The organism is Pseudomonas sp. BNK-45 (genome assembly GCF_047456255.1).
Taxonomy (GTDB): Bacteria; Pseudomonadota; Gammaproteobacteria; order Pseudomonadales; family Pseudomonadaceae; genus Aquipseudomonas.
In genome coordinates this window covers 5,165,191-5,219,945 of the sequence record NZ_CP179909.1, presented here as the reverse complement: position 1 = coordinate 5,219,945, position 54,755 = coordinate 5,165,191, and the positions used below count along the sequence as shown (strand labels likewise).

Annotated in this window: 53 protein-coding genes, 1 pseudogene and 1 riboswitch (2 of these 55 only partly in view); of the genes and pseudogenes, 25 read left to right on the top strand and 29 right to left on the bottom strand. The window is 65.7% G+C overall.

Features of this window, described 5'->3' with window-relative positions:
- Positions 1-811 carry the 5' portion of a VOC family protein gene (locus ACMGG8_RS23490; RefSeq protein WP_414158535.1) on the bottom strand. It extends 584 nt beyond the left edge of the window, so only the first 811 of its 1,395 coding nucleotides appear in the window; the start codon lies at positions 809-811; its stop codon lies beyond the left edge, outside the window.
- 303 nt (positions 812-1,114) lie between these two features.
- On the opposite strand from ACMGG8_RS23490, the gene ACMGG8_RS23485 reads away from it, so the two are divergent.
- On the top strand, positions 1,115-2,197 hold the full coding sequence (locus ACMGG8_RS23485) for a diguanylate cyclase (RefSeq protein ID WP_414158534.1): 1,083 nt from the start codon (positions 1,115-1,117) through the stop codon (positions 2,195-2,197).
- A 167-nt stretch (positions 2,198-2,364) separates the two neighbouring features.
- Here ACMGG8_RS23485 and ACMGG8_RS23480 read toward each other — a convergent pair whose 3' ends face one another.
- The 11 genes from ACMGG8_RS23480 to ACMGG8_RS23430 all read right to left on the bottom strand — a co-directional run bounded on the left by ACMGG8_RS23480 (position 2,365) and on the right by ACMGG8_RS23430 (position 16,963).
- A complete protein-coding gene (locus ACMGG8_RS23480) occupies positions 2,365-3,288 on the bottom strand; it encodes an ABC transporter substrate-binding protein (RefSeq protein ID WP_414158533.1) in 924 nt (307 codons plus the stop codon).
- Positions 3,281-4,033: a (2Fe-2S) ferredoxin domain-containing protein gene (locus ACMGG8_RS23475; RefSeq protein WP_060838557.1), complete on the bottom strand. Its 753-nt coding sequence runs from the start codon at positions 4,031-4,033 to the stop codon at positions 3,281-3,283. Before ACMGG8_RS23475 ends, ACMGG8_RS23480 begins: the two co-directional genes overlap by 8 nt.
- An 11-nt stretch (positions 4,034-4,044) precedes the next feature.
- Positions 4,045-6,021 (bottom strand): TonB-dependent receptor plug domain-containing protein, encoded by a 1,977-nt coding sequence (locus ACMGG8_RS23470; RefSeq protein ID WP_414158532.1) that lies wholly within the window; start codon positions 6,019-6,021, stop codon positions 4,045-4,047.
- Between the two features lie 97 nt (positions 6,022-6,118).
- Positions 6,119-6,322, bottom strand: a riboswitch (cobalamin riboswitch).
- Positions 6,323-6,383: 61 nt separating this feature from the next.
- On the bottom strand, positions 6,384-7,424 hold the full coding sequence (locus ACMGG8_RS23465) for an arginine N-succinyltransferase (protein ID WP_414158531.1): 1,041 nt from the start codon (positions 7,422-7,424) through the stop codon (positions 6,384-6,386).
- Positions 7,425-7,473: 49 nt separating this feature from the next.
- Complete coding sequence (locus tag ACMGG8_RS23460) at positions 7,474-8,490, bottom strand: arginine N-succinyltransferase (protein WP_414158530.1); 1,017 nt, start codon at positions 8,488-8,490, stop codon at positions 7,474-7,476.
- A 168-nt stretch (positions 8,491-8,658) separates the two neighbouring features.
- Positions 8,659-10,008 (bottom strand): APC family permease, encoded by a 1,350-nt coding sequence (locus ACMGG8_RS23455; protein WP_129406777.1) that lies wholly within the window; start codon positions 10,006-10,008, stop codon positions 8,659-8,661.
- Positions 10,009-10,192: 184 nt separating this feature from the next.
- On the bottom strand, positions 10,193-10,945 hold the full coding sequence (locus tag ACMGG8_RS23450; RefSeq protein WP_060838562.1) for an N-formylglutamate amidohydrolase: 753 nt from the start codon (positions 10,943-10,945) through the stop codon (positions 10,193-10,195).
- The gene (locus ACMGG8_RS23445; protein ID WP_414158529.1) at positions 10,929-12,284 is read right to left on the bottom strand and encodes a glutamine synthetase family protein; all 1,356 of its coding nucleotides are present in this window, start codon (positions 12,282-12,284) and stop codon (positions 10,929-10,931) included. Before ACMGG8_RS23445 ends, ACMGG8_RS23450 begins: the two co-directional genes overlap by 17 nt.
- Positions 12,281-12,925, bottom strand: a complete 645-nt coding sequence (locus ACMGG8_RS23440) for an isochorismatase family cysteine hydrolase (protein ID WP_060838564.1) — start codon at positions 12,923-12,925, stop codon at positions 12,281-12,283. Before ACMGG8_RS23440 ends, ACMGG8_RS23445 begins: the two co-directional genes overlap by 4 nt.
- 2 nt (positions 12,926-12,927) lie before the next feature.
- Positions 12,928-13,782 (bottom strand): MurR/RpiR family transcriptional regulator, encoded by an 855-nt coding sequence (locus ACMGG8_RS23435; protein ID WP_060838565.1) that lies wholly within the window; start codon positions 13,780-13,782, stop codon positions 12,928-12,930.
- A 1,201-nt stretch (positions 13,783-14,983) separates the two neighbouring features.
- A complete protein-coding gene (locus ACMGG8_RS23430; RefSeq protein WP_414158528.1) occupies positions 14,984-16,963 on the bottom strand; it encodes an EAL domain-containing protein in 1,980 nt (659 codons plus the stop codon).
- Between the two features lie 212 nt (positions 16,964-17,175).
- Between ACMGG8_RS23430 and ACMGG8_RS23425 the strand changes: the two genes are divergently transcribed.
- The 6 genes from ACMGG8_RS23425 to ACMGG8_RS23400 all read left to right on the top strand — a co-directional run bounded on the left by ACMGG8_RS23425 (position 17,176) and on the right by ACMGG8_RS23400 (position 22,247).
- Positions 17,176-17,739 (top strand): histidine phosphatase family protein, encoded by a 564-nt coding sequence (locus ACMGG8_RS23425; RefSeq protein ID WP_108542746.1) that lies wholly within the window; start codon positions 17,176-17,178, stop codon positions 17,737-17,739.
- An 81-nt stretch (positions 17,740-17,820) separates the two neighbouring features.
- Positions 17,821-18,582: a precorrin-6A synthase (deacetylating) gene (gene cobF / locus ACMGG8_RS23420; protein ID WP_108542748.1), complete on the top strand. Its 762-nt coding sequence runs from the start codon at positions 17,821-17,823 to the stop codon at positions 18,580-18,582.
- Positions 18,583-18,943: 361 nt separating this feature from the next.
- Positions 18,944-19,723: an ABC transporter substrate-binding protein gene (locus ACMGG8_RS23415; protein ID WP_235758556.1), complete on the top strand. Its 780-nt coding sequence runs from the start codon at positions 18,944-18,946 to the stop codon at positions 19,721-19,723.
- A gap of 116 nt (positions 19,724-19,839) precedes the next feature.
- On the top strand, positions 19,840-20,952 hold the full coding sequence (locus ACMGG8_RS23410) for a succinylglutamate desuccinylase/aspartoacylase family protein (protein ID WP_060843116.1): 1,113 nt from the start codon (positions 19,840-19,842) through the stop codon (positions 20,950-20,952).
- A gap of 117 nt (positions 20,953-21,069) precedes the next feature.
- Complete coding sequence (locus ACMGG8_RS23405) at positions 21,070-21,459, top strand: hypothetical protein (RefSeq protein ID WP_414158527.1); 390 nt, start codon at positions 21,070-21,072, stop codon at positions 21,457-21,459.
- A gap of 71 nt (positions 21,460-21,530) precedes the next feature.
- Complete coding sequence (locus ACMGG8_RS23400; RefSeq protein WP_060843118.1) at positions 21,531-22,247, top strand: alpha/beta hydrolase; 717 nt, start codon at positions 21,531-21,533, stop codon at positions 22,245-22,247.
- 13 nt (positions 22,248-22,260) lie between these two features.
- Here ACMGG8_RS23400 and ACMGG8_RS23395 read toward each other — a convergent pair whose 3' ends face one another.
- The 5 genes from ACMGG8_RS23395 to ACMGG8_RS23375 form a co-directional block, all read right to left on the bottom strand.
- Positions 22,261-22,839 carry a hypothetical protein gene (locus ACMGG8_RS23395; RefSeq protein ID WP_060838573.1) on the bottom strand — a complete coding sequence of 193 codons (579 nt, stop codon included), beginning with the start codon at positions 22,837-22,839 and terminating at the stop codon, positions 22,261-22,263.
- Positions 22,840-23,007: 168 nt separating this feature from the next.
- A complete protein-coding gene (locus tag ACMGG8_RS23390; RefSeq protein WP_414158526.1) occupies positions 23,008-24,651 on the bottom strand; it encodes a B12-binding domain-containing radical SAM protein in 1,644 nt (547 codons plus the stop codon).
- A 187-nt stretch (positions 24,652-24,838) separates the two neighbouring features.
- On the bottom strand, positions 24,839-25,753 hold the full coding sequence (locus tag ACMGG8_RS23385; RefSeq protein ID WP_060838575.1) for a DMT family transporter: 915 nt from the start codon (positions 25,751-25,753) through the stop codon (positions 24,839-24,841).
- A gap of 100 nt (positions 25,754-25,853) precedes the next feature.
- Positions 25,854-26,630, bottom strand: a complete 777-nt coding sequence (locus ACMGG8_RS23380; protein ID WP_108542760.1) for a helix-turn-helix domain-containing protein — start codon at positions 26,628-26,630, stop codon at positions 25,854-25,856.
- A 97-nt stretch (positions 26,631-26,727) separates the two neighbouring features.
- The gene (locus tag ACMGG8_RS23375; protein ID WP_414158525.1) at positions 26,728-27,510 is read right to left on the bottom strand and encodes a hypothetical protein; all 783 of its coding nucleotides are present in this window, start codon (positions 27,508-27,510) and stop codon (positions 26,728-26,730) included.
- Between the two features lie 423 nt (positions 27,511-27,933).
- Between ACMGG8_RS23375 and folE the strand changes: the two genes are divergently transcribed.
- Genes folE through ACMGG8_RS23360 form a run of 3 tightly spaced genes read left to right on the top strand, consistent with a single transcriptional unit; the run spans position 27,934 to position 29,574 of the window.
- On the top strand, positions 27,934-28,494 hold the full coding sequence (gene folE, locus ACMGG8_RS23370) for a GTP cyclohydrolase I FolE (protein WP_414158524.1): 561 nt from the start codon (positions 27,934-27,936) through the stop codon (positions 28,492-28,494).
- Positions 28,495-29,022, top strand: coding sequence for a chalcone isomerase family protein (locus ACMGG8_RS23365; RefSeq protein WP_060838579.1), 528 nt, complete (start codon positions 28,495-28,497; stop codon positions 29,020-29,022).
- 24 nt (positions 29,023-29,046) lie between these two features.
- Positions 29,047-29,574, top strand: coding sequence for a DUF3833 domain-containing protein (locus ACMGG8_RS23360; protein ID WP_060838580.1), 528 nt, complete (start codon positions 29,047-29,049; stop codon positions 29,572-29,574).
- 18 nt (positions 29,575-29,592) lie between these two features.
- Here the strand turns inward: ACMGG8_RS23360 and ACMGG8_RS23355 are convergent, their stop codons facing one another.
- Positions 29,593-30,054 carry a thiol-disulfide oxidoreductase DCC family protein gene (locus ACMGG8_RS23355; RefSeq protein ID WP_414158523.1) on the bottom strand — a complete coding sequence of 154 codons (462 nt, stop codon included), beginning with the start codon at positions 30,052-30,054 and terminating at the stop codon, positions 29,593-29,595.
- 158 nt (positions 30,055-30,212) lie between these two features.
- Between ACMGG8_RS23355 and ACMGG8_RS23350 the strand changes: the two genes are divergently transcribed.
- Complete coding sequence (locus ACMGG8_RS23350; protein WP_414158522.1) at positions 30,213-31,532, top strand: Nramp family divalent metal transporter; 1,320 nt, start codon at positions 30,213-30,215, stop codon at positions 31,530-31,532.
- Positions 31,533-32,148: 616 nt separating this feature from the next.
- On the opposite strand, the gene ACMGG8_RS23345 is transcribed toward ACMGG8_RS23350, so the two are convergent.
- A complete protein-coding gene (locus tag ACMGG8_RS23345) occupies positions 32,149-33,081 on the bottom strand; it encodes a LysR family transcriptional regulator (protein WP_060838582.1) in 933 nt (310 codons plus the stop codon).
- A gap of 152 nt (positions 33,082-33,233) precedes the next feature.
- Here ACMGG8_RS23345 and ACMGG8_RS23340 point away from each other — a divergent pair, with 152 nt between their 5' ends.
- Positions 33,234-33,698 (top strand): DMT family transporter, encoded by a 465-nt coding sequence (locus tag ACMGG8_RS23340; protein ID WP_060838583.1) that lies wholly within the window; start codon positions 33,234-33,236, stop codon positions 33,696-33,698.
- Between the two features lie 2 nt (positions 33,699-33,700).
- Positions 33,701-34,150: a DMT family transporter gene (locus ACMGG8_RS23335; RefSeq protein WP_414158521.1), complete on the top strand. Its 450-nt coding sequence runs from the start codon at positions 33,701-33,703 to the stop codon at positions 34,148-34,150.
- Positions 34,151-34,229: 79 nt separating this feature from the next.
- On the opposite strand, the gene glcF is transcribed toward ACMGG8_RS23335, so the two are convergent.
- The 3 genes from glcF to glcD are packed head-to-tail and all read right to left on the bottom strand — an operon-like array spanning position 34,230 to position 38,017.
- Positions 34,230-35,450, bottom strand: coding sequence for a glycolate oxidase subunit GlcF (gene glcF, locus ACMGG8_RS23330; protein WP_129406794.1), 1,221 nt, complete (start codon positions 35,448-35,450; stop codon positions 34,230-34,232).
- A gap of 3 nt (positions 35,451-35,453) precedes the next feature.
- A complete protein-coding gene (glcE, locus tag ACMGG8_RS23325; RefSeq protein WP_414158520.1) occupies positions 35,454-36,518 on the bottom strand; it encodes a glycolate oxidase subunit GlcE in 1,065 nt (354 codons plus the stop codon).
- Positions 36,518-38,017 (bottom strand): glycolate oxidase subunit GlcD, encoded by a 1,500-nt coding sequence (glcD, locus tag ACMGG8_RS23320; protein ID WP_414158519.1) that lies wholly within the window; start codon positions 38,015-38,017, stop codon positions 36,518-36,520. The genes glcE and glcD overlap by 1 nt, the downstream gene beginning before the upstream one ends.
- Positions 38,018-38,240: 223 nt before the next feature.
- Between glcD and ACMGG8_RS23315 the strand changes: the two genes are divergently transcribed.
- Entirely contained in the window at positions 38,241-38,411 is a 171-nt protein-coding gene (locus ACMGG8_RS23315; RefSeq protein WP_082729216.1) for a metallothionein, read from the top strand.
- Positions 38,412-38,460: 49 nt separating this feature from the next.
- Here the strand turns inward: ACMGG8_RS23315 and ACMGG8_RS23310 are convergent, their stop codons facing one another.
- On the bottom strand, positions 38,461-38,688 hold the full coding sequence (locus ACMGG8_RS23310) for a DUF6555 family protein (protein ID WP_060838588.1): 228 nt from the start codon (positions 38,686-38,688) through the stop codon (positions 38,461-38,463).
- A 232-nt stretch (positions 38,689-38,920) separates the two neighbouring features.
- On the opposite strand from ACMGG8_RS23310, the gene ACMGG8_RS23305 reads away from it, so the two are divergent.
- The 3 genes from ACMGG8_RS23305 (at position 38,921) to ACMGG8_RS23295 (ending at position 41,038) form a co-directional block, all read left to right on the top strand.
- Positions 38,921-39,694 (top strand): AraC family transcriptional regulator, encoded by a 774-nt coding sequence (locus ACMGG8_RS23305; RefSeq protein WP_060838589.1) that lies wholly within the window; start codon positions 38,921-38,923, stop codon positions 39,692-39,694.
- A gap of 176 nt (positions 39,695-39,870) precedes the next feature.
- Complete coding sequence (locus tag ACMGG8_RS23300; protein WP_016965498.1) at positions 39,871-40,044, top strand: DUF1427 family protein; 174 nt, start codon at positions 39,871-39,873, stop codon at positions 40,042-40,044.
- 37 nt (positions 40,045-40,081) lie between these two features.
- Positions 40,082-41,038 carry a quinone oxidoreductase family protein gene (locus tag ACMGG8_RS23295; RefSeq protein ID WP_414158518.1) on the top strand — a complete coding sequence of 319 codons (957 nt, stop codon included), beginning with the start codon at positions 40,082-40,084 and terminating at the stop codon, positions 41,036-41,038.
- 153 nt (positions 41,039-41,191) lie between these two features.
- On the opposite strand, the gene ACMGG8_RS23290 is transcribed toward ACMGG8_RS23295, so the two are convergent.
- Entirely contained in the window at positions 41,192-42,220 is a 1,029-nt protein-coding gene (locus ACMGG8_RS23290) for a purine-nucleoside phosphorylase (RefSeq protein ID WP_414158517.1), read from the bottom strand.
- Between the two features lie 101 nt (positions 42,221-42,321).
- Positions 42,322-43,269, bottom strand: coding sequence for a nucleoside-specific channel-forming protein Tsx (locus ACMGG8_RS23285; protein ID WP_414158516.1), 948 nt, complete (start codon positions 43,267-43,269; stop codon positions 42,322-42,324).
- A 250-nt stretch (positions 43,270-43,519) separates the two neighbouring features.
- On the opposite strand from ACMGG8_RS23285, the gene ACMGG8_RS23280 reads away from it, so the two are divergent.
- The 3 genes and pseudogenes from ACMGG8_RS23280 (at position 43,520) to mnmH (ending at position 46,064) form a co-directional block, all read left to right on the top strand.
- Positions 43,520-43,885 carry a DUF4440 domain-containing protein gene (locus tag ACMGG8_RS23280; protein WP_414158515.1) on the top strand — a complete coding sequence of 122 codons (366 nt, stop codon included), beginning with the start codon at positions 43,520-43,522 and terminating at the stop codon, positions 43,883-43,885.
- 45 nt (positions 43,886-43,930) lie between these two features.
- Positions 43,931-44,964 (top strand): annotated as a pseudogene (gene selD / locus ACMGG8_RS23275) (selenide, water dikinase SelD).
- Positions 44,964-46,064: a tRNA 2-selenouridine(34) synthase MnmH gene (gene mnmH, locus ACMGG8_RS23270; protein WP_414158514.1), complete on the top strand. Its 1,101-nt coding sequence runs from the start codon at positions 44,964-44,966 to the stop codon at positions 46,062-46,064. The pseudogene selD and the gene mnmH overlap by 1 nt, the downstream one beginning before the upstream one ends.
- A gap of 52 nt (positions 46,065-46,116) precedes the next feature.
- Here the strand turns inward: mnmH and ACMGG8_RS23265 are convergent, their stop codons facing one another.
- From ACMGG8_RS23265 to ACMGG8_RS23255, 3 genes are all read right to left on the bottom strand, one after another.
- A complete protein-coding gene (locus ACMGG8_RS23265) occupies positions 46,117-46,458 on the bottom strand; it encodes a DUF3077 domain-containing protein (protein ID WP_232642570.1) in 342 nt (113 codons plus the stop codon).
- A gap of 398 nt (positions 46,459-46,856) precedes the next feature.
- The gene (locus tag ACMGG8_RS23260; protein ID WP_102864153.1) at positions 46,857-47,912 is read right to left on the bottom strand and encodes a permease; all 1,056 of its coding nucleotides are present in this window, start codon (positions 47,910-47,912) and stop codon (positions 46,857-46,859) included.
- A gap of 1,185 nt (positions 47,913-49,097) precedes the next feature.
- On the bottom strand, positions 49,098-49,874 hold the full coding sequence (locus ACMGG8_RS23255) for an IclR family transcriptional regulator (protein ID WP_060838611.1): 777 nt from the start codon (positions 49,872-49,874) through the stop codon (positions 49,098-49,100).
- Positions 49,875-50,044: 170 nt separating this feature from the next.
- Here ACMGG8_RS23255 and ACMGG8_RS23250 point away from each other — a divergent pair, with 170 nt between their 5' ends.
- From ACMGG8_RS23250 to ACMGG8_RS23235, 4 genes are read left to right on the top strand one after another with little or no spacing between them, the layout of a single operon-like run.
- The gene (locus ACMGG8_RS23250) at positions 50,045-50,809 is read left to right on the top strand and encodes an ABC transporter substrate-binding protein (protein ID WP_060843143.1); all 765 of its coding nucleotides are present in this window, start codon (positions 50,045-50,047) and stop codon (positions 50,807-50,809) included.
- Between the two features lie 60 nt (positions 50,810-50,869).
- A complete protein-coding gene (locus ACMGG8_RS23245; protein ID WP_011060581.1) occupies positions 50,870-51,526 on the top strand; it encodes an amino acid ABC transporter permease in 657 nt (218 codons plus the stop codon).
- Positions 51,523-52,269 carry an amino acid ABC transporter ATP-binding protein gene (locus tag ACMGG8_RS23240; RefSeq protein WP_060838613.1) on the top strand — a complete coding sequence of 249 codons (747 nt, stop codon included), beginning with the start codon at positions 51,523-51,525 and terminating at the stop codon, positions 52,267-52,269. The genes ACMGG8_RS23245 and ACMGG8_RS23240 overlap by 4 nt, the downstream gene beginning before the upstream one ends.
- Positions 52,266-53,555 (top strand): NAD(P)/FAD-dependent oxidoreductase, encoded by a 1,290-nt coding sequence (locus tag ACMGG8_RS23235; RefSeq protein ID WP_060838614.1) that lies wholly within the window; start codon positions 52,266-52,268, stop codon positions 53,553-53,555. Before ACMGG8_RS23240 ends, ACMGG8_RS23235 begins: the two co-directional genes overlap by 4 nt.
- Here the strand turns inward: ACMGG8_RS23235 and ACMGG8_RS23230 are convergent, their stop codons facing one another.
- Positions 53,556-54,230 carry a hypothetical protein gene (locus tag ACMGG8_RS23230; RefSeq protein ID WP_060843145.1) on the bottom strand — a complete coding sequence of 225 codons (675 nt, stop codon included), beginning with the start codon at positions 54,228-54,230 and terminating at the stop codon, positions 53,556-53,558.
- 226 nt (positions 54,231-54,456) lie between these two features.
- Here ACMGG8_RS23230 and ACMGG8_RS23225 point away from each other — a divergent pair, with 226 nt between their 5' ends.
- A protein-coding gene (locus ACMGG8_RS23225; protein ID WP_060843146.1) for a glutathione binding-like protein crosses the window boundary here: on the top strand, positions 54,457-54,755 show its start. It continues 406 nt past the right edge of the window; 299 of the gene's 705 nt are visible here — the first part of the coding sequence; its start codon is at positions 54,457-54,459; the stop codon falls past the right edge of the window.

The following is a 54,755-nucleotide window of genomic DNA, read 5'->3' as shown; positions in this document are numbered from 1 at the left end:
CCTTGAAACTGGTCTGGCGCAGCAGGATCGGGCAGTCCCGGCGCGGCGGGCCCTCGATCACCGCCTTGGGGGTGATGCCGTGCGCGGGCATCAGCCGTTGCACTTCATCGATGTCCAGGGTGCGCGGGGTCAGGTGATTGATGTGCGGGCCCTTGAACGCCACCACGTCGGCGATCAGCCGGTGCTGGGCGCTGAGGCTGGCGTACTGGGCGGCGGTCACCGTGGCGTGGTGGTGCCAGCGGAAGGTTTCCAGGGCCTGGCGGATAAACGCCTCGGCATCCTCGGCGTCCAGGCCGCCGTCGGCCTCGGCCTGCTGGATCAGTTCCAGCGCCTGGGGAGTGAAGATCTGGCGTCGGGACAGCACCTGTTCTGCAAAGCGCCGCAGATCCGGGTTGTCGATCAGTTCCAGGCGCAGCAGCGAGGTGAAGACCCGGAACGGGCTGACCTGCAGGGCTTCTTCGTGGACCGCGCGAAAGGCCGTGGAATGCACCGGCACCCCGGCCGGGGTCAGGTCGTAGTAGCCCACCGGCTGCATGCCCATCACCGCAAACAACCGGGCCAGGGTCGCCAGCTCCGCGGCGGTGCCGACGCGGATGGCGCCGTGGCGCTCCAGGTCCAGGCGCTGCAGTTCGCCGCTGCGCTGCAGGTGTTGGGCGATCGCCGGCTGCTGCTCCAGGACCTGGGCATTGACCTGGGCCACCAGGGTCATCAGGGCGCCGTAGAGCGGCACCTCCTCGCGGTACATATCCGACATCGCCCGGGAAAATCCCTGGCGGATCAGGTCAGGACTGACGAAGCGCTGGTTGCTCATGGACAGGGTTCCCGTGGCAGTGGATATCGAAGCGAGAGAGGTACGGATCGGCCTCGATTCTGCTGGCCGGTGCCGGGGCTGACAAACGAAGTTTCCTCTGAACTTCATTCTGCAAACGAATGCATGGGGCCGCTGGCTCGCAGCGCCTGTCGGGGCGGGCTGGCAGATTCCCGCTCAGCGGGCCCGACCGGAGCGGGCAGGCTGTGTACACTGATGGCGTTTTGGAACCGTGTGTCTAGACTTGCACCGGTCGATCCCGCCGCTATCGCTCGCGCATCTTTCCCATCGCTGGACGGAGGCAACTTGGCCCCTGCGCAGTACACCAGAGGAAAGGGACTGTCATTGGCCAGGAGGCTGTATAAATCGCGGATTCTGGGCCTGAGCCTGGGCTTGCTGTGCGTGGCCGCCGGGATGTGGCCGCTGCAACCGGCGCCCTGGGTCTGGGGGCTGATGCTGTGCAACGCCTTGGTCTGGCCGCACCTGGCCTATCAGTGGGCGCGCTGGTCGCGGGTGCCGTTTCGCGCCGAGTACCGCAACCTGCTGGTGGACTCCTTGCTCGGCGGGTTCTGGGTCGCGGCCATGCACTTCAATCCGCTGCCGCTGGCCACCACCCTGGGGATGATGGCGATGAACAACATCGCCCTGGGCGGGGTGCGCTTCTTTCTCGCCGGCAGCCTGGCCCAGGTCCTGGGCGTTGGCCTGGGCCTGTGGCTGTTCGGCCTGTCCTTCGTCGCCCAGACCACGCCGCTGCAGCTGTACGCCTGTCTGCCGATGCTGACCCTGTACCCCATGACCCTGGGTTACATCTGCTACCGCCAGGCGGCCACCCTGGGGCGGCACAAGCGCGAGCTGCTGGCCCTGAGTCGCACCGACAGCCTGACCGGGCTGCTCAATCACGGGGCCTGGAAGGACCAGCTGGAAATCGAGTTCCAGCGCTGCACGCGCCAGGGGCGCGGCGGCGCCATCGCCCTGATCGACATCGATCACTTCAAGGCCATCAACGACACCTACGGCCATGTGGCCGGGGATGGGGTGCTGCGCCAGTTGAGCAAGATCCTCAGGCAGAACCTGCGGGCCAGCGATCAGGCCGGGCGTTATGGCGGCGATGAGTTCTGCGTGATCCTCCCGGATGTGCCCCTGGAGCAGGCCGCCGAACGGATGGAGGCCTTGCGCGGACGTTTTGCGAGCCTGGGGGATGAACAGAGCCCGGCCTTGCAGGTCAGCCTGAGCATTGGCCTGGCGGCCTTCAGTCCCGGGCATGGCGAAGCCATGGACTGGCTCAACGATGCCGATCAGGCCTTGTACGTGGCCAAGAGCGGCGGTCGCAACAACGTCAACTGCCATCGGCCGGAACAGCCATCGCGCAGGGTGTTGAATCCTCTGTAATACCTGCCTCTTGTCGGGCTTGCCGGCGAAAGCGTCGGCAGGTAGGCCGTGTGATTGGCGGTGTTCCGTTCGCCGGCAAGCCGGCTTGTAGGAGCGGGCTTGCCCGCGAAGGCGTCGGGTGGCGCGTCGCGGGGTTGGCGGTGCTCGCTTCGCCGGCAAGCCGGCGCCTACGGGGTGGGGTGCAGGCGCCGGGCCAGCTCCAGGGCGCTGCGGCCGCTGGCGATGCCCGGCACCAGTTGGCTGAAGGGGATGTCGATCAGCCGGTCCTCGCGCACCGCCCGCAGCCGCGACAGCACCGGGTCACGCTGCAGCAGCTGGCGTTTGCGCGTGGCCGGTGACCACAGGGCGTCCGCCAGGAGCAGCACGTCCGGGTCGTTGCTCAGCAGGGTTTCGCTGTCGACCGTCAGGCGCGGGCGGTCGATGGCAGCGAAGCTGTTGCGCGCGCCGGCGGCCTGCAGCAATACCCCGACAAAACCGCGCCGCCCCTGGCTGGCCAGGCCGTTGACCTCGCTGTCGAGGTAGAACACCGCAGGCCTGTCGCGCCCCTGATACAGGGCCGCCGCCGCATCGAGGTCGGCCTGCTGCTCGGCGATCAGTTGCGCGGCCCGGGCGTCCTGGCGCAACAGCCGGCCCAGGGTCAGCAGGTCGTGACGGATATGCCCGAAGTAGTCCTCGTTGTGCCCGGCGCAGGCCGACTCCAGCAGGTAGCTGGCCACGCCGATAGCACCCAGGCGCTGCCGGGAACTGAAGGACTCAGGGAACGCCGAGGCAAAGCCGCCCACCACCAGGTCGGGCTTGAGGCTGTAGAGCACCTCCGCCGACGGGTACTGCCGGGCGATCACCGGTACGCCGTGGTAGTGCCCGTCGGCGCCGGCATCGTCGTCCAGGTAGGCCACGCCGATCAGCGACGGCCCGGCGCCCAGGGCCAGCAGCAGGTCGGCGCTGTGCTGGTTGAGGGCGACGATGCGTTGGGGCGGCGCGGCGATTTCCCAGCGCTGGCCGCAGTTTTCATAGGGGGTCGCCAGGGCTGGCGTGCCGGCCAGACCGAGCAGGAGGCCGAGCAGCGGGGCGATGGTGGTCGTTCTAGGCATCTGTCGCGCCTGCGTAAGGCGAGGGAATCAGCAGGTCCGCCACCGGCGCGCCTGCCAGTAGGTGTTCCTGCACCAGGCGCAGCACCTGGGCGTCGTCGGCGACCCGGTACCAGCAGCCATCCGGGTGCACCGTCAACACTGGCCCCAGGTTGCAGGGGAACTGGCAGGCGGTACGGGTCAGCAGCACGCCACCGGGTGTCTCCATGTGCTCCAGGCGCAGCAGTTCTCGGCGCAGGGTTTTCCATAACGCCAGGGCGCCGCGCCGCACGCAGCGCGGGCCGGTGCAGAGGAACACCTGGCGGGCATGGGGCGGCACCCGCGACCAGTCCGGGTCGCTGGGCACCGCGTTGACCTTGTCGCAGGGCAGATGGCGCTCGCGCTGGTCGATGCTGGCGCAGGCCAGGGCCGCGTCCAGGCCGCGGCGGCCCAGGGCCTGGGCGGTGACCCACAGTTGCGGCGCTTGCGGGTGGGCGCGGGCCAGGCGCCCCAGTTCGTCGCGCAGCCAATCCAGGTAGGCGCTGTCGGAGCTGGGCTCCAGGTCCACCACCAGCAGCGCCGCGCCGTTCTCGTGCAAGGGCTCGTCAATGGCGGCCCAGAGGCTGTCGAAGCCGTCCAGGGTGTCGATCACCCGGGTGCCGGCGTCAATGCCCCGCAGCAGCGCAAGCTCGCGGCGAAACGCCTCGCCCAGGGCCCCGCTGTTCAGGCCGGGGCCGACGAACAGCACGCGTTGATAATCCTTGTGCATGGTCGTCGTCCTCAGAAGCGGTAGGTGTAGCGCAGCTCGGTGGTCAAGGGTCGCCCCAGGTTATCCACCCGCGGGTTGTTGCTGGCGATGCTGGTGCTGTAGTCGCGGTCGAAGAGGTTTTCCACCAGCAGGCTCAGGCGATGCTGCTGGGCCGGGTCGAGGTAGCGATAGGCATCGGCGTCGACCACCGAGTAGTGGCCGTAGTCGATCTGCTTCGGGCTGTCGATCTGGCCGATGTAGCGGATTGCCCCGCCCACGCCCCACATACGGTCCAGGGACTCGAAGCCCAGCCGCGAGCGGGCAAAGAAGCCGGGGATGTTGCTCAGGGTCACGCCGTTGCGCGACTGCACCAGGTTGCGGGTCATGTCCGCCGAGAGGGTCCATTGCGGGCTGAACTGCCAGCGCCCATCGACCTCGATGCCGCGGACCTTGATCCGTCCGTCGCCATTGACCCAGTCGATGCCGTCGAGGGCGATCAGGTCGTCGATCTTGCGCTGGAACAGCGTGCCGCTGGCGTTGAAGTCGCCGGCCAGCAGGCTGCCCTTGTAGTCCAGGCCCAGCTCGGCATTCACGCTCTTTTCCGGCTTGAGCTGGCGGTTGCCCTTTTCATCCTCCTCGTTGGCGAACAGTTGCTCGGCGTTGGGCAGCTTGAAGGCACTGCCGAACTGGCCGCGCAGTTGCCAGTGGGGCGAGAGGTCATACAGCGAGGTGAGCATGCCCACCGTGGCGCTTTCGCCGCCGCTGATCTTCTCGTGCCGCACGCCGATGCTCGGGTGCCAGTCGGGCAGGGCTGCCACGACCGGGCGCAACTGGGCGTAGAGGGCGTTGGCCTGGGCGCTGTTGTCGTCGATCTTGAGCACGTCGTCCTGGCCCTTGAACCACTGGTTGTCGCTGCCGAACACCAGCACATGGCCGCCGTCCAGTTCGGCCTTGCCCTCGGCCTGCAGACCCCAGTCGGTGAAGCCCCAGTAGTCGTTGTGGTTGATCACCTGGGTGGCGCCGCTGGTGGTGCTGTTGATGCGGGTGTAGCGGGTGTCCCAGTCGTTGACATGGCCTTTGACGAAGTAGCTGAAGCGCTGGTCCAGGCGCTGCTCGAAGGTCGCGGTGGCGATGTGCTGGATGCGGTCGTTGGTGGTCTTCTTGTTGTTCAGCGGGCGGGCGAAATCCAGGTTGGCGTCGCTGTACTGGTAGAACAGCTCCAGCCGCGAGTCGTCGGCAAAGCCCTGGATCGCCTTGGCGCCGAAGGTGGTCACTTCATAGCCGCGTTTCTTGTCCCGGGTGCTGGGGCTGTAGGCGCTGTTGCGAAATGGCTGGTAGCCGTCGGAGACGTTGTGGCTGACATAGGCCAAGAGGCCCAGGTCGCCCAGGCCGTTGCTGACGATGCGTTCGGCGCGGGCATCGCCGCTTCTGCCCATGAAGCTGTCCAGGCCCAGGTTGACCTCGCCGGAGACGTCACGGGTCTGCGGGCTGCGGGTGACGATGTTGATCACCCCGGACACCGCCTGGGTGCCGAACAGCAGGCTCTGGCCGCCCTTGAGCACCTCGATGCGCTCGATGGCGTTGGCCGGCAGGGTGTCCAGGTACAGGCCGCCGTACAGGCGGTTGTTCAGGCGCACGCCGTCCAGCAGGATCAGGGTGTCGTCGTTGCGCCCCCCCAGCAGGGAATAGGTGCCGTAGTCGAACGGGCCATTCTTGGGCGCCACGTATAGCCCGGGCACGTACATCTGCAGGACCCGGGTGATGTCGCTGCTGGGGCCGGCGCGTTCGATCTGCTGGCGATCGATGATCTCCAGCTTGCTGCCGTAGCGGGCCATTTCAGCCACGGCGGTGGACTCCACCGAAGGGGCAGAAATCGACTGCGGCTCCAGTGTCAGCGGCGTGTCGTCCGCCAGCAGCAGGGGGCTGAACAGGCAGCCGAGCAAGGCGCCGCATGGCGTGCGGCGACGCGTGGCCAAGGGGCGCACGCGGAAGGTGTCAGGTGTTGTCATTCTTGGTCTTCTCGAAAGTGTCTTCGGGAAGCACGCAGGAGAAGGTATCGGCCACGGGCACGCGACCTTACCGGCCCATGCCCGCCCACCGCAGGATTGCCAAACACAGGTTTCAGGCCGGTCTCCGGGCTGACGAGTGTGGCGGCATTCGCCTTCCCATACCTTGGGTACAGTGGCGTATTGAATGCAGCACTCGCTTACCGTTGCGGGGGCAGCACCGGACTAGCCCTTAAGGGGCGCACCGGTTTCCCGTTTCACCTCATGCACGGCGGCATGAGGCACCTGAAACTGGACGGCATGTTACGCAGCAAAGCGGCGAGCTCCAAGCGGCAAGCGGCAAGCTGCAAGATAAAAGCTGCGATCTAGAAGCTGTTGCTTGGAGCTTGCCGCTTGGAGCTTGCCGCTTGCACCGCCCTGACGGTGTCGCCGGGCTGCAATTGCAGGCGCTTGGCGGTCAGGCGGTCCACCAGCAGGCAACCGGACACCAGGCGCCCGGGAGCGGCGGTGATGCGGCAGTTCTCCAGGCGCCGGTTGTGGATCAGCCACATCGGCGCCTGCGCGTCCGGGGTGCCTACCAGCAGGGGCAGGATCTGGCTTTCACGCACGCTGCGGATCTTCGTCACCTCGGCCTCGATCAGCGGCCCGCCGTCGAAGATGTCGATGCAGCCCTGATGGTTGAAGCCTTCGTCCCGCAGGATGCTGACCGCCTGTTCGGTGCTGTGGTGGGCCTGGCCGATGGCGGCCTGGGCGTCGGGGCTGAGCAGGCAGGTGTACAGCGGCTGGCGCGGCATGAGTTCGGAGATGAAGGACTTGCCGCCCTGGCTGGACAGGCGATTGGCCTGCTGGAAGTCCATCTTGAAGAAGTGCCGCCCCAGGCTGTCCCAGAACGGCGAACGGCCCTGGCTGTCGAGCTGGCCCCGTAGCTCGGCCACCAGTTTGTCGCCGAACAGCTGCGGGTATTCGGCGACGAACAGCAGGCGCGCGGTGGACAGCAGGCGCCCGGTGTAGCCCTGGCGCTGGTCGTGGCGCAGGTACAGCGAGCAGAGCAGGGATTGCCCGGTCATCTCGTTGCACAGGAACAGGGTCGGAATCTCTTTGTCGATGCCCAGCTCCGGGACGCGGCCGCGGGTGATGCCCAGCCGGTAGTTGTAGCTGGGCTCGCGCAGGCCGATGGCGCCGCTCAGGGCGCAGACGCCGATCACTTGCTGGTCGTCGTCCTCGAGCACGAACAGGTAGTCGGCATCGGCCCGTTCCACCTGGTTGGCGAAGGTGCGCTGGGCCCAGCGCAGCCGATGAGCCAGGCGCTCGGGGTCGGTGGAGAGGTTGTTCAACTCGCGACAGCTGCCTTGCAGCAGCTTCAGCAGCGCCTGCAGATCGCTGACGCGCACCGGACGGACGATCATGGCACCGCTCCTTGGCGCTGCCGGGGGCAGCGGTAAAACCGGGGCCGGCTCATAACGCCACCCCGCGCACCGGCTCGCCCGGTGTCAATTGCAGGGCCTGGAACATCGAGTGATCCAGGCCGACCACGTCGCCCGGGGCTTCGTCGAGGGGCACGACAATCGCGCGAAAGCCCTGCAGCCGGTCGTTGCTCAGCAGCCAGTGGCGGCCCTGGCCGCTCTGCGGGCTCAGGTAACTGATCGCGACCCGGCTCTGAATGATCGAGCGTAGCTGGTTGTTGCGGGCCTGCAGGGTCGGGCCGGCATCGAACAGGTCGACGTACTGGGTGGGCGCGAAGCCTTCGTCGACGAGGATGTCGCAGGCCTCCCGGGCTGCTGGGTGAATGCGTCCGATGCAGTCCTGGGCCGGCTGCGGCAGCATCGGGATGTACAGCGGGTACTGGGGCATGAGTTCGGCGAGAAAGCCGCGGCCCTGCAAGGCGCACAGGCGTTCGGCCTCGACATAGGGCAGGTCGAAGAAGTGCTGGCCCACCGCTGCCCAGAAGGGCGATTGGCCGGCGGCGTCGCTGTAGCCGACGATCTCGCTGATGCAACTGTCGGCAAAGCGCCAGGGATGCGCGGCGATGAACAGCAGGCGCGCGCGGGAGGTCAGTTGCGCCTGGGGCGTGCCCGCCAGCGCCGGATCGACATGGAAGCTGCGTAGCAGGGTCTGTTCGCTGAGGTCCTGGCACAGCGACAGGGTCGGCACGGCGTGTTCGATGTTCAGCTCTCGCGAGCTGCTGATGAAGGGGCGGTTGCGCAGGCTGTAGAAGGGCGTGGCAAAGCCGGCGGTGGCGAGGATGTCCGAGCAGCCGTGCAGTTGGCCGCTGTCCTGGTCCTCGAGCACCAGAAAGTAGTTTTCCGGACCCTGGCGGGCCTCGACCTTGGCGAAGGACGCCAGGGAGTCGAGGATCTTCTCCCGCAGGCAGGTTTCGTCATCCACCAGCGAAGTCACGCCCAGCAGGCGTGCGCCGGCCAGACGCAGCAATTGAGGCAGATCGGATAACGCCACCGGACGCAAGGCCAGCATGGGTGTACTCCTGTATCAAGGGCCGTTCGCCCGGGGCGAACATCGGCCAGACATCACTGTCGGTGACCACGCAGTTGCACGGCCGCGGCATCCGGCGGCCGGTCCCCGGGCCGCTCTTGACGGCGGCTCTCGGGGGCGCGCGACGCCATCCGGCGCCGCGCTGGGGGCTTATGGCTTGAGCGGATCGGGCAGGGCCGCGGCGCTGCCCAGCTTGTTCAACAGGAACAGGTAGACCAGCCCGGCGAGGATCCAGATGGCGCCGAGTTTCTGCGCGTCCACGCCCATGTTGTACATGATGGCGCAGACGATCACGAAGCCGATCACCGGGCAGACCAGGTGACGCAGCACCTGGCCGGATTTCTGCCGGCGCCAGTAGAAGTTGATCACCGTGATGTGCAGCAGCATGAAGCCACTCAGGGCGCCGAAGTTGACCAGCGACGTCAGGGTGTCCACCGAGTTGATGAACAGGTAGCAGATCAGCAGCGACAGCACCGCCACCAGGTAGATGCTGATGTGCGGGGTGTTGTGTTTCGGGTGCACCTTGGCCAGCACCTTGGGCAGCTTGCCGTCCCGCGCCATGCCGAACAGCAGGCGCGACACCGCGGCTTGCGAGGTGATGGCCACCGCCACGCCCCAGGCCAGCGCCGTGGCCACCCCGGTGAGGGTCGCCAGCCAGCTGCCGGCGGCCAGTTCGGCGATCTCGTAGAAGGCGGTGTCGGCGGACTTGAAGCCCATGCCGGCGGCCAGGTCCGTGGCGATCCAGGTCTGCACCACGAAGATCGCGCCCATCACCACCAGGGTGATCAGCGCGGCGCGACCGACGCTGCGGCCGGGATCGCCCTTGACCTCTTCGGCGAGCGTCGAGATGGCGTCGAAGCCGAGGAACGACAGCACCGCGATCGACACGCCCTGCATCAGCATGCCGAAGTGGAAGTGGTCCGGGCTGTACAGCGGCGCCAGGGTCAGCTGGCCGTTGCCGGCACCCCCGTGCAGGGCGTTCCAGGCGTAGAAAAGGAAGATCCCCAGGACCACCAGCTGCGCCAGCAGGAACAGGATGTTCATCCGCGCGGTAAAGGTGATGCCCCGCAGGTTGACGAAGGTGGCGCTGACCAGGAACGCCAGGATGAAGCCGACCTTGGGCACTTCCGGGTACAGGTGGTTGAGCGCCATGGCGGCATAGACGTAGAGCAGCGGCGGGATCAGCAGGTAGTCCAGCAGCATCAGCCAGCCGGCGAGAAAGCCGACATGCGGGTTGAGGCCGCGCTGGGCGTAGGAATACACCGAGCCGGCAATGGGAAAGGCGCGGGCCATGGCGCCGTAGCTCAGGGCGGTGAAGACCATCGCCACCATGCCGATGATGTACGCCAGGGGCACCATGCCCGGGGCTTCCTGGTTGACGTAGCCGTAGACCCCGAACGGGGCGATCGGGATCATGAAAATCATCCCGTAGACCACCAGGTCACGCAGGCTCAGCCCGCGCTTGAGTTCCTGTTTGTAGCCGAATTCTTCAATCTCCATGAAGCGGTTCTCCTTGTAGCCAATGTAAGTGGACGAAGTCGGCGCCGAGGGTCGTCATGGACACCTCGTGCGCCGGACTGTGTTTGAACCTGGCAGGGTTAAAGACACACCACAGCTTGTTTTCTTGTTGTCGTTGCCGTCCGGCAAACGGTCTTGGTTGCGTTCAATCCTCTTGCTATCCGGGTTACAGCAGCGGTGCCAGGCGGTCGCTCCAGCACTGCACGGCCTCGGGGCTGCGCAGCAGATCGTTGCGCACCTCGATCAGCACCGATTCCAGGCCCCGGGCATCACCGTGCACCGGCACGGTCATGTCGCTCAAGGGGTCGATTTCATAAGGCTGGTTGCCCGCCACCTTTATCGGCAGGGTCCACAAACCTTCCAGTATTCGCGCGGCGTAGGCGGTGGCGTTGCCATACAGCACGCCGACTTCCAGTGAGCGCGGCTGGCTGTAGTAGATCGGCGTGAAGCTGTGGATCCCCACCACCCGCACTTCGCGGCCGGCGGCCAGGCGCCGGTCGATGATGCGCTGCAGACGCTGGTGAAACGGCGTGAACAGCTGCTGGCGGCGGTATTCGCGGGTCGCCTCGTCCAGGTGCTGGTTGCCCGGCACCTGATAGATCTCGCTCTGCAGCGGGATGCTGTCGGGGGCGTGGCGCGGCCGGTTGAGGTCGATCAGCAGGCGCGAATAGTTGGCCGCGATCAGGGTCGCGCCCAGGGCCTGGGACAGGCTCTGGGCCAGTTCCAGGGCGCCCGGGTCCCAGGCGATATGCTCGCGGGCCGCCACCTTGTCCAGGCCCAGGTCGTGCAGGGGCGGTGGAATGTAGTGGCTGGCGTGCTCGCACACCAGGATCAGCGGATGCTCGGAGTCTTCCCGCAGCAGGCGGTAGGCCGGCTCGGTGTAGAAACCGTGCTCGGCGGATTTAGTACAGGTGTCCATAGTGCTCACAGAGTTCGGCAGCGGTCAGGTGCTCGGTCAGGGACACTTCCTTTTGTTTGACGGCGAAGTAGGTGCTCAGCAGCGGTTCCGGCAGAGCCTGCAGCAACTCCGTGTTGCTGCGCAGGTAATCCAGGGCCTGGGGCAGGCTGCCCGGCAGGGGCACGATGCCGCTGGCCAGGCGCTGTTCGGCGCTCAGCTCATCGGGGACCTTGTCGGTCACCGCATTGAGGGGCAGCTTCTGTTCAATGCCCAGGCGTCCGGCGATCAGGATCACCGCCATGGCCAGGTGTGGCGAGGCGGTGGCGTCCAGGGCACGGAATTCCAGGTTGTACTGCGGCGCCAGGGGCTTGCCGCCGATGTCCACGGTGGGGCAGATGCGCAGCGAGGCTTCGCGGTTGCGCAGGCCCAGGCAAGCGTAGGAGGCGCTCCAGTGATGGGGTTGCAGGCGCTCGTAGGACAGCGGCGTCGGCGCGGTGAAGGCGCACAGCGCCGGCAGGTGCTTGAGCACCCCGGCGGCCCAGTGCTGGCCCAGCCGCGACAGGTCGTCGCCGCTGACCGCCTGGGGATCGTAGAGCAGCGGGGTGCCGTCCAGGTCCTGCAGGCTCAGGTGCAGGTGCACGCCGTTGCACACCGCGTCGGCGGCGGTCTTGGGGGCGAAGCTGACCCGCTGCCCCAACTGCCGGGCGATTTCCCGGGTGATCTCGCGCACGTTCACCGCGCGGTCGGCGGCGGCCAGGCCCTGGGTCGGGCGGCAGGTGATCTCGTATTGCTGCTTGCCGTATTCGGGGAGGAACATTTCCGGCTCGACTCCGGCCGCCCGCAATGCCGACAGCAGCCAGCCACCGAAGGCCGCGCCCTGGCGCTGGGCCTCCAGGGAGAAGGCCAGGTGCTCGCGCTGAGCGCTGCCGCTGTCGAGGTTGAACTCGTGCTCGAAGGCGGCGGTGATCTGGATGCCCAGTTCACGGTAACGTGCCACCTCGTTGCGCAGCAGGGTGCGCGGGCAGGCGGCCCAGGGCCGGCCATCGGTCTCGCAGATGTCGGCGTGAATGAAGTCCAGGGGTGCGGCCGTGGCATCCGGTCCGGCACCGACAGTGACCCGGCTGTCCAGGTCGGGAATCAGCCGCAGGTCGCCGTAGGCGCCCCAGGGGTTGTCCTCGGCGATCAGGTCCTGGGGCGTCAGCGCGCTGTTGGCCGGCACCCAGCCGCAGCCGCCGAGGCGGTAGCGCTCCAGTTCGTCGCTGGGAAAGGAACGGCCCCGGGTGACGCCGATCAGGTCGGTGGTGACGATGCTGGTCATGGCCACGGGCGTCAGGGCCTCGATGCCCTGGCCGCGGCTCATCCGCGGATCTCCCGCAGGCGGCCGAGCACGGTGTCGGTGTCGGTGATCCAGCAGTAGCCCTTGATCGCGTTGAGGCAGGCTTGGTGCCGGGCGTCGCTGTAGGTGGCGCAGGCGTCTTCCACCAGGGTCACCAGGTAGCCGCGGTCGGCGGCGTCGCGCACCGCCATGTCTACGCACTGGTCGGTGACGATCCCGGCGACGATCAGGTGGCGGGTTTCCAGGTTGCGCAGCACGTAGTCGATGTTGGTGGAGTTGAACACCCCGGAGGAGGTCTTGGGCAGCACGATCTCATTTTCCACCGGCGTCAGCTCGTCGATGATTGCCGCCTGGGGGCTGCCCTTGGGCAGGTGCATGTTCGACAGCTTGTGATCCAGGGAGCGGTCACGGCCGTCGGCGGTCAGGCTTTCGATAAGGGTGTGCAGCACGTTCTGCCGCGCTTCGCGTACCGCGGCCAGGAGGCGTTGCTGGTTGGGAATCACCTGTTGCCGGGCGCGCTGCAAAAAGGCTTGGCCCTCGGGCTCCTGCAAGTGCGGGTCGAACTGCGGCTCCAGCCACGCCCGCTGCATGTCCACCAGCAGCAGGGCGGTGTGATCGACAACGAAGGGCAGGTCCCGGGGCGAACGGTGGGGCAGGCTGAACATCCTTATTTTTCCTCCAGCACATGGGTATCGAATTGCGCCCGCAGGGCATCGATACCCTCCAGGCGTTGATCAAGATGGGCGCTGCGCGGGGTCAGGCAGGCGATCAGCGCCTCGACCTGGGCCAGCGCCGGCACCAGGGTGTCGAATGGCGACAGGGACTCCACCGGGGCGCTGATGATCAGGTCGGCCAGCTCGCGCAGCGGCGAGGCGTAGATGTCGGTGAACAGCACCACCCGGGCATGGCGCGCCTTGGCCGCGCTGGCCACCCGCAGGGCCTGGGACTGATAGCGGCGGTAGTCGAACAGCAGCACCAGGTCCTGGCGCTGGATATCGAACAGACGGTCCGGCAGTTGTGCATTGTCCTCCAGCAACAGGCAGCCGGGGCGCATCAGGCGCAGGTGGTTGAGCAGGTAGTGGGCGAGGAAGCTGCTGAAGCGTCCACCGAAGCAGTACACCGCGTGGCGGCTGTCCTGCAGCCAGTCCACGAGGACGCGCACGTCTTCGGGCTGGGTCAGGGCCTGGGTGTCCTGCAGGGCGCGCTGGCTGTCCGCCAGGTAGCGGCCCCAGGTGTCGCCCTGGGCCACTTGCGCCCGGGGGCGGAGCAGGGTGCTGGGGGACCGCAGGCGGTCGTCCATGTCACTGAGCAGGGCTTCCTGGAACTCGCCGTAGCCGCTGAAACCGAGCTTCTTCACCAGCCGCACTATGGTCGGGTCACTGACCCCGGCGTGTTCCGCCAGGCGCGACATCGGTCCCAGGCCGTTGCGCGGGTAGTGGTCGAGCAGCGCACGCACCACCTTGCGCTCCGCGGGCGTCAGGTCGAGGGCCGAGTCGGTGATCAGGTCTTTGAGAGAGGGCATCGGGTGCCTTGGAACGTGATGTCGGTTTTATTTCATGAAAAGGTGAAATTGATATTTATGTAATAGACGCTACATGTCTAGTGAAAAGTTGCTTGATAGCAAAATGCCCTGAAATGGGGCGGGGTTGGGGGCCGGGGGGCAGGGGTAGGGGGGCTCTTGCAGTGGGTGGGATGGGGGGATATCCGTTGCTGAGGGTGTGGCTGCTGGTGGTTTCGTCTTTAGGGGGCTGTGCCACGGGGTACATATCCGTTGCTGCGGTCACGGCCACTTAGGGTTTCGCCCTTACGGCGACTCACTTTTGTCAAACGACACAAAAGTAAGCAAAAAGTCTTGCCCCTCCATACGGCCCCTCGCTGGGGCTCGGGGTGCCCGAGCTCCGGCATTGCTCCGGGGGCCCGCCGCCAACCGGCCATCCATGGCCGGGTGGCGGCTAGCTCGGCATCCCTGCCGAGCTGCCCCCTACGCAACGCCTGCGCTCGGCCTGCTGGGAAGGGGCCTGAAGATCAAGATCAAGATCAAAAGCCAACGCCAAAACCCAGGTGCGCAGGCTGGTTCCTTGTAGCCGCTGCCGCAGGCTGCGAACGAGCGCTCGCGCTCGCAAAACCAGGCGGCGCGGTGGTTCAGGAACAGTGGGTATGCAGGTTTAGCGTCTCCTACGGAGCCGTTCGCAGCCTGCGGCAGCGGCTACATGTAATGCGAATGGCGATGAAACAGGTTGGCCGGCAGGCCGCATTCAGATTTTGTTTTTGTTTTTGATCTGGCTTTTGATCTTCCTGCCCCTTTAGACACGATGGCCGAACGCAGGCATTGAGCCGTGGCTAACCCGGCAGGACGCCGGGTTAGCCGCACTGGGCCATGGATGGCCCATTGCGGCGGCCCACGGATCAATGCCTTCGTTCGGGCATGCCGAGCCCCAGCGAGGCACCGAGTGGAGGGGCAGGAGCCTTTGGTTACTTTGGGCTGGCCGGCATTCCGGGTTTCAAAGTGACTCGCTGTAAGAGCGAAACCCTAAGTGGCCGTGACCGCAGCAACGGATATGCACCCCGTCCCACTCGCTGTAAGAGCGAAACCCTAAGCGGCCGTGACCGCAGCAACGGATATGTACACCGTCCCACTAGCTAAAAGAGCGCCCCCCAGGTGGCCGCACCCGCAGCAACGGATATGCCCCCCGATCCCACCAGCGCAAAAGGCACCCCCCCCATCACTGCCCCCACCTTTCACCCTGCCCGCGCTCACACTCGATCCCCAGTTCAATCAATTGCTCCAGAGGCACCGCCGGCGAGAAGAAATACCCCTGGGCACAGCCAATGCCAATGCTCCGCAGAATATCGATCTGCTCTTGGGTCTCGACCCCTTCGGCGGTCAGCGTCGCCTGGTACAGGCGGGCGCTTTCCTGGGCGATGGTGACCGCGGTGCGCATCCGTTCGTAATGCAGCAGCGAGATCATCGAGTGGTCGATCTTCACTTCCGCAAAGGGGTATTTGGCCAGAATGCTCAGCGCCGAATAGCCGGTGCCAAAGTCGTCCAGGGACAGGGTCACGCCGTGGTCCTTGAGCAGGAGCATGTTGTGGGCCACTTGGCGGGTGTCCTGCAGCAGGGTGTTTTCGGTCAGTTCCAGGGCCAGGCGGTGGCCGGGCAGGCCGCTCTCCTTGAGGCGCCGTATCAGCAGCACGGCAAAGTTGGCATCGCTCAGGGTCGAGGCCGAGACGTTCACCGCCAGGGGCCCCGGCAAGCCGGCGTCGATGTAGCGCCGGGCATCGCGGATCACCGTTTCGATGGTCGCCCATTCGAAGGCATGCAGCAGGTCGTGATGGCGGATCACCTCCAGAATCAGCAGCGGGGAAATGTTTTCACCCTTTTCATCCCGGGCCCGCAGCAGCGCTTCGGCGCCGATCACCGTGCGCCGGCTCAGGCAGAACTTCGGCTGGTAGTGCAGAGGCGGGTGGTTGGAGCGGACCCATTCCAGCAGTTGCTGGCGGATGCGTTCGTTGTTCTGGGCCTGTTCGATCAGCGACTGGTGCAGGTAGCGCACCGGCTGGCGGCTGTCCTCCAGCGCCAGGCTGATGTTGCGCAAGGTGATGTTGGGGCTGCCGCCGGCGCAGGCATCGATCACGCAGAACTGCAGTGTGGGCGACAGCCCGCCGTCGCCGGGCAGGCTGGCCTGCAGGGTCATCTGCAGGGTGGCCAGCAGCGCCGACTCCTCGACCTGGTGGATGGAGCAGTCCGGCAGGGCCAGGGCCAGGCTCAGGTCGGAAAACATGAAGGGGCTGGGCTCGGTGGCGGCCTGCAGGACATGCCGGGCCGCTCCGTCCCTGAACTGCTGCGCCAGAGCGACCAGCAACTGATCGGTCCAGTCGTGACCGTGGATGGCCACCAGATCCTTGAGGTTGCCGATCTTGATCACCAGCAGGGTGTGCTGCCCGAGCCTGTGCCCGTTGCGTTGCAGCAGTCGTTCCAGGTAGATGCTCAGGGCCCGGCGATTGGGCAGTTGCGTGGTCGAATCGGTCAGCGCCTGTTGCAGCAGACGCTGCTGCGCCTGCTGGTAGCGGGTCTCGCGGCGCAGCATGGCGAGGATCAGGATGATCAGCGGCAGGGAGAGCAGGGTCGAACTGATGCGCAGGGACAGCAACTGTGCGGTGACGGCGGAATCGACGCTGCCGAACCAGTCGATCAGCTGTATCGGCACAATGGCCGCGCCGATCCGCATCAGCACCACCGGGGTCATGTCCTTGAGGCGCAGGGACCGCAGGTTGCGCGACTCGAACCAGCGATGCAGCAGCACGCCGCCCAGGGTCATCATGCTGAAACTGAACAGGGCTTCGGCAAACAGTTCGGCGCCGGCAATCCAGAAACGCGCCAGCGCCACCAGTGCCAGGCAGGTCAGGCCGCCCCACCAGCCGCCCAGCAAGCCGGCAAGAAACAGCATGTCGTTGCTCAGGAACACTTTCATCGGGGCTTGCATGAACTGCGAGGCCAGGGCGATCAACGCGACGTTGCTGGCACCGAGGATCGACCCCAGCAGCACTTTCTTCGACTGGATCAGGCGCTGGGCGTCCTCGCGCAGCATCAGCAGGGTGCTGAAGATCCCTACCATGGCCACGTATTGCAGGAGGATGATCGGCAGGAGCGACGTGTTGAGCGCCAGGTCGAGGGAGAGGTGCTCCCAGATACCGCTGTGCATGGTTGTCTAGGTGCCTGGTTGGATCGAAACGTGGAGGAGGGCTGGAGGATAAGATTGCGGTGCCTGGGTGGCCTATCAGCTGATTCTTTTTTTGGGGGGAGTTTATTCTTGATTTTTATGAGAGCTTTCCAGTGTTCGCCGTTGGTTTTTTCCCCGGTCATCGTGCTACAACCCCGTTTCAGCCCCGCTTGTCCTGTGTCGAGATCGCCCCATTGCCGGCCACCCGCCTGACCCTGATCTGCCATGCCCGTACCGCCGCCCAGAAGCAGGCGCGCCTGCCCCTGGACGAAGCCCTGGACATCGACTGGCAGGCCCAGGCCCTGAGTCGGGCGGCGGCCTTCAAGCCCGGGCTGCGGGTGCTCTGCGGACCGGAGCGGCGCACCCGGCAGACCGCTGCGTTGTTCAGCGCCGCGCCGCAGGTGCAGGAGGCCCTGCGCGACTGTGGTTTCGGCGCCTGGCAGGGGCTGCGCCTTGCCGAATTGCAAGCGCGAGAGCCCCAGGCCTTGCAGGCCTGGCTCGAAGACCCGCAGTGCGCGCCGCCGGGGGGAGAATCGCGGGTCCAATTGTGCCGGCGCGTGGCGCAGTGGCTGGAGCAGATGGCCCAGCAACCCGGGCACTGGCTGGCAGTGACCCATCCCATGGTGATCCGCGCCGCCATGCTCCAGGTGCTGCAGGCGCCCCTGAGCAGTTTCAACCTGCTGGACATCGAGCCTTTGGGCCGCCTCGACCTGAGCCACGCCGGGCGCTGGCGCCTGCGCCTGGATGGCCGTGACTGAGCACCGGGCCCGGCGGCGCATTTCTCGGTCGCGCCGCACCGCCCATACTGTCCCCAGGCTCAACAGCGAGAACCCGACCCCATGAAAACCCTTCTGGTCATCGGCATCGGTGCCGGCAACCCCGATTTCATCACCATCCAGGCGATCAAGGCGCTGAACCGCTGCGACCTGGTGTTTCTGATGGACAAGGGCCCGAGCAAGGATTCACTGCTCGATCTGCGCCGCGAGCTGTGCCAACGCTACCTCACCGAGCGCCCTTATCGCTTCGTCGAAGCACAGACGCCCGAGCGTCAGCGTGGCGACGTGGACTACCCGGCCAGCGTGCAGGCGCTGAACCGTGACAAGCAGCGGATCTTCGAACGCCTGATCAACGAGGAACTGGAGCCGGGGCAGACCGGGGCCTTCCTGGTCTGGGGCGATCCCGGGCTGTATGACAGCACCTTGCGCATCCTGGAGCAGATCCTGGCCAGTGGCGCGGCGCAGTTCGACTATCAGGTGATCCCCGGCATCACCAGCGTCCAGGCCCTGGCCGCCCAGCACAAGGTGCCGCTCAACCGCATCGGCCGCTCGCTGGAAATCACCACCGGCCGCCGTCTGGCGGCGGGGCAGGCCGGAACGGCCGACAGCCGGGTGGTGATGCTGGATGCCGAGGATGCCTATTGCCAACTGCGCAATCAGGATCTGGACATCTACTGGGGCGCCTACCTGGGCACCGCGGACGAGATCCTCATTTCCGGGCGGCTCGACGAGGTCGCCGACCAGATCCAGCGGGTCCGGCGCCAGGCGCGGGAGACGCATGGCTGGATCATGGACACCTACCTGCTGCGTAAACCGGAGCCCTAGTCGCCGGCCTGGCAGCGCATCCTGGGCCGCCAAGCCGCCAAGCCGCCAAGCCGCCGACCGCTACCGCGGGCGGTGCCCAGCGTTGCCGGCAAAGGGCCGTGGCGTGCGCTCATCGCGCCTGTGCCGGCGGCGGGATGTGGCGGTGAACATGCACCGTTGTGCGGCGAATGTCGGGTTGTTCAACGAAAATGCACGGTGTCGGGGCGCTGGCAGAGGCACGCGGACGCAGGCGCAGGGTTTTTGTAAGTATTTGTCGCATAAACACAATTTGCCGCTTCAGAGCCGCTCTAGACTGCTGGCCACTTCGATTTGCCCATAATCGAAACCAGCCAATAAAAGTCTCCGTCTCCTGGAGTTATAAATGAACAAGTTTGCGCTGTTTGGTGCCCTGGCACTGTCGCTGTTTTCCTTCACCGCTTCGGCCGACGAGGCCAAGCCGATCCGTATCGGCATCGAAGCCGGCTACCCGCCGTTCTCGATGAAGACCCCCGACGGCAAGCTCACCGGTTTCGACGTGGACCTGGGCGACGCCCTGTGCGAGCAGATGAAAGTCAAATGCACCTGGGTCGAGCAGGAGTTCGATGGCCTGATCCCGGCGCTGAAGGTGAAGAAGATCGACGCCATCCTGTCGTCCATGACCATCACCGACGACCGCAAGAAGAACGTCGATTTCACCATCAAGTACTACCACACCCCGGCGCGCTTCGTGATGAAGGCCGGCACCGCCATCAAGGACCCGCTGACCGAGCTCAAGGGCAAGAAAGTCGGCGTGCTGCGTGCCAGTACCCACGACCGCTTCGCCACCGAAGTGCTGGTGCCGGCGGGCATCGACCTGGTGCGCTACGGCTCCCAGCAGGAAGCCAACCTGGACATGGTCTCCGGTCGTGTCGATGCGCTGCTGGCCGACTCGGTCAACCTCGATGACGGCTTCCTGAAAACCGACGCCGGCAAGGGCTTCGCCTTCGTCGGTCCCGAGTACAACGATCCGAAGTACTTCGGTGGCGGTGCCGGCATTGCCGTGCGCAAGGGCGACAAGGAGCTGGCGGAGAAATTCAACAGCGCCATCACCGAGATCCGCGCCAACGGCAAGTACAAGCAAGTGCAAGACAAGTACTTCGATTTCGACGTCTACGGCGAGTAAGCCGTCGGCTCGATACATGAGGTAAAAAAAGGTGGCGGCCGCAACTCGGTCGCCACCTTTTTTCTGCGCGGCTGTTTTATTCTGCACCGCGCTTTTTCTTGAACCCTGGAGCCAGCATGCAACGCATCGACCATTCCCTGCCCTGGGGCCACCTGGGCACCCAGCGCCAGCTCAGCGTGTTCCGCTTTGGCAGCGGCACGCGCAAGGTGTACATCCAGGCCAGCCTGCACGCCGATGAATTGCCGGGCATGCGCACCGCCTGGGAGCTCAAGCAGCGTCTGGCCGAGCTGGAACGCCAGGGCCGCCTTGAGGGGGTGATCGAGCTGGTGCCGGTGGCCAACCCCATTGGTCTGGACCAGCAGGTGCAGGGCAGCCACCTGGGACGTTTCGAACTGGGCAGCGGCAAGAACTTCAACCGCGCCTTCGTCGAACTCAGCGGCCCGGTGGGCGACCTGATCGGCAAGCAGCTGGGCAGCGATGCCAGCGCCAATATCGCCTTGATCCGCGGCGCCATGCTCCAGGTACTGGACGAACTGCCGCCGCCGGCCTCGCAACTGGAGGCCTTGCACCGATTGCTGCTGCGCCATGCCTGTGACGCCGATATCACCCTGGATCTGCACTGCGATTTCGAAGCGGCGATCCACCTCTACGCCTTGCCCCAGCACTGGCCGCAGTGGCAGTCCCTGGCGGCGCGGCTCAAGGCCGGGGTGGCGCTGCTCTGTGAAGACTCCGGCGGCAGCTCCTTCGACGAGTCCTGTTCCGCGCCCTGGCTGCGCCTGGCCCGGGATTTTCCCCGGGCGGCCATTCCCCCGGCCAACCTGGCCACCACCCTGGAGCTGGGCAGCATGGGCGACACCCGGGTCGAGCAGGCCCGGGCCAATGCCGAGGCCATCCTCGGCTTTCTCGCCGAACAGGGCCTGATCAGCGGCGACTGGCCCGCCGCGCCGCAACAGTGCTGCGAAGGCATGCCCTTCGAAGGCACCGAATACCTGTTTGCCCCGCACCATGGCGTGGTCAGCTTCCTGCGCGAGGCCGGCGAGTGGGTGGAGCGCGGCGATGCCCTGTTCGAAGTGGTCGACCCGCTGCACGACACCGTCAGCACCGTGCGGGCCGGCACCAGCGGCGTGCTCTTTGCCCTGGACCGCGGACGCTACACCCAGCCGGGCATCTGGTTGGCCAAGGTGGCCGGCCGCGAGGCGATTCGCGCCGGCAAACTGATCAACGACTGAACCGCCAGGGGCGAGGCCGACCAGGCGCGGGCACTGCCTGGCCAGGGAAATCGGCGGTGCGTTGGTCCTCGACGCGCCAGCGCGCCCTTCGCCGGTTAGCCGGTTCCTGCACTAGAGGTGTCCGTGTCCCGAGTGTCCCTGTCTATCCGCCTGCTGTTCACCCTGTGCCTGCTGGCGGCTACCTTCAATCACCTGCGCGCCGCAATGGACCACGGGTTGCTCTGGGACTATGGCTATGGCATCGACACGCCCTTGGCCAGCCGGGCGTTCTGGGGTTCCCTGAGCTTTTTCGACCCGCTGGCGGCGTTGCTGCTGTGGCTGCGCCCGCGCTGGGGGTTGTTGCTGACCCTGGCGATCATCGTGCTGGATGTCGTGCACAACAGTTTTTATGTGGCGGCCCACGGCCAGTGGCTGGAAACCTTCTACCTGTCCCAGGTGGGGTTCGGACTGGCGGTGCTGGTGCTGCTGCCTTTGGCCTGGCGGGGGCTGGCGCTGCCCGACAGATGAACCTGCGGGCCCGGCGATGCTAGGCTCCGGCACTGATTTTCTGACCATCCCTCAAGCACAAGGAGCCGCACATGATCCGCAACCTGGCGCTATTGCTCGCCTTGGCCGCGCCCCTGGCCCACGCCGAACCGACGCTGCGCGACGATCTGCCGTTGCGCTACCTGGAGCAGGCCCCCGCGGACACCCGCAACCAGCCGCTGGTGATCTTCCTGCATGGCTACGGCAGCAACGAGGCCGACCTGTTCGGCCTGCATGAGCGCCTGCCGACGACCTACACCTACCTTTCGGCCCGGGCGCCGCAGACCCTGGAGCAGGGCAGTTACCAGTGGTTCCAGCGCAAGGGCCAGGGCGCCTATGACGGCGTGACCGAGGAACTGGCCGGCAGCGCCGAGCTGATTGGCCAGTTTGTCCGCGGCGCGGTGGCCAAGTATCACACCCAGCCGGACAAGGTGGTGCTGGTGGGGTTCAGCCAGGGCGCGGTCATGGCCTATGAAGTGGGGCTGCGTCATCCGCAGTCGGTGCGCGGCATTGCCGCCCTGAGCGGGAAGATCCTGCCGCTGCTGGCGGCCCAGGTGAAAGACAGCCCCGACCTGCAGCGCCTGGGCATCTTCATCGGCCACGGCACCGACGATCGGCGCCTGCCCTACAGCGACGGGGAGCAGGCCAATCGCCTGCTCCGTGGAGCCTCGCTGCAACCGCAGTTCCATGCCTACCCGGGATTGGGGCACAGCATCAGCGAAGCCGAGATCGAAGACCTCAAGGCTTGGCTGCAGGGGCTCAACCCCTGAGCCGAAGCGGGTTTTACTGACCGAGGATCTGCTTCATCAGCGCCGCATGGCCGGCCTTGTCGGCGGCTCGGGAAATCACCTGCACCACCGCCATGCGCGAGCCGGAACCGGCGATCAGGGTCGAGTTCAGGGTCTGGCCGCCGCCCTGGGTCGCGGTGCTGTCGATCTGCCGCACCCCCAGGCCCTTGAGGGTCATGCTCTTTTCACTCTGCTTGCTGAAGTCCGGCAGGGCGGCGGCCTGTTGCGAGAGAAAACTGCTGACCGCGGCATCGAGAAAGGCGCTGTCGTTGTCCTTGACCTGGGCCGCATTGGGAATGTTGTTCTGCGCGGCGATCACCACGGTGCGGGTGGTGGCATTGGAATACAGAGTGCCGCTGGCGCCCGCGGTGCCGTCGGCCTCGCTGCCGGCCGGCAGGGCCGAGGCGCTGAAGCCCTTGGGCAGGGTGAAGGCCAGCTTGCCGCCAAGCATCGAGACTTTTTCCCCGGGCGCCTGCTTGGCCGTGGACTTGCCGGCCGCGAGCGCGTTCAGCGCACCAAAGCCCGCCACCGCGGCGAACACCAGGACCAGGGCTTTTCTAGCGAAGGATGACATGCACAATCTCCGGGCATGGGATCAGGGGGGGCGCATCATCCCATGGTCGTCACAGAAGGCTCCAGAAGGATTTTTCGTGGTGGACCAATGACCGCCAGCTGTTTCGGTTCTTGAGGTTCATAAGACACCGAAGAGTGGCAATCGGGCCTCGACTTCTCGCTGGGCTGGTTACGTATCGACCGGCCATGTGCCGCGCCGAACCATCTCTTTGACTCGATCTGCACCGTTGGCGCGGACTAAAAGCTCCAGCCTGGCCTTTTCGATGTCCTCCGCGCTCCAGAGCTCGGTTGCCATCGTGGCTTTTTCGTGGGACCAGCCATTGTCGTAGTGACGTACCACATATTGCTGCTGGTATTCCCACATGGCGGTGCCAGGAATGGGGGTCACGATAAACGGGTTTGCATAGGCCATGCCTGCGCCCATTAGGCTTACCGCGTAGTCGGTGGTTCTTTCGATCAATTCCAGGCTTTCGATAAAGGGCTTGGTGCCCGCAGTGGCGGGCGGATTGACAAAACCCAGCATGAAGCCGCCAGTGACTTGAATGCCGTGCTCAGTGAATATCTCGATGAGTTCAAAGGTAGCTTGCTGAATGGCGTTGAAGCGCGACTTGTTGGAGTTGATCAGGCTTTCCTCGTTGGCACTTTCCACCGCAAGGTAAATGTTGTAGCAGCCGTTTTCGGCAATCGAGCGGATGAACTGCCGGGCTGTCAGTCCGCCCTTGATCGCGGCGATGACGTTGCGGTACTGCGGATTTTTCAGTTCCTGATCATCCAGCTCAGCGAGGAAACGCTCGCCTTTGTGCAGCAGCACCAGATTGAACAGGCTCAGGCCACCTTCTTCGACCCAGGGCAAGTTGTGCTTTTTCAGCAGGCGCCCCACTTCCATGGCGTACAGCGGATCGTGCATCAGATGGTCGTCCTCGATCAGTACCTCGGTCACGCCCTGATTGACCAGATCCGCCAGGTGCAGGTCGAACCAATCCAGTCCCAAGGCACGCCATGGGCCGTTGATCTTGGGGATGTAGCAGAAGTTGCAGTTCACGTTGCAGCCGATGGTGGAGAAAATCTGCGCCCAGGCGCCGTGTTTGTGCACCCGAGCGCCAGAGGAGTGATAGGGCTGCAGATAGTGGTTCATGTTCAGGAAACTGAAGTCGGGCAAGGGCATGACCCCGAGACGCTCCTCCAGACCCTGGCGGCTAGGCACAATGCTCAAGTAGTTGGATTTGCGCGAAGGGCGAACCAGTTGTCCCTGCTGGCCACGATAGGCAACCCCCGGAACTGCATGAATGTCGGCGTCGCCATGGCTCAAGGCGTCGAGCAACAGGGTAAAGGCACGGTCGGCCTCATTGATCAGGACAAAATCAAATGCCGAGTCCAGCAGCGCGTTCTGCCAATCGCCGCTGGAGTGCGCGCCTCCAGTCACCAGTACCAGGTTGGGATCGATGGACTTGACCAGATCCGCCAGCGCCCGAGCGTTACCCCATTGCACGGTGTAGTTGCACTGGATACCGACGATATCGGGCTGCGCAGTCTCGATGATGGTGCGCATCTGCTCATCGCTCAGGCCGTAGCGCAGCAAGTGTCCCTGATCGACTTGCACCAGGGGAGACTCCTGTTCCCAGCCAGCGAAGGGGGCGTCGATGATCTGTACGTCGTACCCCGCGCGCCTGGCCACTGTGGCGATACGCAGCAGGCCGATGGGAGTACCTGCACGCTTCATCACTTCAAAGGTATCGATGCCGATTTGGGTGAATGCGCTGTCTTTCGGTGCCGGTTCGACCAAGCGCGTGTAGGGCGGAACGAATAACAGCACTCTTGGGGCTTCGCCATGGGAGCGGCGGCGTGTGGCGCTATGGCTGGTCGTTCGGGAGGGGAGCCCCAGATGCTGCAGGGTCGCTCTGGTGGGGGCTACCGAAAAAAACGGGCCGGTACGATCGAGCCTCTCAGCCCCTTGGGAGGCAATCAGATGCATTTTTTGAGTTCCTTGTTGGTACAGAGAATCAGGCGCCGGAGGTGCGTCGACGTGAGGTAGCGATCACCGCTCCAGCGATGATGAGTAGCGCCGGTATGAGCAGGATCGGGTTGGCGTGGGTTTGGCCGACCAGGATCAGCAACAGGGTGGAAAACAGTGGGGCGAGATAGGAAAGAGCGCCGAGACTCGCCAGGTTGCCGTGTTTGGTCGCGTGATCCCATGCAAAGAATGCCAGGCCAACCGGGCCCAGCCCGAGGCCGATGATCGCCGCCCATTGCCCGTAGTCAGGCTGAACCGTGGTTTCGAACGCCAGGTGACAAAGCGCTCCGGCCACGGCCACCAGGCCGCAGATTGCCCCGATGATGCTGCTGGGAACGTTGCTGAAGCGTCGATTGATCACCGAGTAACCCGACCAGACCAAGGCACAGAGCAAGGCAGCCGCATAGCCAGCGATCGGCATGCTGGCCACGCCGGACTGTGAGCGTTGCTGCATGATGAACGCCGTACCGGCGAGCCCCAGGAGTGCTCCCAGCAGTTGTCGCGGGCGCAGTCGCTGGCCGCCACTGACACCGGCCAGCAAGACGATCAGCAGGGGCCAGAGGTAGGCAATCAGGCTGGCCTCGGCCGGGGGGGCGGCCTTGAGGGCGAAGAAATACAGCGCGTGATAGCCGAAGATTCCCAGAAAGCCTGTGGCCCACACCTTCCATGGCTGACGCCAGCCTTGAAAGCCCTCAGCACCGCGCAGCCCGAGAATGAACAGGCTGGCCAGAAAGGCTACGGCAAAGCTCAAAGCCAGCAACTCAAAAGGCGGGATGCCTGACGTCAGGGTGGTGAGCAAGGCCAGGCAGGACCACAGAAACACGGCAATCACCCCAATGGCGGTTGCCGAGGCGGCGGATCTTGAGGCCGAGAGCGTTTTGGTAGGCGTCGTGGCTTGTGTCATGGGTCCCGCCCGATGAGCGTTTCGAAGCGGGGATGATAGGAAGGACGATCGGTCGGGTATTGGCGTGTGCTGCCTAATACTTGTTCCAGGCTGCACGTTTTCAGCCGGTTCTGGTGCACCTTCGGGCTGATGCGGGGGTCAGGTTGCGGTTCTTTTTCAGTGCGTGATTCAAGGCGCTCTGATCGGCATAACCCACGCGATGGGCAATCTCCGTGATCGACAGTCGTGTGTCGCGTAGCAGGTCCATGGCCAGGTCCAGGCGCAGGCGGGTGATATGGGCAAATGGCGTGGTTTTCAGGTGCTGCTCGAAGAGTATGTACAAGCGTCGTTCGCTGGTGCCTGAAATTCGGGCTATTTCAGAGGCGGTCAGATGAGTGTCCAGGTTGTTTTCGATATGGGTCAGGGCCCGTGCCAGGGTGAATTGTCCGTGGTCAGGGGTGTGGCTGTGGGGCTGGACCAGGGCCGACATCAGCAAGGTACTCCAGGATTGAGCCACCTCAGGTGAGTTGGTCAGCAATGGAACGCTGCGGGTTGCGTAGTCAAGCAGGTGGCGAATCTCCGGTCTTACCGGAAAGAAGCTTTTTTCGTTGAGTCGCTTGATGGTTTCAGCTTCGAACTTTTGGGTACGGGGCGATGAAAGCGGTACATCAAGAACCAGGAAAGTGTTGGCGGTGCTGGCGGAAAAGGTATGAGGGCAACCTGCCGGGATGATCACGCCCTGGCTCCAGTCGACTTTGCCGCCACGGCCATCGACCTCTATCTCCATGGCGCCAGATTGCGGCAGCACGATCTGGTGATAATCGTGGTCATGCAGCTCAACCTGGCCGGAGTAGGATCGCAAGGCCAATGAAGCCTTTGGGGTTTCTATGTTGCTCATCACGCTCTTCCATAAGACAGACAACGCATGATGCATGAGTGCTCGAGTTCGGCGCCAGTCTCTGAATACCGAGGCCTTATGCCGGTTTATTTGCGCTTCAATGATGTTGCCTGGCAACGCGACCGATCGTGTTTCGCGCCAACAGGCGCTTGCTCAAACCCAGCACCAGCATCGACACCGCCACTGCCAATCCAAAGGCGAGCATTCCCACCGCGGGCAGGGCCAGGGCCAGTACCAGGCAGAACGCCGCAAAGGAATACAGGCCGGTGGTCAAGGAGCGTAACAGCACGGTGGTGAAGGCCACGCCGTGGCTCTGGTGGGAGAACACCGCCAGCACGCTGCCGAGCACCGGAAACACCGCGAGCATGCCGCTCCAGCGTTCGCCAACGGTGCTGGCCAGCAGGGTGACCGCCAGGGTCAGCAAGGCTCCGGCAAGCATCCGGTAAGGCAGTTTGTCGGAGCGCTGCGCGGGGGCGGCGGGCACAGCGCTCACCCGGGGAAACAGGCGCGGCGCCAGGAGCAGGGCGCTGGCGGCGCAGGCCACGGACAAGCCCAGTGAGGCCGGCACCTGGGTAATGGCTGCGGCCAGCACGGCCCAGACCAGCGTGGCCACGGCCAGGGCCCCGGGCCAGGAAAGACGCTGTGCGGCATGGGTGTAGGCGACGCTGAAGGCGATCATCGCCAGCAACGCCGAGAGGGCGGCCCCCGCCGCGTGGGTGGCGAAGGCCGTGCCTTGCTCCAGCGCCAGAAACAGCAGGATCGGTCCCACCACCACCGGAAACCCCGCCAGCCAGCCGGCGACATTCGGTCCCCAGCGCCTGCTCGCCAGAGAGATCAACCAGAGGAATCCGGGAACCGTCAGCAGTTTTAACAGCAGCATGCGTGCACTCAGTGGATGAACGGTGCGCCACGCTAGCATCCAGCGCGGCATTTGGCGCGTATCTGCTGGCAGGGAGGCGGCCGGGAGTGAAGTGCGGCGTCGCTTTTTCTTGTACAGCGAAAAGGTTTTGAATCGATTAAATGCGGTTTTGTACAAGTATTAAGGCGTTTAAGGCGTTTTTTATCGATAAAAATTGTACAAAAATTAATTTGTCGTATAGGTTTTTAAGGGTGAAATGTGCCGATGCCTGCTCAGTCCTTTCAGGGGCAGTCGCTCGCTCTTCACGCTTTTGGGGCTCCGAGGTCAGGCCCGGGTGGAACCGGGGCTGGGTCAGTTGTGTGGTCGGCCACCTCGGGGCTCTTTTTTTTCCTTGGCACGTGCAAGGAATTGCCCGCCTCGCCAGCTTTTCGGAACCCATGCGCCATGCACGATCCTCTTTCTCAGCACTTTCACAGCATTCTCCAGGGCTTGGGTGAAGACCCCTCGCGCGAGGGCCTGCGGGACACCCCGCAGCGGGCGGCAAAGGCCTTGCGCTATCTGTGTCACGGTTACGACACCCGCCTTGACGAGTTGGTCAACGGCGCGCTGTTCAGCTCCAGCAGCGACGAGATGGTGATTGTCCAGGACATCGAGCTGTATTCCCTGTGCGAACACCACCTGCTGCCCTTCATCGGTCAGGCCCATGTGGCTTACATCCCCACCGGCAAGGTGCTGGGGCTGTCCAAGGTGGCGCGGATCGTCGACATGTACGCGCGGCGCCTGCAGATCCAGGAGAACCTCACCCGGCAGATCGCCGAGGCGATCCAGGAAGTGACCCGGGCCGCCGGGGTGGCGGTGGTCATCCAGGCGCGGCACATGTGCATGATGATGCGCGGGGTGGAGAAGCAGAACTCCATGATGAACACCTCGGTGATGCTCGGGGCCTTTCGCGACTGCAGCAGCACCCGCCAGGAGTTTCTCCAATTGCTGCCCAGGCGTTCCTGAATGAACCGCGCCGGACGTGTTCCGTTGAGGCGCTGGTTGTGGCTGCTGGTGCTGCTCAGCGCCACGGCCAGCGCCGACTGGCAGGCGTCGCTGCCCGAGGCCCGGCTGCTGGGCAGTGGCGAGTTCAGCTGGTTCGGTTTCAAGGTCTACCACGCGCGGCTCTGGGGCAGGGCGTTGCCGCTGACGGACGACAGCCCCTTCGCCCTGGAGCTGACCTACCGGCGCACGATCCGCCGCGACGAGCTGGTGCAGACCAGCCTCGACGAGATCCAACGCTTGTCCGGCAGCGCGGTCAGCCCGGCGCAACTCAAGGATTGGCAGGCGCAGATGCAGCGTGCCTTCGTCGATGTCGAACCGGGCCAGCGCATCACCGGGGTGTTTCTGCCGGGACGCGGGGTGGAGTTCTTTGTCGACCAGCACTTGCAGTACAGGGTGGAGGACGAGGCCTTCGCCCGCGCGTTCTTCGCCATCTGGCTCGACCCGCGCACGCGCAATCCGCAGCTGCGCGCACAACTGCTGGGCCAATAGCCGGCGCAGCACAGGAGATGTGCCATGTTTAAGAAATACCTGCTGTTGCTGTGCCTGGGCCTGGTCGCCTGCAGCGACACCGACGTCAAGCAGTACCGCGAGCAGAAACCCGAGCTGGAATTGCGCCAGTTCTTCACTGGCCGGGTCGAGGCCTGGGGCCTGTTTCAGAAGCGCTCCGGCGAGGTGATCAAACGCTTCCATGTGCAGATCGACAGCCGCAGCGAGGGCGAGAAATTCATCATGCACGAGGACTTCACCTACAGCGACGGCACCCGCCAGACCCGGGTCTGGACCCTGGTCCCGGCGGGGCCCGGGCTGTGGCGCGGCACCGCCGACGATGTGGTCGGCGAGGCCCTGGGCGAGGTGTCCGGCAATGCCCTGCGCTGGCGCTACGTGCTCAACCTGCCGGTGGACGGCAAGACCTACCAGGTGCACTTCGACGACTGGATGTACCTGTTGGACGAAAACACCCTGGCCAATCGTTCCTACATGACCAAGTTCGGCTTCGAGCTGGGGCAGGTCAGCCTGTTCTTCCGCCGCCAGCCCAACTGACGGCGCTCGACCCGTGCCTCAGGACGGGTCGTCGAGAAAGCGTCCGCGATGCTCGGGGCTCGGCAGCAGGCACACCTCATTCCGGCCGAACCAGCGGTAGCGATTGCCGGCGATCCGGTCGTAGGCCCAGTCCCGCAGCGGCCGCGGGATCCAGCGCAGCAGGCGCAGCCAGCGCCAGGGCGCGGGCAGTTGTGCCATCAGGCGGATAAAGGCCTCGGAACGTTGGGACAGGCCTCGGTCTTCGATCAGCAGCACCGTGTCGAACTGATCCGTGGGCTGGCCGAACCACTTCAGCAAGGCCTGGCCCTGGGGCGATTGCATCGACGCCAGCTTGATCCGCCGCTGGCGGTCGTGGCGGATCACGAACTGCACCGAGGCATTGCACAGCTTGCACACCCCGTCGAACAGCAGGACCCGGTCACCGGGGTGCAGGAAGGGGGGCAGGGTGTCGGGTCGGGGATCGGTCGCAGGGCTGTTCACGGGGGCCACCTTGGGCGTGCTATCGAAGCCTGCGGCAGGGGCCGCCAGGCGCTGCAAAGGCAGCAGCATACGCCCCTTCAAGGTCAATATTCAGGCTTGGGTGCCCGGGCTGAAACCTCTAAGCTGGGCCCTTGCTCCAATCCGTCGTGGAAATCCCCGTGAAATTCAGCCTGCCGAAAATCGCCACAGCGCCCTTTTGTCCGCCGGAAGTGGCGGGTTCCGTATCCGTCGATCCCCGTGCCTCGTTGTTCAAGCGCCTGCTGCGCTTTGCCGGCCCCGGGCTGCTGATCTCCATCGGCTACATGGACCCCGGCAACTGGGCCACGGCCATCGAGGCCGGCTCGCGCTATGGCTACAACCTGCTGTTCGTGGTGCTGCTGGCGAGCCTGGCCGGCATGGCGGTGCAATGCCTGTGCTCGCGCCTGGGCATTGCCACGGGGCGCGATCTGGCGCAGCTGTGCCGGGAGCGCTACAGCCGCCGTTCGGCCCGGGTCCAATGGCTGGCGGCCGAGGTGTCGATCATCGCCACCGACCTTGCCGAAGTGCTGGGCTGCGCCCTGGCGTTCCACCTGTTGCTGGGGGTGTCCCTGAGCACCGGGATCGTCATCACCGCCTTCGACACCTTGCTGGTGCTGGCCTTGCAGAACCGCGGTTTTCGCCGGCTGGAAGCGATCATGCTGGCGCTGGTGGCGACCATCGGCGTGTGTTTCTTCATTGAACTGCTGCTGATCAAACCCTACTGGCCGGACGTGGCCCGGGGCTTCACCCCGTCGCTCTCGGCCATCAGCGACGCCGCACCGCTGTACCTGGCGATTGGCATCCTCGGCGCCACGGTGATGCCCCACAACCTCTACCTGCACACCTCGGTGGTGCAGACCCGCTTGATCGGCCAGGACCGGGCCAGTCGCGCCGACGCCATCAAGCTGGCGCGCATCGACACCATCGGCTCCCTGGCCCTGGCGCTGCTGGTGAACGCGGCGATCCTGATCCTCGCCGCCGCGGCCTTCCACAACACCGGCCACAGCGACGTGGTGGAAATCCAGGATGCCTACCACCTGCTCGATCCGCTGGTGGGCGGGGCCCTGGCCAGCGTGCTGTTCGGCGTGGCGCTGCTGGCCTCGGGGCAGAGCTCGACCTTCACCGGAACCATTGCCGGGCAGGTGATCATGGAGGGTTACCTGAACCTGCGGATTCCCTGCTGGCAACGGCGCCTGATCACCCGCGGGCTGGCGCTGATCCCGGCGTTCATCGGTGTCTGGCTGCTGGGCGACGGCGCCGTGGGCCAGTTGCTGGTGCTGAGCCAGGTGGTGCTCAGCCTGCAGTTGCCGTTCGCCCTGTACCCGCTGATTCGCATGACCAACGACCGGCGCCTGATGGGCGAATTCGTCAACCGCTGGCCAACCCGGATCCTCGCCTGGAGCCTGTTCGCCATCATCAGCGCCGCCAACGCCTGGCTGATTGCCCAACTCTTCCTGTAGGAGCCGGCTTGCCGGCGAAGAGGCCGCTGAGTCTTGTGCAGGTCTTGCCGACGCTTTCGCTGGCAAGCCAGCTCCTACGGGGGAGTGCGATGGTCTTGTAGGAGCCGGCTTGCCGGCGAAGAGGCCGCTGAGTCGGGTGCCGGTCTTGCCGACGCTTTCGCTGGCAAGCCAGCTCCTACGGGGGAATGCGATGGTCTTGTAGGAGCCGGCTTGCCGGCGAAGGGGCCGCTGAGTCGGGTGCCGGTCTTGCCGACGCCTTCGCTGGCAAGCCAGCTCCTACGGGGGAGTGCGATGGTCTTGTAGGAGCCGGCTTGCCGGCGAAGGGGCCGCTGAGTCTTGTGCAGGTCTTGCCGACGCCTTCGCTGGCAAGCCAGCTCCTACGGGGGAGTGCGATGGTCTTGTAGGAGCCGGCTTGCCGGCGAAGGGGTCGCTGAGTCTTGTGCCGGTCTTGCCGACGCTTTCGCTGGCAATCCAGCTCCTACGGGGGAATGCGATGGTTTTGTAGGAGCCGGCTTGCCGGCGAAGAGGCCGCTGAGTCTTGTGCAGGTCTTGCCGACGCTTTCGCTGGCAAGCCAGCTCCTACGGTTACGGGGCGGGTGCGCGGGTGGTGGTGGCGCTAGCGATCCCAATAGGGCTCGGGGCCGAATTTCTCGACGAAGAAGTCGATCACGGTGCGCACTTTCACTGACAGCCGTCGGCTACCGGGCCACAGGGCGGCGATCTGTTGCGGTTCGAGGCTGGTGGCCACTTCGAAGCCTTCGAACAGCGCCACCAGACGGCCCTGGTGCAGGGCTTCGCCAATCAGCCAGGAAGGAAACATCACCAGCCCCAGGCCCTGTTCGGCGGCCTGGGTCAGGGTGTCGGCGTGGTTGCCGGTTAGCGGGCCCTTGACGCTGTAGGGCGTCCAGTCGCCCCGGCCCTGGCGGAAGAACCAGCGTTGCTGGCCGGTTTCGCCCTTGTAGGCCAGGCACTGGTGCTGGTGCAGCTGCTGCGGGTGGTGCGGTGTGCCATGCCGGGCCAGGTAGGCCGGGCTGGCCGCCACCCGGTAGCGCTGCGGGGCCAGCAGGCGGGCCTGCATCGAGGAGTCTTCCAGGGTGCCGATGCGGAACAGCAGGTCGGTGCCGTCCTGCAAGGGATCGATGTAGTTGTCGGTCTGCTGGATCTCCAGTTGCAGCTTGGGGTAGCGGCCCAGCAGCTCGCCAAGCCAGGGCGACAGGTGACGCTGGCCGAACACCACCGGGGCGTTGATCCGCACCAGCCCGGCCGGTTCGTCCTGCTGTTCCTGCAGCGCCTGTTCGGCTTCTTCCCACTGCGCCAGCACTCGCCGCGCATGATGGCCTAGCAGGCGCCCGGCCTCGGTGGGGCTGACGGCGCGGGTGTGGCGATAGAGCAACTGCTGGCCCAGGGCCTGTTCCATCAGCTGGATCTGCCGCGAGATGGACGAGGGCGCCAGCCCCTCGCGGCGTGCCACGGACGAGAAACTGCCCTGGTCGAGCACCGCGATGAACAGGCGCAGGGCCTTGAAACCGAGATCGTTGAAGCCTTGCATGGGGGCGTCCTGCTGTGCGTTTTGCGCAAAAGAGTTGTCGGCATGCTGGCATTTATCGCAAAGCTCGTGCAATCGATAATGCCGGCCATTCCTTGATGTCGAGCAGGTGTCGCATGTCCTCTGAAGCTCTAGATACACCGCTGCCGAAGCCGATGGCGGGCGCCGCGCCCGCTGCCGGCTGGCAGCGCCTGATACTGTTGCCGCTGGTGATCCTGGCCGGCATGGGCCTGTCGGTGGAGGCCGGCTTGCTCGGCCCGCTGGGCGCCCAGGTCGGGCATCTGTGGGCCACCCTGAGCATCTTCGGCGTGGGCGCGGCGCTGTTGTTGCTGCTGCTGTTGTTCAGCGGCCCGCAGCCGGGGCCGGCCCTGAGCCAGTTGCCGCGCTGGCAGCTGCTCGGCGGGGTGCTGGGACCGATCTACGTGGTGGTGCTGACCCTGGCCACGCCCCATATCGGCATTGCCATGACCATGATCGCGATCCTCTCAGGGCAAGTGGGCAAAAGCGTGCTGATCGACCATTACGGCTGGTTCGGCAGCGCCCGCAAGCCGGTCAATGGCGAACGCTGGCTGGCCCTGGTGCTGATTGTCGTGGCCCTGATCCTGATCGCCCGAGGTTGAACATGAACCTGATTCTTTTGCTGGTCCTGGTGGTGGCTGCGGGTGCGGTGCTCAGTGTGCAGGCGGCGATCAATGGCCGCCTGGGAGAAAGCGTCGGGGTGCTGCGCAGCAGCCTGCTGACCTTTGCCGTGGGCGCCTTGATCACCGGTCTGTTGATCGTGTTTTTCCAGCCGCCCCAGGCCATGACCTTGCTTCAGGCGCCGAAATGGCAACTGACCGGTGCGCTGTTCGGCGTGGTCTACATGCTGGTGATGGTCGGCGCGGTGCCGCGGGTGGGCACCGCGGTGGCCACGGTGGCGGTGATTCTCGGGCAGTTGGCCATGGGCATGCTGATCGACAACTTCGGCTGGTTCGGCAACCCGGCCATCGAGCTGTCCTCCAGCCGCCTGCTGGCAATGCTGTGCCTGGCCCTGGCGCTGCTGTTCATGTACCGCAGCAATGCGCGGCCATAAGCCATAAGCCATAAGCCATAAGCCGCAAGCCGCAAGCCGCAAGCCGCAAGCTTGAAGCTTGAAGCTGGCGGCTTGCAGCTTATGAGCGAAGCGAATCCTCCAGCACCTCGATCCAGTGGCGGACCGGGGTGCGGCCGGCGCCATCGAGGTGGGTCTGGCAGCCGATGTTGGCGGTGACGATAAGCTCCGGCCCGCCGCTTTCCAGGGCCCGCAGCTTGTCGTCCCGCAGTTGCCGCGCCAGCGCCGGCTGGGTCAGTGAATAGGTGCCCGCCGAGCCGCAGCACAGGTGGCTGTCGGGCACCGCGGTGAGGTTGAAGCCCAGGCGCTGCAGCAGGCTTTCCACGGCGCCGCCGAGCTTCTGCGCGTGCTGCAGGGTACAGGGGCAATGGAAGGCCAGACGCTGTTCGCTGTGGGCGCCGAGCTGTTCCACGGGTTCGTTGTGCAGCACCTCCACCAGGTCCCGGGCCAGGGCGCTGACCTGCCGGGCCTTGTCGCGGTAGGCCGGGTCGTGGGCCAGCAGTTGCTGGTACTCCTTGATGAAGGCGCCACAGCCGCTGGCGGTCTGGATGATCGCCTCGGCGCCCTGTTGCAGGTGCGGCCACCAGGCGTCGATGTTGCGTCGGGCACGCTGCAAGCCGGCTGCCTGGGCGTCCAGGTGATAGTCCACGGCGCCGCAGCAGCCGGCCTCGGCGACCGGCTGCACGCTGATGCCCAGGCGATCCAGGACTCGCGCCGCCGCGGCATTGGTGTTGGGCGACAACCCCGGCTGCACGCAGCCTTCGAGCAACAGCACGCGCCGCGAATGGCGCGGGGCGGGGCGCGGCTTGGCCGTGGGCAGCTGGCGCGGCAGCTTGTCCTGCAGCGCCTGGGGCAGCAGCGGACGCAGGCGGCTGCCGCCCTGGATCAGGGCCTTGAACAGCCGCGGGTTGGCGCTAAGGGCTCGCAGCCCGCGGCGCAGCAACTGCTGGCCGACGGGCCGGGGCAGGGCGGCATCGACCACGGCGCGGCCGATGTCCAGCAGGTTGTGATAGTCGACCCCGGACGGGCAGGTGCTCTCGCAGTTGCGGCACGACAGGCAGCGGTCCAGGTGCTGCTGGGCCTGGGCGGTGGCCGGGGCGCCTTCGAGCACCTGCTTGATCAGGTAGATGCGCCCGCGGGGGCCGTCCAGCTCGTCGCCCAGCAACTGGTAGGTGGGGCAGGTGGCGTTGCAGAAGCCGCAATGCACGCAGCTGCGCAGGATGCGCTCGGCTTCGGCGGCCCGGGGCAGTTGCCGGGCCTCGGGGCTGAGGGTGGTCTGCATGGTCTAGAGCTCCGCGTAGAGTCGGCCGGGGTTGAAGATCCCTTGCGGGTCCAGCTGCGCCTTGAGCCGCTGGTGGTAGTGCAGCAGGGTCGGCGCCAGGGGCTGGAACGGGCTGTCTTGCAGGCCGTGGCTGTAGCAGCTGGCGTGGCCGCCGACGGCGCTGACGGCGGCGCGGATCTCGGCGGCCGTGGCCTCGGTCTTCAGCCAGCGCTGGGCGCCGCCCCAGTCCAGCAGTTGTTCGCCGGGCAGTGCCAGCAGCGGCGTGTTGTGCGGCAGCGACAGGCGCCACAGCGGCAGGCCGGGGTTGAAGAAGTCCAGCTGCTGTTCATTGAGCTGGCTCCAGTAGCCCGAATCCAGAGGCTCGCCGCCCAGGCGCTCATGGGCCGCCGCCACCGAGCCTTCGCCACCTTCCAGGCGCAGGTGCAGGCGCTCGCCGTCATGGCAGGCGGCGCTGATCGGCAAGGGCTGCTGGCCCCATTCGGCCAGTTGCGTGAGGGCGCGCCGGCGGTCCATTTCCAGGCTCAGGCTCAGGCATTGTCGGGGCTTGGGCAGGACCTTCAGCGAGACTTCGGTGATCAGCCCCAGGCAGCCGTAGCTGCCGGCCATCAGCCGCGACAGGTCGTAACCGGCGACGTTCTTCATCACCTCGCCGCCAAAGCGCAGGTGCTGGCCGCCGCCGCTGATGATCCGGGTGCCGAGGACGAAATCCCGTACCGCGCCGGCCCAGGGTCGACGCGGCCCGGACAGGCCACTGGCGAGCATGCCGCCCAGGGTCGCGCCGGCGCCGAAGGACGGCGGCTCGCAGGGCAGCATCTGCCCGGCGGCGTCCAGGGTGGCGTGCAATTCACTGAGCGGAGTGCCGGCCCGGGCACTGATCACCAGCTCCGTGGGGTCATAGCTGACGATGCCGCGATGGCTGCGGGTGTCGAGGATTTCCCCGGCGCACTCGCGGCCGAGAAAGGCCTTGCTGTTGGAGCCCTGAATGCGCAGCGGCGTACGGCTCTGCAGGGCGTCGCGCACCTGTTCCAGCCACGCCTCGGTGGCATCGAAATCGCTGTCCGTGCTCATCAGAACCGCTCCAGTTCGGGGAAGGGCAGTTGCCCGTGATGGATGTGCATGGCGCCGAATTCCGCGCAGCGTTGCAGGGTCGGGATGTTCTTCCCGGGGTTGAGCAGGCCGCCGGGGTCGAAGGCCGCCTTGATGGCGTGGAACAGGTGCAGTTCGTGGTGGTTGAACTGGGCGCACATCTGGTTGATTTTTTCCCGGCCCACGCCGTGTTCGCCGGTGATGCTGCCACCCACCGCCACGCACAGTTCGAGGATCTTGCCGCCCAGGGCCTCGGCCCGTTGCAGCTCGCCGGGCTGGTTGGCGTCGAACAGGATCAGCGGGTGCATGTTGCCGTCGCCGGCATGGAACACATTGGCCACCCGCAGCTGGTACTCCTCGGCCAGGCGGGCGATGCCCCGCAGCACCCCCGGCAACTGCCGGCGGGGAATGGTGCCGTCCATGCAGTAGTAGTCCGGCGCCAGGCGCCCCACCGCCGGGAAGGCGTTCTTGCGCCCGGCCCAGAAGCGCACGCGCTCGGCTTCGTCGCGGGCCAGGCGTACCTCGCTGGCGCCGGTGCGTTCCAGCACCTGGCGCACCCGCTCGCAGTCGTCGTGGACATCGGCTTCCACGCCGTCCAGTTCGCACAGCAGGATGGCCGCGGCGTCCACCGGGTAGCCGGCGTGGATGAAGTTCTCGGCGGCACGGATCGCCAGGTTGTCCATCATCTCCAGGCCGCCGGGGATGATCCCTGCGGCAATGATCTCGGCCACGGCGCGGCCGGCGGCTTCCACCGAATCGAAGGCCGCCAGCAGCACCTTGGCGATCTGCGGCTTGGGCAGCAGCTTGACCGTGACCTCGGTGATCACCCCCAGCAGGCCCTCGGAGCCGGTGAACAGCGCCAGCAGGTCGAAGCCCGGCGAATCCAGGGCGTCGCTGCCCAGGGTCAGGGGCTGGCCCTCGACGCTGAGCATCTGGACCTTGAGCAGGTTGTGCACGGTCAGGCCGTATTTCAGGCAGTGCACGCCGCCGGCGTTTTCCGCGACGTTGCCGCCAATCGAACAGGCGATCTGCGAAGACGGGTCGGGGGCGTAGTACAGGCCGAAGGGCGCGGCGGCCTGGGAGATGGCCAGGTTGCGCACCCCGGGCTGGAGCCTGGCACAACGCGCGGCGGGATCGATCTGCAGGATGTCCTTGAAGCGCGCCATCACCAGCAGCAGGCCGTTTTCCAGGGGCAGGGCGCCGCCGGACAGGCCGGTGCCGGCGCCCCGGGCCACCACCGGCACGCGGTGCGCATGGCAGATCTGCAGGATGCGTTGCACCTGGTCCAGGTGCCGGGGCAGGGCCACCAGCATCGGCGTGCTGCGGTAGGCGCTGAGGCCATCGCACTCGTAGGGCTTGAGCTGCTGCTCCTGGTCCAGCAGCTCGAGCTCCGGAAGCTGTTGGCGCAGGGCCTGGATCAGGGCCTGGCGGTCGACCTCGGGCAGGGCGCCGTCGAGGCGTTCGTCGTAGAGCATGGTCATGGCGGCGAAGGACCTTGAGTGATTTTTATCAGGTCGCGACAGCGCTATCAGCGGGTCTGGTGTCCGTCCGTCTGCGCTGGCGCTGGCTGCACCACTTTAGTCGCTTGTGGCCGGGTAAGCGCAGCGGATTGACCTAACCTTTCCAAGTACTCGAACCCTGCGCTGAGCGCCGCCGTTTCAGGCGCTGCGCTGATCGAGTCTCATCCGAAAGAGGAACCCAGCCATGTCCAATGAAACCTGTGCCTGTCCGGCTTGCACCTGCAAGCTCGGCGCCCACCCGATCGTCCGTCACGGTAAGCACTACTGCTGTCAGGCGTGCGCCGATCACCACGCCCACGGTGAACCTTGTGCCTCCACCGACGGCTGCAAATGCGCCAAGGGCGCCCACGGCTGAAACGGGCAGGGCGGGTGGAGCCACAGGGCCCCACCCGCATCGGTGGCGCCTAGACCGAAGGGCGCCAGGTGACGTTCTCGATGCCGAACTTCTCGGCCATGGGCTTGCTGGTTTTCTTTACCCGTTCCCGGCCGAAGCGGCCGATGCGTCCGACACCGGCATCGCAACTGGCCCAGTGCCAGGCCTCGGCGTTGTCCATCTTGTCCTGGCGGATGATGAAGGACTTGGGCGCGCCGTGAAGGGTGTATTCGATGACGAAGAGTTTTGCGTTGTTCATAGAGCCGTTCTTCCTCCCTGTGATTCTTGAGTGATCCTGCGGGCACCAAAAAATTCACTTTGATTGTCCGACTCTGGCGCCAACGGTCGTTGCCGGGCGTGGACCGGCCCAAGGCCAGGGCGATGCCGCCGGGCCCCTGAAAGCTGCCTGTTCCCGGTGCGCTTTCCGGCGGCTGGCGGGCGCTGCAGACGCTGGTTACCATGGGCCCCCGCCGACCCGTTGCGAGCTTGTCATGGCCCTGGCCACCCCTCCCGATCTGAGCGACCCCGCGATCCCGGTGCAACCCCTGGCTCGCACCTATCCGCGCGGGTTGTTCATCGAGCCCCACGAACACGCCTGGGGCCAGTTGCTGTACGCCATGAGCGGAGTGATGTGGGTCGAGACGCCCACCGAGGCCCTGGTGGTGCCGCCGCAGCGGGCCGTGTGGCTGCCGCCCGGGGTACGGCACGGGATTCGTGTGGTCAGCGACTTGCAGATGCGCAATATCTACTTGCGTCCGTCCCTGGCGGCGACCCTGGACCCCAGCGTCCAGGTGCTGCAGGTGGACAACCTGCTGCGGGAGCTGATCGTGCGCCTGGTGGAGCTCGACCCGCCGCAGCCGGAGTACTACGAGGCGCTGGTCGCGCTGGCTTTGCTGGAGCTGCAACGGGCCCGTCGCTCGCTGCTGAAGATCGCCCTGCCGGACGCTTCCGACCGGCGCCTGAGCAGCCTGTGCCAGGCGGTGATGGCGGCACCGTCCCTGGCCATTTCCTTTGAACAGCACGCCGACGCGGCAGGGGCCAGCGTGCGCACCCTGGCGCGGCTGTTCAAGGAACAGTTGGGCCTGGGCTTTGCCGAATGGCGGCGCCAGGTGCAACTGGCCACCGCTGCCGCGGAGCTGATCCAGGGTGTACCGGTGAGCCGCATTGCCCTCGAACTGGGCTATTCCCCCAGCAGCTTCAGCGACATGTTCCGCCGCGAACTGGGTGTCGCACCTTCCCAGTACGCCAGCGCCAACCTGGGGTAGCGGCGCCTGCCCAGCGTGCCCTTCAGGCCCGTTCGCAGCCTGCGGCAGCGGCTACAGGTTACGGTCTTGGCCGAAATCCTGAAGCACTTGGCCGATGCCGCTAGCGCTCGCCACCTAGACTTTGTCGCACACGCCACATCACCCCGGCACGGACGCCACGGCTTCTGGAGCGCCACATGAATTACCTGATCTCCCTGGCCGCCGGTCTGCTGGTCGGCCTGCTTTACGGCGCCTTGCAGGTGCGTTCCCCGGCGCCGCCGGCGATTGCCCTGGTGGGCCTGCTGGGCATGCTCGGCGGTGAGCAGTTGTGGCCGCTGGGGCGCCAGCTGTTGAGCAGTTGGCTGTCCTGAACACGCGCTTTTTTACCCCTGACCCATGGAACCGACGATGAAAGCACTGCAATTTTCCGCTACCGGCGACCTCGCTGCCCTGCACGTGGTGGACCTTCCCACGCCGCTGCCGGGCGCCGGCCAGGTGCTGGTGCGCATCCAGGCCGCTGGCCTCAACCCCAGCGACGTGAAGAACGTGCTCGGACGCTTTCCCTACACCACGCTGCCGCGGATTCCCGGGCGGGATTTCGCCGGGGTGGTGGAGCAGGGGCCGGCCGAGCTGATCGGCCAGGAGGTCTGGGGCACCGGCAAGGAGCTGGGTTTTTTCGCCGACGGCAGCCATGCCCAGTACGTGGTGCTGTCCGCCCAGGGCGTGGCCCGCAAGCCACGGCACCTGAGCTTTGCCCAGGCCGCGAGCCTCGGGGTGCCGTACACCACCGCCTGGGATGCCCTGGAGCGCAGCGGCGTGACGGCCGGTACGCGGCTGCTGGTGATCGGCGGCGGTGCAGTGGCCACGGCGGCCCTGGCCCTGGCCAAGGTGCGCGGGGCCCGGGTGCTGGCGGCGGCGCGCCGGGCCGAGCAGGTCCAGGCGCTTTCGGCCCAGGGCTATCCGACCCTGCACCTGCAACAGCCGCAAACCCTGGCGGCCCAGGTGGAGGCGGTGCATCCCGGCGGCGCCGAAGTGATCTTCGACACCACCGGCTTCTGGCTGCCGGCCTCGGTGCCGGCCCTGGCCGCCTTTGGCCGCATCGCCATCATCGCCGCGCCGGTGGACGGCCAGGTGCAACTGCCGGCCCTGGCCCTGTACCGCAAGGGCGGCTCGGTGGTGGGGATCAACTCGCTGTTGTATGGCGTAGAGGCGTGCGCGGCGATGCTGGAGCAGTTCGGCCGCTACTTCGATGAAGGCCTGCTGCCGCTGCCGGAAGGCTTGGTCGAATCACCACTGGAGCAGGGGCTGGAGCGCTACGCCGAAGTGAACCAGGGGCGTGGCGAGAAAGTCATCCTCATCCCCTGAGCGCCCACGCTGCAGCTGCGCCCCGTAGGAGCTGGCTTGCCAGCGAAGAGGCCCCTGAGAGCGCCTTCGCCGGCAAGCCGGCTCCTACGGGTTGTGGGGCTTGAGATTGCTTTCGCCGGCAAGCCGGCTCCTACGGGTTGGGGGGTTGGGTGGTCAGGCTTCGGGGACGCCTGTTTCCCAGGCCGACCAGTTGTTGAGAATGTCCTGCACCAGCGGATTGCCGGCCCGGTAGAGGTTTTCCAGGGCCGGGACAAAGCCGCCCTGGTCGGCGTACTTGAGCAGGTTGTCCACTTCACTGGCCCCCGGCGCCGGGCGGTCGAAGTCGGAGCCGGCGCGCAGTACCGCCAGGCGCTGGATGTCCACCAGGCCCTCGCGGCTGGCCCGCAGCAAGGCTTCGTAGGTGGAGTTGTCTTCCTGCTGGGTGGTGCAGTAGGTGCCTTTGTTGTCAGTCAGCAGGCGGGTCCAGACCTCGGCCCGTTCGCTGAGGCGAGTGCCGGAAAACCAGGTGTTGCCGGCCAGGGTGTCGCAGCGGGTCACCACCGGCGGCTGGTTGGCCGGGGCCTTGGGGTATTTCAGGCGCCAGGCCGCCGATTGCGGGCTTTCGCTCAAGCTCACCCGCTGGCTCAGGGCGAAGGCCTTGGCTTGCAGTTTCGGGTTCAGCTCAAAGACCTCGGTCTTGTAGTCCAGGGGCGGTTTTTCGTTGGGGCCCTTAGTGTTGATCCCCAGGTAGCCAGTGGGCCAGTCCTTGGGTGCATCCCGGGAGTCGAGTTCCCACTGGGTGCCGAATTCCACCAGGTAATGGGCCCAGGCCGCGGTGCCGAGGGTGCCCTGGTGCGGGCTGATGCCGGCGATCCCGGCAATCAGGAAATAGCTTTTGCGCAGGTCGAATTGGGGCGACAGGGCCAGGGCCAGGGTCGACGCCGCGGCATTGGTCTGGCCCATGCCGGTGGTCAACAGGCACACGTCCCGGTCATTGCAGCGAATGCTCGGATACTCCGCCGCCAGCCCCGGCACGCGAATCTCGCGCTTGAGCTCCAGGCGCTCGATCCAGTGCTGCGCTTCCGGCGCGAACATGCTGATCAGCACCACCTTGGGCCTGATCGGCGCCTCGCCGGCCCAGGCCCCGCTGACCATCAGCGCGTTCAAACCCAAGACCCACGAAACGGTTTTAATCCCACGCATACAACCTCCTTCATCTTCAGAAATATCAAGCCTCAAGCTACAAGCCTCAAGCTACAAACAGACGGCGCTTGCCGCTTGCCGCTCAAAGCTTGCCGCTGCCTCTAGAACTGATAACCGACCCCCGCGTAATAGCCCCAGCCGTTGGAGCGGGCGCGAAACTCGCCATCGCCGAAATTCAGCACGCTGCCGTCCTCCCAGTTGCCGCCGTTGTGAAAGTAGCGGCCCACCAGGGTGAAGCGCAGGTGGGTAAAGGAGTAGAGCAGCACGTTGGTGGCCACCGTGGCGTTGGCAGTGCGCGCCGGGTTGTCCTGGTGCAGGTCGGAGCCGAAATCGAAATTGGTGAAACCGATGTAGGTCAGCGAGGCGCCGTTGCTGAAGGTGTCGATGGGCACGATGTATTTGAGCTGGGCGCGGTAGCCGTCCCAGGAATATTCGTTGCTGGCGCCGTAGTTTTCCCACTGGTAGCGGCCGTAGAAGTTGGCCGAGAGGTTGACCCGCGAATGGGTGTCGATGTCGGTGCCCAGGCCGCTGTACAGGGTGTTGGCGCGGTTGGCGGTGCGGCTGCCGTGGTCGTAGATCCAGTCGAAGGCCACATACCACTCCTTGAACGGGCCGATGGCCAGGCTGCGGCCGGCCAGGTAATCGATGGAGATCCGCGGTTCGTGCTCCATGAACAGCGGCGAGCCGTGGTCCCAGATGCCCTTGTCGTGGCTGTTGCCGATGTCGAGGATCTTCGGCAGGTCGATGTAGCCGTACAGCTCGAAGGGCCCCTTGCGCCCGAAGTATTCGTATTCCAGGTAGACGTCGTCCGCCGGACGCGGGCCGAAGCTGATGTCCTTGCTGCCGATCAGCATCAGGTCCTGGTTGTACCAGTCGGACAGGTAGGCGCCTTTTTTGCCCGGTTGCACATCGGCGCTCAGGCTTTCGCCCTGGGCTGACGCGTCCGGCGCAGGGGATTGGGCCAGCGTGGCGTGACTGAGTAGACCCGTAACGCCGGCCAGCCCGAGGGAAACAGCCCATTGGCCATGACGGGGGAAGCGGTTGTGCATGGAAAGTCCCTGTTCGTGCGGTGTGAAGTCCCTGATGTCCGTTCGCGCGCGTGGCGGTGGCGAACACCCACAAATTTGCAACTCGCAAACGTTTGCACATGGCGTACCAACTTGAAATAGGCAGTTGAAAAACAATTGGAAACGCCTCGGAAGCTGGCTCTGGGGTCAAAAAATGCCCGGGCAGGGGGCGGTGCGCGCGAAAGCGGGGCACTGTTAAAGTCCGGGGCTGGATTTTCTGCGGAGCTCGACCATGGCGTTGCATCAACTCTTGCTGGAATTGGAAACCCGCCTGCAGCAGGCCGAAGTGCGCGCCGATCGCCAGGCGCTGGAGGCCTTGCTGGCCGACGACTTTCTCGAATTCGGCGCCAGCGGCGGACGCTGGAACAAGGCCCAGGTGCTGCAAAGCCTGCCCCAGCAGGACTTCATCGAGCGCAGCATCAGCGAGTTCTCGTTGCAGCCTCTGGCGGCCGACCTGGCCCAGGTCACCTACCTGTGCCATAACGCCGCAGCCGGCGGGCGCGCGGCCGGCAGCGCCTGGCGCAGTTCGCTGTGGCGCTGCCGCGAAGGGCGCTGGCAGATGCTGTTCCACCAGGGCACGCCCCGGCCCGGGGCCTGACCCCCTCTGCTAGAATCCTGCGTCCCGAACTTGACGAGGTGCCCCATGAGCGAGCCGATTCGCCTGACCCAGTACAGCCACGGAGCCGGCTGCGGCTGCAAGATTTCCCCCAGGTGCTGGAGGTGATTCTGGCCGGCAGCGGGGCGCAGAACCTCGACCCCAAGCTCTGGGTCGGCAACGCCTCGCGCGATGACGCGGCGGTCTACGCCATCGATGAAGAGCGCGGCGTAGTCTCCACCACCGACTTTTTCATGCCCATCGTCGACGACCCCTTCGACTTCGGCCGCATCGCCGCCACCAACGCCATCAGCGACATCTACGCCATGGGCGGCGACCCGCTGATGGCGATCGCCATTCTCGGCTGGCCGGTGAATGTGCTGGCCCCGGAAATCGCCCGGGAAGTGATCCGCGGCGGCCGCGCGGTGTGCGACGCGGCAGGCATTCCCCTGGCGGGCGGCCACTCCATCGACGCGCCGGAGCCGATCTTCGGCCTGGCGGTGACCGGGCTGGTGGAAAAACGCTTCATGAAACGCAACGACACCGCCACCGCCGGTTGCCTGCTGTACCTGACCAAGCCCCTGGGGATCGGCGTGCTCACCACCGCCGAGAAAAAGGGCAAGCTGCGCAGTGAGGACATCGGCCTGGCCCGCGACTGGATGTGCACCCTGAACAAGCCCGGCAGCCGTTTCGGCAAGCTCGAAGGGGTGACCGCGATGACCGACGTCACCGGTTTCGGCCTGCTCGGGCACCTGGTGGAAATGGCCGATGGCAGCGGCCTCACCGCACAGATCCATTACGACCGCGTGCCACGCCTGCCAGGGGTTGAGTACTACCTGGATCAGGGCTGCGTGCCCGGCGGCACCTTGCGCAACTACAGCAGCTACGCCGAGAAGATTGGCCGGGTCCAGGAGCTGCACAAGCGCGTGCTCTGCGACCCGCAGACCAGCGGCGGCCTGCTGGTGGCGGTGACGCCTGAAGGCAATGCCGAGTTCCTCGCCCTGGCGGCGGAGCTGGGCCTGGAACTGGCGCCCATCGGTGAACTGGTGGAGCGACAGAGCCACGCGGTCGAGGTGTTCTGATGCCTCTGGACTGCACCGACTACCGCGAGATCTTCCTCAACGACCGGCCGATGATGGACACCCGGGCGCCGATCGAATTCACCAAGGGCGCCTTTCCCGGGGTGCTCAACCTGCCGCTGATGACCGACCAGGAACGCCAGCGGGTCGGCACCTGCTACAAGCAGCAGGGCCAGCAGGCGGCCATTGTCCTGGGCCATCAGCTGGTGTCCGGCGACATCAAGCAACAGCGCGTCCAGGCCTGGGCCGATTTCGCCCGGGCTCACCCCGACGGCCTGCTGTACTGCTTCCGTGGCGGCCTGCGCTCGCAGATCGTCCAGCAGTGGCTCAGGGAAGCGGGCATTGACTACCCGCGGGTCGGCGGCGGCTACAAGGCCATGCGGACCTTCCTTCTGGACACCACCGAACAGGCCCTGCAGCAGTGCGATTTTGTCCTGTTGGGGGGCATGACCGGCACCGGCAAGACCGAAGTGCTGGGCCAGCTGGACAACGCCCTGGACCTGGAAGGCCACGCCAACCACCGCGGCTCCAGCTTCGGCCGCCGCGCCACCGGGCAGCCGAGCAACATCGACTTCGAAAACCGCTTGGCGGTGGACCTGCTGAAAAAGCGCGATCGTGGTGTGCAGAGCTTTGTCCTGGAAGACGAGAACCGCATGATCGGCAGCTGCGCCTTGCCGCTGCCGCTGTACCAGAGCATGCAGGGCCTGCCCATGGTCTGGCTGGAAGACCGCCTCGACAGCCGGGTACAGCGCATCCTTGACGATTACGTGGTCAACCTCAGCGCCGAGTTCGTGGCCGTGCATGGCGAGGAAGGGTTTGCCCTGTTTGCCGAACGCCTGCTGGAGAGCCTGAACAAGATCCACAAGCGCCTCGGTGGCGAGCGTCACCAGCGCCTGTTCCTGCTGATGGAAGCCGCGCTGGCGGAACAGGCCCGCAGCGGCGATGTGGAGCTGCACCGGGCCTGGATCGAAGGCCTGCTCGGCGAATACTACGACCCGATGTACGCCTACCAACGCGAGAGCAAGGGCGCGCGGATCGAGTTCATGGGCGAGCACGGCGCGGTGCTCGATTACCTGCGCCAGCGCCAGTCGCCCTCGCGCTAGCGCTCAATGATCCGCGCGCTCACAGCACCTGAGCGCGCGGTGCGCGCAGGCGTCAGCCGGCAGGGCGTGGACGGTCGAGCAAGGCCTCGACCACGGCCCGGGCCATTTCCACGGAATGCACCATGGACCAGATCAGGCCGCGTTCGATGCCGCTGGCGCGCTCGGTGATTTCATCGGACACCTCCTCGGCGCACTTGAGCAGCAGGGCGACGTGCCTCAAGGCCTGTTCGGCGTTGACCCCGGCTTGCACGCTGAACAGGGGATTGCCCTGGGCATCGCGCAGGCCGAACGGGCGTGCCTGGGTAGGTTTCAGTGCGGCGAGCAGGTTGGCGTTGGCGCGATCCAGCTCGGGATCGCGCAGGGGGCGGGGTGGATCGGGGACGAGCTTTTTCATTGGGGTACCTACGACTCTAAGGTTAAGTAGAGCCGCCGGTCTCGCTTCCACACGAGAGGGTGGCAGCCGTGCGTGGGTGTGGAAGACCGGGGAGTCTTTTGGTACCCAAAACCCGGCGCACCCGAAGGTGCCCCACGCATGGCCGCCATAACACGTATCCGCAGGCGCAAAGCGTCGGCAGGCGCGTTGAAGCGTTGTACCTATGACCCTTCCGGACTTCCACATCCGAGTCGCTGATTGTGCAGCGACCGGGGGAGACTGCCTGACGAACACCCAGGGCACAAGCCGCTCAAAGGCGTTGGCGATTCTCTCGGACAAGCCTTACAAAACAAAGCGAAAACTCTGGTTTCGGGAGCGGCATTCCCTGATCAATGTGTTTCAAGACAATAACCAGGGTTCTACAACAACACCGCACCAATCAACCCGCAGACAATCCCCACCAGCATGGTCAGCACGGCCACGGTCACCAGCACCCGGGCATCGAAATCCTTACGCAACATCAGCAGCGACGGCAGGCTGATGCTCGGCAGAGTCATTAACAGCGCCACCGCCGGACCGGTGCCCAAACCCAGGGTCATCATGGTCTGGACGATGGGAATCTCTGCCGCCGTAGGGATCACGAACAGGGTCCCGGCAATCGCCAGGGGCACCAGCCACCACAGGCTGTCGCCCATGGCGCCGTCAATGTGCGGGAACAGCCAGACCCGCGCCGCGCCCAACACCAGTACCGCCAGCACGTAGATCGGAATGGTGCTCCAGAACAGTTGCCACAGGGTCTTGCCCCAGCGGCTGAGGAACGGCTGCTCGTTCACCGTGCTGGCTTCCACCACCGCATCCACCGCGGCTTCCGGCAGTTGTTCGGGGCCGGCGACCCGCTGCGCCACCAGCGACACGCCGAGCACCAGGACGATGCCCGCCACTAGGCGCAGGGCGGAAAACCCCCAGCCTAAAACAAAGCCCATGAACACCAGGGTCGCCGGGTTGAGCACTGGGTTGGCGATCCAGAACGCCAGGGCCGCGCCCACCGAAACCTTCTGCCGCCGCAGGCCAGCGGCCACCGGTGCGGCGCAGCAGGAACACATCATGCCCGGCAAGGCGAACAGCCCGCCGCGCAGGGTCGAACCGAAGCCGGCGCGGCCGAATAGGCGCAGCAGCCAGTCCCGGGGAATCAGCACCTGCAACAGCGAGCCCAAGATCACCGCCAGCACCGCGGCTTTCCAGATGGCCAGGAAGTACACCTGGGAATAGGCCAGGGCGGCGCTCCAGGGCGAGCTTTGCTGATCGTTGAGGATCGACGCGCCGATGCTGTGGCTGTCGGCAGCGACAAAGGCCTTGAGGTAGTAGGGCGACCACTTCACGTAATACAGGCCGATGGCGGCCACCAGCAGGAACAGCAGGGGTTTGCACCAGAACGCCCAGCCGCGGGTGGGCTGGGTGGAGGCGAGGTTGGACATGAAGGGAATTCCGCACAAGACAATAAGCGCGAATTGTAGCCGCTGGCGCCGGTGCGCCGCGAACCGATCTCGCCCGGCATTGGACTGTAGCCGCTGCCGAGCGTCAGCGAGGCTGCGAAAAGGGCAGCAGGGCCTTGCTTGGCGATCTCCCGTCGGAGCTCTATCGGTCTTGAGAGCGCCGCGTCCCTGCGGGCCGTTCGCAGCCTGCGGCAGCGGCTACACCGATCTCGGATCGGCATTGGACTGTAGCCGCTGCCGAGCGTCAGCGAGGCTGCGCAAAGGCCCGCAGGGCCTTGCTTGGCGATCTCCCGTCGGAGCTCTGTCGGTCTTGAGAACGCCGCGTCCCTGCGGGCCGTTCGCAGCCTGCGGCAGCGGCTAAACCGATCTCGGATCGGCATTGGACTGTAGCCGCTGCCGAGCGTCAGCGAGGCTGCGCGAAGGCCCGCAGGGGCTTGCTTGGCGATCTCGTGTCGGAGCTCTGTCGGTTTTGAGAGCGCCGCGGCCCTGCGGGCCGTTCGCAGCCTGCGGCAGCGGCTACACCACTCTCGGATCGGCATTGGATGTAGGCGCTGCCGAGCGTCAGCGAGGCTGCGCGAAGGCCCGCAGGGCCTTGCTTGGCGATCTCGTGTCGGAGCTCTGTCGGTCTTGAGAGCGCCGCGTCCCTGCGGGCCGTTCGCAGCCTGCGGCAGCGGCTACACCCATCTCGGATCGGCATTGGATGTAGCCGCTGCCGAGCGTCAGCGAGGCTGCGCGAAGGCCCGCAGGGCCTTGCTTGGCGATCTCCCGTCAGAGCTCTGTCGGTCTTGAGAGCGCCGCGTCCCTGCGGGCCGTTCGCAGCCTGCGGCAGCGGCTACACCACTCTCGGATCGGCATTGGACTGTAGCCGCTGCCGAGCGTCAGCGAGGCTGCGCGAAGGCCCGCAGGGGCTTGCTTGGCGATCTCGTGTCGGAGCTCTGTCGGTCTTGAAAACGCCGCGGCCCTGCGGGCCGTTCGCAGCCTGCGGCAGCGGCTACACCACTCTCGGATCGGCATTGGACTGTAGCCGCTGCCGAGCGTCAGCGAGGCTGCGCGAAGGCCCGCAGGGCCTTGCTTGGCGATCTCGTGTCGGAGCTCTGTCGGTCTTGAGAACGCCGCGTCCCTGCGGGCCATTCGCAGCCTGCGGCAGCGGCCACAGGGGAGCGATTTTCACAGGGTGCGAATCGAGGTGCGGATGGCCCGGGCGCATTCGATCACTGAAGGCGCGAGCTTGCGTTCGGCTTCTTCCAGGGTCCAGCGGCTGCTGGGCACCACCACGTGCACGGCGGCCACCGGCAGGCCCTGGCTGCCGAGGATCGGTGCGGCAATGCTCATGTCCCCCAGGAACAGTTCCTCCGGGTTCAGGGCGTAGCCGCGGCGCTGGGTGAGCTCGATCTCGCGCTGGATATCCGCAAGCTCGGTCAGGGTGTGCCGGGTATGAGCCTTGCGCTCGCTGGCTTCGAGGATCTGTGTGGCCTCGGCGGCGGGCAGGGCGCTGAGGTAGGCGCGCCCGGAGCCGGTGCAGTACATGGGGATGCGGCTGCCGATGGGCATGTGGATGGGGATGAACTTGGGCGCCACGAAGCGCGCCACATAGACCATGTCCAGGCCATCGGGCTCGGTGAGGTTGGTGGTTTCTCCGGTGATCTGCGCCAGTTCGGCGAGGAACGGGTTGGCCACGTCCACCAGGGTGTCGGCAGCCAGGTAGTTGTAGCCGATCTCCATCACCCGCGGAGTCAGCTGGAAGCGTTTGGTCTGCGGGTGCTTACGCACGTAGCCCAGCTGTTCCAGGGTGTGAATCATGCGCTGCGCCGAGCTCTTGTTGATGTCGGCGGCCGCGGCGATTTCCGCCAGGTTCATGGTTCGTTGCGCGGCGTTGAAGGCCCGCAGCACTGCCAGGCCTTTCTCCAGCGACTGGTTGAATAGGGAATTATTGTTATCGCTCATGACAGTCCTGTCTGGCTATTTCATGTTTTGAATATCGATATTCGATATTTATAAATCTCTTTACGATTTTTGTAAATTGTTTATAGTCGGGTCCATGCCTCCTGCCTTCCACACCAGAGGCTATCCATCACGGACTTCAAACAATAAAACCGTCCAATGGGAGATTCGCCATGCATACCCGCACTCGTGTCCTTGCGCCCGCTGTATTCGCACTCTGTTGTGCCCTGGGCCTCTCGCTGTCGGCCCAGGCCGAGCCGCTGTACAAGGTCGGGGCCACCGCCACCGGCATTCCCTTCACCTTTCTTGACGTCAAGAGCCAGAGCATCGAGGGCATGATGATCGATGCCGCCCGGGCCGTGGGCAAGGCTGGCGGTTTCGCCGTGGACATCCAGCAGACCACCTTCGCCGCACTGATCCCGTCCCTGACCTCGAACAAGATCGACATCATCTCCGCCGCCATGCTGCGCACCCCGGTGCGCGAGAAAGTGGTGCAGTACTCCGACCCGGTGTTCAGCTACGGCGAGGGCCTGATCGTCAAGGCCGACGACACCGGCGACTACCGCCGCATGGAGGACCTGGCCGGGGAAACCGTCGGCGCCCAGGTCGGCACGGTGTTTATCGACGAGCTGAACAAGCGCGGGATCTTCAAGGAAGTACGCGGCTACGACTCGATTCCCGACCTGATGCGCGACCTGGCCCTGGGGCGGATCAAGGCCGGTTTCGCCGACCGGCCGATCCTCGCCTACCAACTGGCCCAGGGCACCCAGAACAAGGTGCGGCTGGTCAAGGGCTACCAGCCAGTGGTCATGGGCGACGTGTGCCTGATCGTGCGCAAGGGCGATGCCCAGACCCTGGCCGAGGTCAATCGCGGGATCGCCGCGATCAAGGCCGACGGCACCCTGGAGCGCATCATCGAGCGCTGGAAGCTCAACTGATCCAGTCGCGGCCCGGCACCTGGCCCGGGTCCCTTTCTTGCTGATTAAACGGGTCTCTCCATGTTTCTCCAGAACGCTCTGGACTTCCTGCCCATTCTATTGAAAGGCGCAGTGGTCACCCTGCAGGTCACTGTTGGCTCATTCGTGCTCAGTTCGCTGATCGGACTGGTCTTCGCCTTGATGATGGTGTCCAAGGTGCGCTCGGTGGCGTTGTTCGCCATCGGCGTGGTCAACGTCATTCGCGGACTGCCGATCATCGTCCAGCTGTTTTACATCTACTTCGTGCTGCCGGATTTCGGCATCCAGCTCACCGCCATGCAGGCCGGGGTGATCGGCCTGGGCATCGCCTACTCGGCGTACCAGGCGGAAAACTTCCGCGCCGGCATTCAGGCCATTCACCAGGGGCAGATCGAGGCCGCCGAATCCATCGGTATGCGCGGGCCGATGATCATGCGTCGGGTGGTGCTGCCCCAGGCCCTGCGCATCGCCTTGCCGCCCTACGGCAACACCCTGGTGATGATGCTCAAGGACTCGTCCCTGGTGTCCACCATCACCGTGGCCGAGATGACCCGGGCCGGGCAGCTGATTGCGTCCTCGACCTTCGAGAACATGACCGTCTACACCCTGGTAGCCTTGCTCTACCTGGCCCTGAGCCTGCCGCTGTCCTTTGCCCTGCGCCGCCTGGAAGCGCGCATCAGCACCCGGAGAAAGCCATGATCCAGATCAAGGGCGTACACAAGAGCTTTGGCAACGTGGCGGTGCTCGAAGGCATCGACCTTGAGGTGCGCAGCGGCGAGGTGGTGTGCCTGATCGGCCCCTCGGGGTCCGGCAAGTCGACCCTGCTGCGCTGTATCAACGGCCTGGAAAGCTACGAGCAGGGCGACATCCTGGTGAGCGGGGCGCGGGTCGAGCGGCAGGCCAAGAGCATCCACGAGCTGCGTACCCGGGTGGCCATGGTGTTCCAGCGCTTCAACCTGTTCCCCCATCGCACGGCGTTGCAGAACGTCACCGAGGGGCCGATCTACGTCAAGAAGCAGGACCCCCGGCAAGCACGCCTGCGGGCCGAGGCCCTGCTGGAAAAGGTCGGCCTGGCCCATCGCATGCACGCCTACCCGGACGAGCTCTCCGGCGGACAGCAGCAACGGGTGGCGATTGCCCGGGCACTGGCCATGGACCCGGAGGCGATTCTCTTCGACGAGCCCACTTCAGCGCTGGACCCGGAGCTGGTGGGCGAGGTGCTGGCGGTGATGCGCAAGCTGGCCGACGAGGGCATGACCATGATCGTGGTCACCCATGAAATGGGCTTTGCCCAGGACGTGGCGGACCAGGTGTGCTTCCTTCACAGCGGGCGCATCGTCGAGGCCGGGCCGGCGCGCACCGTGCTCAGCACCCCGAGCCACCCGCGCACCCAGGACTTCCTGCGGCGTCTGCTCAACCAGGGCGCGGAGGTGCAGGCATGAGTGCGTCCCAGCCTCTGCGCATGCCGCCCTCGCTGTGGGCGGCCACGGCCATGCCGGCCGAGCACACCCCGGCGCTGACCGAGGACCGGGAGGTCGATGTGGCAATTGTCGGCGCCGGCTACACCGGGCTGGTGAGTGCCCTGCGCCTGGCCCAGAGCGGTGCCCGTGTCTGTGTGCTGGATGCCGGCGAACCCGGCTGGGGCGCCTCCGGGCGCAATGGCGGGCAGGTGATCCCCGGGCTCAAGTTCGACCCCGAGCAACTGCTGGCCAAATTCGGCCAGGTGCGCGGAGAGGCACTGATCGAAGCCGTGGGCTCGGCGGCCGATGAAGTGTTCGAGCTGATCAAGGAACACCGCATTCGCTGCGACGCCACGCGCAAGGGCTGGATTCAGCCGGCGTTTTCCGGCGCGGCGATGCGCACCCTGGAGCAGCGCGCCGAGCAGTGGCGCCAGCGCGGCGTGGCCGTGGAGTTGCTGGACAAGGCGGCGGTGAGCCAGCGCATCGGCAGCCCGCAATACCTGGGTGGCTGGGTCGACCCTCGGGCCGGCAGCCTGCACCCGCTGAACTATGCCCGGGGGCTGGCCCGGGTGGCGATGGGGCTGGGGGTGAGCATTCACGGCCAGAGCCGGGTCCGGCAACTGCAGCGCGACGGCGGGCGCTGGACCCTGGAAACCGACTGTGGCGCGCGGGTGCGCGCCCCGAAGGTGCTGCTGGCCACCAATGGCTACACCGACGACCTGTGGCCGGGGCTGCGCCAGACGGTGATCGCCGCCAACAGTTTCATCATCGCCACCCGGCCACTGCCCGCCGAGCTGCGCCAGAGCATCCTGCCGGGCGGCGAGGTGTGTTCCGATGCCCGGCGCCTGCTGCTGTATTTCAAGCAGGACGCCCAGGGACGCCTGCTGCTGGGCGGGCGCGGACCGTTTTCCGAACCGCGCCGGGATGCCGATTGGAACCATCTGGAGCGCTCGTTGCTGAACCTGTTTCCCCAGTTGGCGGGCACCCCCATCGAGTACCGCTGGAGCGGGCGCGTGGCCCTGACCCCGAGCTTTCTGCCGCAGCTGCACGAACCGGCGCCGGGGCTGTCGATCCTGCTGGGCTACAACGGGCGCGGCATTGCCTTGTCGACCCTGCTGGGCAAGCACCTGGCGGCGCGGCTGACGGGAGCGGGGCAGGCCTTTCCGTTTCCGCTCACGCCCGTGCGGCCGATTCCGCTGCATGGCCTGCAACGCCTCTACCTGGGGGCGGGGATTGCCTGGTACCGGTTGCTCGACGCCCTGGGCTGATCAGCTCGGACAATCCTGCTCGCCGCCGTCCAGGCCCTGCTTGTAGCTCTGGCTGTGCAGGCTGGCCTTGCCGTTGCGCCAGGTCAGGGTCAGCACGTACAGCGAGTCGAAGTCGCTGGAGGCCCAGTCCTCAGTGATCGGGCGCTTCTGGCCCACGGCCTCTTCGGCGACCTTGTTGATCAGCTCCGGCAGGTAACCGTGGGACCAGGCGGTGTAGATGATCGAGTTGTGGTAGCGGTCGTGCAGCAGCTCGTCCGCCAGGTCGCTGGTGTCGTTGGCGGCAAAATCGATGTTCACCGGCAGGCCGAGCTTGATGGCGCTGGGGCTGATGGTCATCAGGGGGCGGATGTAGCTGTAGGAGTTGTCCAGCTCGCCTTCCTCGACATTGCGCGTCGGGTCGGCGGCGAACACGTACTGCGCCTTGCCGAATTTTTCCGGCAGCAACGTGGCCAGGTCCAGGGCCCGGTTCAGGCCCTGGCAGTTGAGCTGGCCGAGGCCGCCGGCGGGCTTTTCCGCATGGCGCAGGAACACCAGGGTCTGGGTGCCGTCCACCGGTTGCGCGCGGCTGACGCTGGACTCCAGCGACAGGCACAGGGCGCTGCCCAGCAACAGGGCGGGCAGCGGCAGGTAGCGGCGGTGCTTGAAGGAGCGGGCAAGGCGGCGGAGCAGTTTCATGGCGTGGCGATTCTTCGGGGCAATGGGGCGCGGCTGACAAACCGGTGTTCCCTGTCATCGAACGTGGCCTGTCGCGGCCGTGGTTTCTGAGTCCCTGAACGGCATTTGGTTCGATTGCCCGCAGCTTAAGCGCCGCATGTTGCCGATTTAAGAAAGCCCGGCGGATAATCTCCCGCCGTTGCCCCTCTGTGGCGTCGCCCCCTTTGATTGAGACTGGAAGCCTGTCATGAGCGATCTTTCCGCCTTTGCCGTTACCCAGAAATGGCCTGCGCAATTCCCCGAGTGGATTCAGCTGTACTCGTTGCCGACCCCCAACGGGGTCAAGGTCTCGATCATGCTCGAAGAGATCGGCCTGCCGTACGAAGCGCATCGGGTCAGCTTCGAGACCCAGGACCAGATGACCCCTGAGTTCCTCAGCGTCAGCCCGAACAACAAGATCCCGGCGATTCTCGACCCCCACGGCCCGGGCGACCGGCCCCTGGCGCTGTTCGAGTCGGGGGCGATCCTGATCTACCTGGCTGACAA

Excerpts from the sequence above, each read along its gene's own strand:
- ACMGG8_RS23295 (WP_414158518.1), top strand. The coding sequence starts at position 40,082 with ATGAAAGCACTGCAATTTTCCGCTACCGGCGACCTCGCTGCCCTGCAC.
- ACMGG8_RS23450 (WP_060838562.1), bottom strand. The coding sequence starts at position 10,945 with ATGGACACCTGTACTAAATCCGCCGAGCACGGTTTCTACACCGAGCCG.
- ACMGG8_RS23480 (WP_414158533.1), bottom strand. The coding sequence starts at position 3,288 with ATGCCTAGAACGACCACCATCGCCCCGCTGCTCGGCCTCCTGCTCGGT.
- ACMGG8_RS23475 (WP_060838557.1), bottom strand. The coding sequence starts at position 4,033 with ATGCACAAGGATTATCAACGCGTGCTGTTCGTCGGCCCCGGCCTGAAC.
- ACMGG8_RS23460 (WP_414158530.1), bottom strand. The coding sequence starts at position 8,490 with ATGCTGGCCTTGCGTCCGGTGGCGTTATCCGATCTGCCTCAATTGCTG.
- mnmH (WP_414158514.1), top strand. The coding sequence starts at position 44,964 with ATGCCTCTGGACTGCACCGACTACCGCGAGATCTTCCTCAACGACCGG.
- ACMGG8_RS23435 (WP_060838565.1), bottom strand. The coding sequence starts at position 13,782 with ATGCCCTCTCTCAAAGACCTGATCACCGACTCGGCCCTCGACCTGACG.
- ACMGG8_RS23340 (WP_060838583.1), top strand. The coding sequence starts at position 33,234 with ATGGCGGGCGCCGCGCCCGCTGCCGGCTGGCAGCGCCTGATACTGTTG.
- ACMGG8_RS23335 (WP_414158521.1), top strand. The coding sequence starts at position 33,701 with ATGAACCTGATTCTTTTGCTGGTCCTGGTGGTGGCTGCGGGTGCGGTG.
- ACMGG8_RS23285 (WP_414158516.1), bottom strand. The coding sequence starts at position 43,269 with ATGCACAACCGCTTCCCCCGTCATGGCCAATGGGCTGTTTCCCTCGGG.
- ACMGG8_RS23305 (WP_060838589.1), top strand. The coding sequence starts at position 38,921 with ATGGCCCTGGCCACCCCTCCCGATCTGAGCGACCCCGCGATCCCGGTG.
- ACMGG8_RS23415 (WP_235758556.1), top strand. The coding sequence starts at position 18,944 with ATGAACAAGTTTGCGCTGTTTGGTGCCCTGGCACTGTCGCTGTTTTCC.
- ACMGG8_RS23445 (WP_414158529.1), bottom strand. The coding sequence starts at position 12,284 with ATGAGCCGCGGCCAGGGCATCGAGGCCCTGACGCCCGTGGCCATGACC.
- ACMGG8_RS23260 (WP_102864153.1), bottom strand. The coding sequence starts at position 47,912 with ATGTCCAACCTCGCCTCCACCCAGCCCACCCGCGGCTGGGCGTTCTGG.
- glcD (WP_414158519.1), bottom strand. The coding sequence starts at position 38,017 with ATGACCATGCTCTACGACGAACGCCTCGACGGCGCCCTGCCCGAGGTC.
- ACMGG8_RS23240 (WP_060838613.1), top strand. The coding sequence starts at position 51,523 with ATGATCCAGATCAAGGGCGTACACAAGAGCTTTGGCAACGTGGCGGTG.
- ACMGG8_RS23410 (WP_060843116.1), top strand. The coding sequence starts at position 19,840 with ATGCAACGCATCGACCATTCCCTGCCCTGGGGCCACCTGGGCACCCAG.
- ACMGG8_RS23380 (WP_108542760.1), bottom strand. The coding sequence starts at position 26,630 with ATGAGCAACATAGAAACCCCAAAGGCTTCATTGGCCTTGCGATCCTAC.
- ACMGG8_RS23265 (WP_232642570.1), bottom strand. The coding sequence starts at position 46,458 with ATGAAAAAGCTCGTCCCCGATCCACCCCGCCCCCTGCGCGATCCCGAG.
- ACMGG8_RS23310 (WP_060838588.1), bottom strand. The coding sequence starts at position 38,688 with ATGAACAACGCAAAACTCTTCGTCATCGAATACACCCTTCACGGCGCG.
- ACMGG8_RS23465 (WP_414158531.1), bottom strand. The coding sequence starts at position 7,424 with ATGATCGTCCGTCCGGTGCGCGTCAGCGATCTGCAGGCGCTGCTGAAG.
- cobF (WP_108542748.1), top strand. The coding sequence starts at position 17,821 with ATGAAAACCCTTCTGGTCATCGGCATCGGTGCCGGCAACCCCGATTTC.
- glcF (WP_129406794.1), bottom strand. The coding sequence starts at position 35,450 with ATGCAGACCACCCTCAGCCCCGAGGCCCGGCAACTGCCCCGGGCCGCC.
- ACMGG8_RS23250 (WP_060843143.1), top strand. The coding sequence starts at position 50,045 with ATGCATACCCGCACTCGTGTCCTTGCGCCCGCTGTATTCGCACTCTGT.
- ACMGG8_RS23235 (WP_060838614.1), top strand. The coding sequence starts at position 52,266 with ATGAGTGCGTCCCAGCCTCTGCGCATGCCGCCCTCGCTGTGGGCGGCC.
- ACMGG8_RS23470 (WP_414158532.1), bottom strand. The coding sequence starts at position 6,021 with ATGACAACACCTGACACCTTCCGCGTGCGCCCCTTGGCCACGCGTCGC.
- ACMGG8_RS23315 (WP_082729216.1), top strand. The coding sequence starts at position 38,241 with ATGTCCAATGAAACCTGTGCCTGTCCGGCTTGCACCTGCAAGCTCGGC.
- folE (WP_414158524.1), top strand. The coding sequence starts at position 27,934 with ATGCACGATCCTCTTTCTCAGCACTTTCACAGCATTCTCCAGGGCTTG.
- ACMGG8_RS23360 (WP_060838580.1), top strand. The coding sequence starts at position 29,047 with ATGTTTAAGAAATACCTGCTGTTGCTGTGCCTGGGCCTGGTCGCCTGC.
- ACMGG8_RS23455 (WP_129406777.1), bottom strand. The coding sequence starts at position 10,008 with ATGGAGATTGAAGAATTCGGCTACAAACAGGAACTCAAGCGCGGGCTG.
- ACMGG8_RS23440 (WP_060838564.1), bottom strand. The coding sequence starts at position 12,925 with ATGTTCAGCCTGCCCCACCGTTCGCCCCGGGACCTGCCCTTCGTTGTC.
- ACMGG8_RS23400 (WP_060843118.1), top strand. The coding sequence starts at position 21,531 with ATGATCCGCAACCTGGCGCTATTGCTCGCCTTGGCCGCGCCCCTGGCC.
- ACMGG8_RS23300 (WP_016965498.1), top strand. The coding sequence starts at position 39,871 with ATGAATTACCTGATCTCCCTGGCCGCCGGTCTGCTGGTCGGCCTGCTT.
- ACMGG8_RS23290 (WP_414158517.1), bottom strand. The coding sequence starts at position 42,220 with ATGCGTGGGATTAAAACCGTTTCGTGGGTCTTGGGTTTGAACGCGCTG.
- glcE (WP_414158520.1), bottom strand. The coding sequence starts at position 36,518 with ATGAGCACGGACAGCGATTTCGATGCCACCGAGGCGTGGCTGGAACAG.
- ACMGG8_RS23280 (WP_414158515.1), top strand. The coding sequence starts at position 43,520 with ATGGCGTTGCATCAACTCTTGCTGGAATTGGAAACCCGCCTGCAGCAG.
- ACMGG8_RS23255 (WP_060838611.1), bottom strand. The coding sequence starts at position 49,874 with ATGAGCGATAACAATAATTCCCTATTCAACCAGTCGCTGGAGAAAGGC.
- ACMGG8_RS23395 (WP_060838573.1), bottom strand. The coding sequence starts at position 22,839 with ATGTCATCCTTCGCTAGAAAAGCCCTGGTCCTGGTGTTCGCCGCGGTG.
- ACMGG8_RS23245 (WP_011060581.1), top strand. The coding sequence starts at position 50,870 with ATGTTTCTCCAGAACGCTCTGGACTTCCTGCCCATTCTATTGAAAGGC.
- ACMGG8_RS23365 (WP_060838579.1), top strand. The coding sequence starts at position 28,495 with ATGAACCGCGCCGGACGTGTTCCGTTGAGGCGCTGGTTGTGGCTGCTG.
- ACMGG8_RS23230 (WP_060843145.1), bottom strand. The coding sequence starts at position 54,230 with ATGAAACTGCTCCGCCGCCTTGCCCGCTCCTTCAAGCACCGCCGCTAC.
- ACMGG8_RS23375 (WP_414158525.1), bottom strand. The coding sequence starts at position 27,510 with ATGCTGCTGTTAAAACTGCTGACGGTTCCCGGATTCCTCTGGTTGATC.
- ACMGG8_RS23345 (WP_060838582.1), bottom strand. The coding sequence starts at position 33,081 with ATGCAAGGCTTCAACGATCTCGGTTTCAAGGCCCTGCGCCTGTTCATC.
- ACMGG8_RS23385 (WP_060838575.1), bottom strand. The coding sequence starts at position 25,753 with ATGACACAAGCCACGACGCCTACCAAAACGCTCTCGGCCTCAAGATCC.
- ACMGG8_RS23430 (WP_414158528.1), bottom strand. The coding sequence starts at position 16,963 with ATGCACAGCGGTATCTGGGAGCACCTCTCCCTCGACCTGGCGCTCAAC.